General features: G+C 32.9%; 44 protein-coding genes and 3 pseudogenes (2 of these 47 cut by a window edge). 30 read left to right on the top strand and 17 right to left on the bottom strand.

Annotated features, from left to right (window positions below; translation table 11 throughout):
• The 10 genes and pseudogenes from A9G25_RS12300 to tsaB form a co-directional block, all read left to right on the top strand.
• Positions 1–1,401, top strand: a pseudogene (locus A9G25_RS12300) (IS1182 family transposase) (it extends 58 nt beyond the left edge of the window).
• A 417-nt stretch (positions 1,402–1,818) separates the two neighbouring features.
• Positions 1,819–3,555: a lipid A export permease/ATP-binding protein MsbA gene (gene msbA / locus A9G25_RS05620; protein ID WP_065626122.1), complete on the top strand. Its 1,737-nt coding sequence runs from the start codon at positions 1,819–1,821 to the stop codon at positions 3,553–3,555.
• A 44-nt stretch (positions 3,556–3,599) separates the two neighbouring features.
• Complete coding sequence (msbA, locus tag A9G25_RS05615) at positions 3,600–5,339, top strand: lipid A ABC transporter ATP-binding protein/permease MsbA (RefSeq protein ID WP_065626153.1); 1,740 nt, start codon at positions 3,600–3,602, stop codon at positions 5,337–5,339.
• 81 nt (positions 5,340–5,420) lie between these two features.
• Positions 5,421–6,497 carry a glycosyltransferase family 10 domain-containing protein gene (locus A9G25_RS05610; protein ID WP_065626121.1) on the top strand — a complete coding sequence of 359 codons (1,077 nt, stop codon included), beginning with the start codon at positions 5,421–5,423 and terminating at the stop codon, positions 6,495–6,497.
• Positions 6,498–6,602: 105 nt separating this feature from the next.
• Positions 6,603–7,583 (top strand): glycosyltransferase family 8 protein, encoded by a 981-nt coding sequence (locus tag A9G25_RS05605; RefSeq protein WP_065626120.1) that lies wholly within the window; start codon positions 6,603–6,605, stop codon positions 7,581–7,583.
• Positions 7,584–7,672: 89 nt separating this feature from the next.
• Positions 7,673–8,662: a glycosyltransferase family 2 protein gene (locus A9G25_RS05600; protein WP_065626119.1), complete on the top strand. Its 990-nt coding sequence runs from the start codon at positions 7,673–7,675 to the stop codon at positions 8,660–8,662.
• Between the two features lie 57 nt (positions 8,663–8,719).
• Positions 8,720–9,673, top strand: coding sequence for a glycosyltransferase family 8 protein (locus A9G25_RS05595; protein WP_065626118.1), 954 nt, complete (start codon positions 8,720–8,722; stop codon positions 9,671–9,673).
• Between the two features lie 28 nt (positions 9,674–9,701).
• The gene (locus A9G25_RS05590) at positions 9,702–10,895 is read left to right on the top strand and encodes a glycosyltransferase family 9 protein (protein WP_065626117.1); all 1,194 of its coding nucleotides are present in this window, start codon (positions 9,702–9,704) and stop codon (positions 10,893–10,895) included.
• Positions 10,896–11,262: 367 nt separating this feature from the next.
• The gene (locus tag A9G25_RS05585) at positions 11,263–13,173 is read left to right on the top strand and encodes an ATP-dependent DNA helicase (RefSeq protein WP_065626116.1); all 1,911 of its coding nucleotides are present in this window, start codon (positions 11,263–11,265) and stop codon (positions 13,171–13,173) included.
• Positions 13,174–13,195: 22 nt separating this feature from the next.
• Positions 13,196–13,876, top strand: a complete 681-nt coding sequence (gene tsaB, locus A9G25_RS05580) for a tRNA (adenosine(37)-N6)-threonylcarbamoyltransferase complex dimerization subunit type 1 TsaB (RefSeq protein WP_034912055.1) — start codon at positions 13,196–13,198, stop codon at positions 13,874–13,876.
• A gap of 60 nt (positions 13,877–13,936) precedes the next feature.
• Here the strand turns inward: tsaB and A9G25_RS05575 are convergent, their stop codons facing one another.
• Positions 13,937–14,203, bottom strand: coding sequence for a GrxA family glutaredoxin (locus tag A9G25_RS05575; RefSeq protein ID WP_065626115.1), 267 nt, complete (start codon positions 14,201–14,203; stop codon positions 13,937–13,939).
• A 449-nt stretch (positions 14,204–14,652) separates the two neighbouring features.
• Between A9G25_RS05575 and A9G25_RS05570 the strand changes: the two genes are divergently transcribed.
• The 4 genes from A9G25_RS05570 (at position 14,653) to A9G25_RS05555 (ending at position 17,558) form a co-directional block, all read left to right on the top strand.
• The gene (locus A9G25_RS05570; RefSeq protein ID WP_065626114.1) at positions 14,653–15,342 is read left to right on the top strand and encodes a DUF2884 family protein; all 690 of its coding nucleotides are present in this window, start codon (positions 14,653–14,655) and stop codon (positions 15,340–15,342) included.
• A gap of 63 nt (positions 15,343–15,405) precedes the next feature.
• The gene (gene folD, locus A9G25_RS05565) at positions 15,406–16,257 is read left to right on the top strand and encodes a bifunctional methylenetetrahydrofolate dehydrogenase/methenyltetrahydrofolate cyclohydrolase FolD (RefSeq protein WP_065560709.1); all 852 of its coding nucleotides are present in this window, start codon (positions 15,406–15,408) and stop codon (positions 16,255–16,257) included.
• Positions 16,258–16,321: 64 nt separating this feature from the next.
• On the top strand, positions 16,322–16,813 hold the full coding sequence (gene ppiB / locus A9G25_RS05560; protein ID WP_065626113.1) for a peptidylprolyl isomerase B: 492 nt from the start codon (positions 16,322–16,324) through the stop codon (positions 16,811–16,813).
• Complete coding sequence (locus A9G25_RS05555) at positions 16,806–17,558, top strand: UDP-2,3-diacylglucosamine diphosphatase (RefSeq protein WP_218057545.1); 753 nt, start codon at positions 16,806–16,808, stop codon at positions 17,556–17,558. The genes ppiB and A9G25_RS05555 overlap by 8 nt, the downstream gene beginning before the upstream one ends.
• Here A9G25_RS05555 and modC read toward each other — a convergent pair.
• From modC to modA, 3 genes are read right to left on the bottom strand one after another with little or no spacing between them, the layout of a single operon-like run.
• A complete protein-coding gene (gene modC / locus A9G25_RS05550; protein WP_065626111.1) occupies positions 17,537–18,217 on the bottom strand; it encodes a molybdenum ABC transporter ATP-binding protein in 681 nt (226 codons plus the stop codon). The two genes, A9G25_RS05555 and modC, sit on opposite strands and share 22 nt — an antisense overlap.
• 5 nt (positions 18,218–18,222) lie before the next feature.
• Positions 18,223–18,912 carry a molybdate ABC transporter permease subunit gene (modB, locus tag A9G25_RS05545; RefSeq protein ID WP_065607551.1) on the bottom strand — a complete coding sequence of 230 codons (690 nt, stop codon included), beginning with the start codon at positions 18,910–18,912 and terminating at the stop codon, positions 18,223–18,225.
• A gap of 28 nt (positions 18,913–18,940) precedes the next feature.
• Entirely contained in the window at positions 18,941–19,696 is a 756-nt protein-coding gene (modA, locus tag A9G25_RS05540) for a molybdate ABC transporter substrate-binding protein (RefSeq protein ID WP_442903083.1), read from the bottom strand.
• Between the two features lie 280 nt (positions 19,697–19,976).
• Between modA and A9G25_RS05535 the strand changes: the two genes are divergently transcribed.
• From A9G25_RS05535 to A9G25_RS12295, 5 genes are all read left to right on the top strand, one after another.
• Positions 19,977–20,759, top strand: coding sequence for a TOBE domain-containing protein (locus tag A9G25_RS05535; RefSeq protein WP_065609245.1), 783 nt, complete (start codon positions 19,977–19,979; stop codon positions 20,757–20,759).
• Between the two features lie 15 nt (positions 20,760–20,774).
• Positions 20,775–22,247 (top strand): molybdate ABC transporter ATP-binding protein ModF, encoded by a 1,473-nt coding sequence (gene modF / locus A9G25_RS05530; protein ID WP_065626109.1) that lies wholly within the window; start codon positions 20,775–20,777, stop codon positions 22,245–22,247.
• 383 nt (positions 22,248–22,630) lie between these two features.
• Entirely contained in the window at positions 22,631–24,634 is a 2,004-nt protein-coding gene (gene uvrB, locus A9G25_RS05525; RefSeq protein WP_065626108.1) for an excinuclease ABC subunit UvrB, read from the top strand.
• A 25-nt stretch (positions 24,635–24,659) separates the two neighbouring features.
• Positions 24,660–25,010, top strand: coding sequence for a RidA family protein (locus A9G25_RS05520; protein WP_065626107.1), 351 nt, complete (start codon positions 24,660–24,662; stop codon positions 25,008–25,010).
• Between the two features lie 667 nt (positions 25,011–25,677).
• Complete coding sequence (locus A9G25_RS12295; RefSeq protein ID WP_081297164.1) at positions 25,678–25,926, top strand: IS3 family transposase; 249 nt, start codon at positions 25,678–25,680, stop codon at positions 25,924–25,926.
• Positions 25,927–25,964: 38 nt separating this feature from the next.
• Here the strand turns inward: A9G25_RS12295 and A9G25_RS05510 are convergent, their stop codons facing one another.
• Both A9G25_RS05510 and A9G25_RS05505 read right to left on the bottom strand, forming a co-directional pair.
• The gene (locus A9G25_RS05510; protein ID WP_065626105.1) at positions 25,965–26,546 is read right to left on the bottom strand and encodes a hypothetical protein; all 582 of its coding nucleotides are present in this window, start codon (positions 26,544–26,546) and stop codon (positions 25,965–25,967) included.
• Positions 26,547–26,582: 36 nt separating this feature from the next.
• On the bottom strand, positions 26,583–27,323 hold the full coding sequence (locus A9G25_RS05505) for an Imm52 family immunity protein (RefSeq protein ID WP_065626104.1): 741 nt from the start codon (positions 27,321–27,323) through the stop codon (positions 26,583–26,585).
• Positions 27,324–28,008: 685 nt separating this feature from the next.
• Between A9G25_RS05505 and A9G25_RS05500 the strand changes: the two genes are divergently transcribed.
• The 7 genes from A9G25_RS05500 (at position 28,009) to A9G25_RS05470 (ending at position 35,372) form a co-directional block, all read left to right on the top strand.
• Positions 28,009–28,218 carry an IS3 family transposase gene (locus A9G25_RS05500; RefSeq protein WP_176701078.1) on the top strand — a complete coding sequence of 70 codons (210 nt, stop codon included), beginning with the start codon at positions 28,009–28,011 and terminating at the stop codon, positions 28,216–28,218.
• An 84-nt stretch (positions 28,219–28,302) separates the two neighbouring features.
• Positions 28,303–28,803 carry a 5-(carboxyamino)imidazole ribonucleotide mutase gene (purE, locus tag A9G25_RS05495; protein WP_065626102.1) on the top strand — a complete coding sequence of 167 codons (501 nt, stop codon included), beginning with the start codon at positions 28,303–28,305 and terminating at the stop codon, positions 28,801–28,803.
• Position 28,804: 1 nt separating this feature from the next.
• Positions 28,805–29,881 (top strand): 5-(carboxyamino)imidazole ribonucleotide synthase, encoded by a 1,077-nt coding sequence (purK, locus tag A9G25_RS05490; protein WP_065626152.1) that lies wholly within the window; start codon positions 28,805–28,807, stop codon positions 29,879–29,881.
• Between the two features lie 41 nt (positions 29,882–29,922).
• A complete protein-coding gene (dgt, locus tag A9G25_RS05485; protein ID WP_065626101.1) occupies positions 29,923–31,413 on the top strand; it encodes a dGTPase in 1,491 nt (496 codons plus the stop codon).
• 255 nt (positions 31,414–31,668) lie between these two features.
• Positions 31,669–32,007, top strand: a complete 339-nt coding sequence (glnK, locus tag A9G25_RS05480; RefSeq protein ID WP_034912116.1) for a P-II family nitrogen regulator — start codon at positions 31,669–31,671, stop codon at positions 32,005–32,007.
• A 21-nt stretch (positions 32,008–32,028) separates the two neighbouring features.
• The gene (amtB, locus tag A9G25_RS05475) at positions 32,029–33,309 is read left to right on the top strand and encodes an ammonium transporter AmtB (RefSeq protein ID WP_065626100.1); all 1,281 of its coding nucleotides are present in this window, start codon (positions 32,029–32,031) and stop codon (positions 33,307–33,309) included.
• 479 nt (positions 33,310–33,788) lie between these two features.
• Entirely contained in the window at positions 33,789–35,372 is a 1,584-nt protein-coding gene (locus A9G25_RS05470; protein ID WP_065626099.1) for a hypothetical protein, read from the top strand.
• A gap of 391 nt (positions 35,373–35,763) precedes the next feature.
• On the opposite strand, the gene A9G25_RS05465 is transcribed toward A9G25_RS05470, so the two are convergent.
• The 5 genes from A9G25_RS05465 to fdhD all read right to left on the bottom strand — a co-directional run bounded on the left by A9G25_RS05465 (position 35,764) and on the right by fdhD (position 41,552).
• On the bottom strand, positions 35,764–36,240 hold the full coding sequence (locus A9G25_RS05465; RefSeq protein ID WP_065626098.1) for a hypothetical protein: 477 nt from the start codon (positions 36,238–36,240) through the stop codon (positions 35,764–35,766).
• A gap of 975 nt (positions 36,241–37,215) precedes the next feature.
• Entirely contained in the window at positions 37,216–38,247 is a 1,032-nt protein-coding gene (locus A9G25_RS05460) for an EamA family transporter (RefSeq protein WP_218057544.1), read from the bottom strand.
• 92 nt (positions 38,248–38,339) lie between these two features.
• Positions 38,340–39,578: a nucleoside permease gene (locus A9G25_RS05455; RefSeq protein ID WP_065626097.1), complete on the bottom strand. Its 1,239-nt coding sequence runs from the start codon at positions 39,576–39,578 to the stop codon at positions 38,340–38,342.
• A gap of 58 nt (positions 39,579–39,636) precedes the next feature.
• On the bottom strand, positions 39,637–40,455 hold the full coding sequence (locus tag A9G25_RS05450; protein WP_065626096.1) for a purine-nucleoside phosphorylase: 819 nt from the start codon (positions 40,453–40,455) through the stop codon (positions 39,637–39,639).
• A 290-nt stretch (positions 40,456–40,745) separates the two neighbouring features.
• A complete protein-coding gene (fdhD, locus tag A9G25_RS05445; RefSeq protein ID WP_141675007.1) occupies positions 40,746–41,552 on the bottom strand; it encodes a formate dehydrogenase accessory sulfurtransferase FdhD in 807 nt (268 codons plus the stop codon).
• 183 nt (positions 41,553–41,735) lie between these two features.
• On the opposite strand from fdhD, the gene A9G25_RS05440 reads away from it, so the two are divergent.
• Positions 41,736–42,266 (top strand): DedA family protein, encoded by a 531-nt coding sequence (locus tag A9G25_RS05440; protein WP_065626094.1) that lies wholly within the window; start codon positions 41,736–41,738, stop codon positions 42,264–42,266.
• On the opposite strand, the gene mscM is transcribed toward A9G25_RS05440, so the two are convergent.
• From mscM to A9G25_RS05420, 4 genes and pseudogenes are all read right to left on the bottom strand, one after another.
• Positions 42,263–44,881 (bottom strand): miniconductance mechanosensitive channel MscM, encoded by a 2,619-nt coding sequence (gene mscM, locus A9G25_RS05435; protein WP_065626093.1) that lies wholly within the window; start codon positions 44,879–44,881, stop codon positions 42,263–42,265. The genes A9G25_RS05440 and mscM overlap by 4 nt on opposite strands.
• 7 nt (positions 44,882–44,888) lie before the next feature.
• Positions 44,889–45,734: pseudogene (gene asd / locus A9G25_RS05430) on the bottom strand (archaetidylserine decarboxylase); the annotation flags it as partial.
• A 764-nt stretch (positions 45,735–46,498) separates the two neighbouring features.
• Positions 46,499–46,717: a Flp family type IVb pilin gene (locus A9G25_RS05425; RefSeq protein ID WP_065626091.1), complete on the bottom strand. Its 219-nt coding sequence runs from the start codon at positions 46,715–46,717 to the stop codon at positions 46,499–46,501.
• Between the two features lie 298 nt (positions 46,718–47,015).
• A complete protein-coding gene (locus A9G25_RS05420) occupies positions 47,016–48,443 on the bottom strand; it encodes a sodium:proton antiporter (protein ID WP_065626090.1) in 1,428 nt (475 codons plus the stop codon).
• Positions 48,444–48,960: 517 nt separating this feature from the next.
• Between A9G25_RS05420 and A9G25_RS05415 the strand changes: the two genes are divergently transcribed.
• From A9G25_RS05415 to dld, 3 genes and pseudogenes are all read left to right on the top strand, one after another.
• On the top strand, positions 48,961–50,460 hold the full coding sequence (locus A9G25_RS05415) for a hypothetical protein (RefSeq protein WP_141675006.1): 1,500 nt from the start codon (positions 48,961–48,963) through the stop codon (positions 50,458–50,460).
• Between the two features lie 300 nt (positions 50,461–50,760).
• Positions 50,761–51,729 (top strand): annotated as a pseudogene (rlmF, locus tag A9G25_RS13165) (23S rRNA (adenine(1618)-N(6))-methyltransferase RlmF).
• Positions 51,730–51,908: 179 nt separating this feature from the next.
• On the top strand, positions 51,909–53,606 hold the full coding sequence (gene dld, locus A9G25_RS05405; protein WP_065626088.1) for a D-lactate dehydrogenase: 1,698 nt from the start codon (positions 51,909–51,911) through the stop codon (positions 53,604–53,606).
• A gap of 106 nt (positions 53,607–53,712) precedes the next feature.
• On the opposite strand, the gene mutS is transcribed toward dld, so the two are convergent.
• Complete coding sequence (gene mutS, locus A9G25_RS05400; RefSeq protein WP_065626087.1) at positions 53,713–56,271, bottom strand: DNA mismatch repair protein MutS; 2,559 nt, start codon at positions 56,269–56,271, stop codon at positions 53,713–53,715.
• Between the two features lie 1,018 nt (positions 56,272–57,289).
• Positions 57,290–57,671, bottom strand: the 3' portion of a protein-coding gene (gene ilvA, locus A9G25_RS05395) for a threonine ammonia-lyase, biosynthetic (protein WP_255307083.1). The gene runs 1,160 nt beyond the window's last position; the window shows 382 of its 1,542 coding nt (coding positions 1,161–1,542); its start codon lies beyond the right edge, outside the window — the gene reads right to left on this strand; the stop codon is at positions 57,290–57,292.

The following is a 57,671-nucleotide window of genomic DNA, read 5'->3' as shown; positions in this document are numbered from 1 at the left end:
CGCTTGTCCCTCAAAATCATTTTGTTCGTAAAATAGCTAAAGTCATTGATTTTGAATTTATTCGAGAAGCGGTAGCACCACTTTATTGCCCTAATAACGGTCGTCCGGCAGAAGATCCGGTCAGACTGTTTAAAATCATGCTATTGGGTATCTTTTCGGTATCCCCAGTGAACATCGTCTGGTTCAAGAAATTCAGGTCAATTTAGCTTACCGCTGGTTTCTGGGAATGGGATTAACCGAAAAAGTGATTGACGCCTCAACACTCAGCCAAAATCGTCGCCGTCGGTTTAATGACAGTGAAATCTATCAACAGATTTTTGATAATATTGTTGAGCAGGCCATTGCCAAAGGGTTGATAAGTGGTCGGGTTTTATATACGGACAGTACTCACCTAAAAGCAAATGCCAATAAAGGCAAAGCACGTAATGAGCAGCGTATTGTTGAGCCCAGTCAATATATTGATGCGCTTAATCAAGCCATCAACGCAGAAAGAGAATTAAACGGAAAAAAGCCTTAAAGCCATCGACGGTAGAGAAATACAAGGAGGTTAAAGTCAGTACAACAGATCCGGACAGTGGCTTTATGCATCGGGAAGGCAAGCCTAAAGGGTTCTTCTACTTAGAGCACCGAACGGTTGATGGCAAACATAATTTAATTACCGATACCTATGTCACTGCCGGAAATATCCATGATTCCCAGCCTTATATGGCTCGATTAAAACGCCAGCTAGAGTGGTTTGGCTTTAATCCGGTTGGTGTCGGTCTTGATGCGGGTTATTTTACGGCTCCCATTTGCCATTTACTGCTGGCAGAGCAGATATATCCGGTGTTGGGTTATCGTCGTCCCACCCATGGTGCGAATCCCATCAGAAAAAAGCAGTTTATCTATAACGGTCAAAACGATACTTATACTTGCCCAAACGGGCAAACATTAATATATAAAACTACCAGCAGGGAAGGTTATCGTCATTATCATTCTGATGCAACAAGCTGCAAAGTCTGTCCGTTATTGTCACAGTGTACACAGAGTAAAAATACACAGAAAGTCATCACACGGCATATCTGGGAAGCAGATAAAGAGAAAGCCAACGAGATTCGTTTAAGTCAGTGGGGTAAAAAAGTCTATGCTCGACGAAAAGAGACCATAGAGCGCAGCTTTGCTGATGCTAAACAACATCACGGACATCGCTATGCACGATTTAGAGGAAGAGCGCAGGTTCAAATGCAGTGTTTATTGGCCGTAACGGCTCAAAATATCAAGAAAATAGCGATAAAGCTATTTTTGTTACGTTTTTTTAGGCTATTTTTTAATTTATTTAATAAAATCCAAATTAAAAATCCTATTTATGGTTTAAATAAAAAAATAAACCCCGAATTATATCGAGGTTTGTCATCAATCTGAAAAGAATGTAATTCTTTTTTAATAAATAGGTTGACTATTAATAGCTTAAATATTATGAAATAAATGAGTGTAACTATCCTCAAAATGGCAATTCAAAAGTGGAAAATTTATCTATGATAAAAATAAACACTAGAGTAGGAAAGTCTTACGCTTAAGCGGATGTTTGCTGAGCTGAGTTTAAAATCGCAGCATCAGGGAGAAATCATAAAAATCTGTATTGCTATCAAAGTGCATAAAATAAGGATAGAGAATCTATAAGCTAGTCATTTTTTTATATTGCCATGATTTGTACTACTCTAATAATTGGAAATTTGCAATTACATTACGTGATGTAAAAAAGATAATAGTTCAATAATTTAATCAATACGGCTTTTTTATAGTATAATCTATAAAATTTGTTATTTTGTAAAAATTATTATGCCCAAAAAATATAATTCTTTGAGTGCGCTTATACAACTATGGCCATTTGTCAAACAATATAAAAAAGCTTTATTTGTTGCTATATTAGGGCTTTTGTTAAATGCAGCTACAGATTCGACCTTAATATCTCTAACCAAACCGTTGCTAGATAATGGTTTAATGAATAAAAACTACGCGTTGTTAGTTTATATTGCTATATCAATTATTGGTTTGATTACATTACGTGGATTGTCAAATTATGCTTCCACATACTGTCTTTCATGGCTATCAGGTAAAGTTATAACTAAATTCAGACAAATGATATTCAATCATTTGCTGAAAAGTCCAGTAAGTTTTCATGATAAACATTCTGTGGGCGATCTAGTCTCAATTATTACCTATAATACTCAGATGCTTTCTAAAGCCTCATCTGATGCTTTAATTATTCTTGTTCGTGAAATCACTTATGCAATTGGTTTATGTTTTGTTATGTTTTATGGTAGTTGGAAATTAGCATTAGTGCTAATTTTTCTTATACCATTAATAATTGGTGTTGCTCAATTTATTGCAAAAAAATTTAGAAAAACATTAATGTCAATGCAAAAAGGTATGGGTGAAATAACAACTTCGGCTGATGAAATGTTAAAAGGCCATAAAGATGTTTTAATTTTTAATGCTAAAGAGTATGAAAAAAATAATTTTAATAAAATTACTAACACTTTTCGGCGAGATATGTTGAAGATTGAAATGGTTTCAAGATTATCAACACCAATCATTCAAATGATTGCAACTTTAGGTCTAGCCTTAATATTATATCTTGTTGCAAGCCAGAGTTTAGATATTACTCCAGGATCTTTTACTGTCGTTTTTTCAGCAATGATAGCTATAATGCGTCCTTTACGAGAGCTAACAAGTCTACATGTTGAATTACAAAAAGGTGCTGTAGCGTGCGAATCATTGTTCGGGCTTTTAGAAGCTCCACTTGAAGAAGATAAAGGTACAATTGATGCAAATCATATAACTGGAAATATTGAATTTAGAAATGTGACCTATCAATACCCTACAACCAGTACATCTGTACTTAATAATATTAATTTTAAAATTAAAGCTGGTCAAACGGTTGCTTTAGTAGGGCGATCAGGTGCAGGTAAGTCAACTATTGCAAGTTTGATTCCAAGATTTTATGATTTAGAAAAAGGAGAAATACTTTTAGATGGTATTAATATTAAAGATTATACCTTAAAGTCATTAAGAAATCATATAGGGTATGTTTCTCAACGAGTGCACTTATTTAATGGTACCATTGCAGATAACATTGTTTATGGTGAAAAAGGATTACATAGCCAAGAAGAAATAATTAAGGTTGCTGAATTGGCTAATGCCATGGAATTTATAAATAAACTAGAAAATGGAATAGATACGGAAATAGGTGATAATGGTGTTTTATTATCAGGAGGACAACGGCAACGCATTGCTATTGCGAGAGTTTTGTTACGTAATAATCCAATTTTAATTCTGGATGAAGCGACTTCAGCACTAGATAATGAATCTGAAAGGTTAGTACAAGAAGCCATTGAAGTTTTACAAAAAAATAGAACTTCGATTGTTATTGCTCATAGATTATCAACCATCGAAAAAGCGGATCGAATTTTAGTCATTGATAATGGTGAAATTGTAGAAGATGGTAATCATCATAGCCTTATTGAACAAAATGGTATTTATGCCTTAATGCATAAAATGCAATTCAAATCATAATATATTAAATAATGAATATGAATCAAAATAATCATAAAGAAAGTATCAATATTGATAAGGACTCTTCAACTTGGTGTACTTTTACTAAGTTATGGCCCTATATTGCTCAACATAAATTAGTATTATTTATATCAATAATTTTGTTAATAATTAGTGCCTTTGCCGATACTTCATTAATAGGCCTATTGCGCCCTTTACTCGATCTTGGTTTTTCAATGAATGACCGAGAATTTTTATATATGGCGCCTATCTATATTTTTGGTTTAGTGTTTATTCGTGGTATTGCTAATTATGGTTATTCTATATTATTAGCATTGATTTCTGGTAAAATTGTCATGCGCATTCGACAAAGGCTTTTCGCACATTTTGTTGATGCACCTGTAAGTTTTTACGATCAATCCTCAACAGGAAGGTTATTGTCGCGAATAACATATGATACAGATCAAGTTGCAGCGTCTTCATCGGATGCTTTAATTACGATAATTCGTGAATCAGCTTTTATATGTGGGCTATTTTATACAATGTTTTATAATAGTTGGCAATTATCACTATCTTTACTTGTTGTGACTCCTATTGTAATTGGGTTAATTTCTTTTATTTCAGTAAAATTTAGAAAATTGGCAAAAAACATGCAAAATTCTATGGGAAATGTCACCATGGCAGTTGAGCAAATGCTAAAGGGATATAGGGAAATTATTGTTTTTGGTGCACAGAATGAAGAATCGAAAAATTTTGAAAAAGTTAGCAATAAATTTCGCCGTGATGGAATGCGTTTAGTTTCTATCTCTGCACTATCAACGCCAATAATACAATTGGTGATCTCATTTGCTATTGCTTTTGTGTTATTAACCGCAAGTGATCCTGATTTAAATATTACAGCTGGAGAATTTACTGTCGTTTTTTCATCACTAGTAGCATTAATGCAACCTATTAAAAATTTAACCAGTGTTAATGCAAATTTTCAAAAAGGAATGGCTGCTTGTCAAACTTTATTTGCAATCTTTGAACAACCTTTAGAAAAAGATAATGGATCTATTAGTGTTGATCGTGTAAAAGGAAATATTGTATTTGATCACGTAACTTTTAGTTATGAAACTAGAAAAGAGCCAGCTCTTAAAGACATTAGTTTTTCTGTTCCTGCAGGAAAAACAATTGCTTTGGTTGGCCGCTCAGGTTCAGGGAAAACGACAATAGCAAGTTTACTTACTCGCTTTTATGATATATCTAAAGGACAAATTTTAATTGATGGGCATAACATTCATGATTTCACATTACATTGTTTACGAGATCAAATAGGTTTAGTATCACAAAACATTCATCTTTTTAACGATACAATAGCTAATAATATCGCCTATGGAAGAATTGGTGAATATACGCAACAACAAATAGAAGAAGCTGCAAAAAAAGCCTACGCTTATGATTTTATAATGCAAAGTGAGCATGGATTTGATACTAAAGTGGGAGAAAGTGGAATACTATTATCTGGTGGGCAAAGGCAAAGAATAGCAATTGCTCGAGCACTATTACGTGATAATCCTATATTGATTTTAGATGAAGCAACATCAGCCTTAGATACTGAATCGGAATATGCAATACAACAAGCTCTTTCTGAACTACAAAAAGGGCGTACCTCAATTGTTATTGCACATCGCTTATCAACTATTGAGAATGCTGATGAAATACTAGTTGTTGATGCTGGTGAGATTATAGAACAGGGAACACATCACGAATTACTTCTAAAAGATGGTGTTTATAATAAATTATATCAAGCAAATCATTTATAAGTTGTAATGTTATAAGAAATAGTTCATTGATCATTATTAAGCTTAATAGGATATAGTCAATTTAGGAGTATAGGATATTAAATGAGTATTAAAAGAATTGTTACAGATTGTGCTTGTTTATTTGTGAAAGATAAAAAAAAGAAATATTTTCTAACCAAAAAGTATGGTAGCACTCGACCGTATATTTTGTCTAAAAAGAAAGCTAAAGTATATCAAGATATTTATATTCCTATTTATAAGCATAATGTTCGATTATGTCCTGTTGAGCCTGAAATTTATAATAAAAAAGGAGAAAGATTAAGAGTTATTTTTTTAAGGGATAATTACAAACCTAATGCATCTTCACAAACAAGTAATCTGATATATTGGGATAAATATAATTTTGAACTTCCATTGCATCTTTATACTCATGGACGTATGTTGGAGACAATGGGATCTCCAACAGGCCGTTTTGGTGCTTTGGTTGAAACTAAAGGTATAAAGCCTGATAGTTATGAAATATTTCAAAAATATAGAGGGTTAGAGAAAGATTTTGATTTGATTTTTACTTATGATGAACAACTTCTAAATGAAATACCTAATGCAAGATTTGTTCCTTTTTGTGCCGATATAAAGCTTTTTTCTGGCGATTTTGTAATGCTATCGAACTTAGATGAGATATTTCAACAAAATTTGTTTTATGAAAAAAATAAAGATATCTCAATATTATCGTCAAATAAAAAATTATGTGAATTGCATCTAAAAAGAATTTTAACTGCGATTAAATTAAAAAATCATCCTAAGGTTGATACTTTTGGAACTTTTGATGGTGGAGAGTTTATTAATCCTTATGAAACATTGAAAGATTACCGTTATTCTATTGTGTTTGAAAATGAAATATCTGGGTATTGTTTTACTGAAAAGTTGACAAATTGTTTTGCTACACAAACTGTGCCTATTTATATAGGTGCTAGTAAAATAGATCAATTTTTTGATGAAGATGGTATTATTAGGGTTAAAGAAAGCGAAATTGATAACATAGAAAATATTATCAAACAATGTTCAGAAGCTGATTATATATCCAGAAAAAACGCAATTATGAAAAATTTCATGACTGTTCAACAATTTAGTAATAATGAAGACTATATGTACAAAACATATATAGAAGGTTATTTTTAAATAATTGAGATAATATTTTATAAGTGTTTAAACTAGAAATATAGATAAAATAATAATTAGATTAATTTTCAAATATTATTAAATAATTCAAAGTGGTTATTATAGATGATAGATGTAACTAAGTTCATAGAAGGTAAAAAAACTATTATTGATAATGAAAGTAATGATACTAATACACAATGGCATATTTTGCTATGCTTTGATGATAATTATGCTTTACCAGCTGGCGTTAATATGTATTCTATTATTAGCAATAATCCAAATAAAAAATTACATTTTCATTTATTTATGCAAAACGTATCAAATGATAATAAATGTAAAATAGAACAGCTTTCATCAAATCATGTTTCAATAACGCAATACTATCTGAATGATAAATTTAAGATTCACGCTAACAATACAAAATATTTTCCTATTTCTGCTTGTTTGCGAATTATTGCTCCATTAGTTATTCCTAAAGAAGTAACTAAATTACTTTATGTTGATAGTGATACTTTATGTTTGGCATCATTGGATGAACTATTTAGTTTAAATATAGCTGATAAAGTTATTGCTGCAGTACCTGATGTTGAAAATACACAAAATTCCCAATGTAAAAAATTTCAAATTGAGTATGGTAGTTATTTTAATTCTGGAGTTTTGTTATACAACTTGAAAAAGTGGAATGAAGCTAATATCACAGAAAAAGCACTTAATTTATTAAATGAAGGGATTGCTTATAAATTTCCCGATCAGGATGTGCTAAATATTTTATTAAGTAATAATATTTATTACTTACCCACAAAATATAATTGTCTTACTTTGTTAAGTGTTGGCGGCCATGAGGATCAGCAAAAAGCTGAAAAGGGTGCAGTTTTTATACATTATACTTCGGGAAGTAAACCTTGGTTTAAACTCTATTTGACATCAACTTATCAAAATTTCATTGATGGCTCACCTTGGTATCAAGCCAAGCTAGCCTTAGCAAATAATCTTTCCCCATCTACAACCAGACGTTATGCTAAATTTTTAATCACTCAAAGAAAATATATCTGTGCTTTTCTTTACTACTTGTTATATTTAAAACATAAATTATTAAAAAGATAATCAAATAATGATCATTTTTTTATATTTATCCTAATAAGTAGTTTTAGATAATCGATATATTTATAATTAAAAAGTTACTAAAGGCATATATGAATAATACTCCTCTTATATCCGTAATTATACCAGCATACAATACAAGAGATGTTATTGAAAAAACATTAAAATCAATAGAAGAGCAAACGTATCAAAATTATCAAATAATCATTATAGATGATGGTTCAACTGATGATACAGGTATATTTATAGATGAATACCAACAAAAAAATGCTAAAATTATTGTTTATCATCAGAATAACAGTGGTGTGTCTGTTGCCAGAAATAATGCTCTTAAATATGCGTCAGGTGAGTTTATCTGTTTTTTAGATAGTGATGATACTTATGAGTCTTCTTTTTTTGAGAAAATGTTAATTCGCCAACAACAAACCAATTTTAACATTGTTTATTGTGGTTTTTATCGAGTAAAAAAGAATAAAAGTATTAAAGAATATCTACCTTTTGAAGAAGGAAATATACTTAATAGTTTTATCAAAAAAAGTTTTCATATTTCAGGCATGCTAATTAAGCGTTCTTTTTTACTCGATAAGAATATTACTTTTGATACTGACCTTAAAATTTGTGAGGATATCTTTTTTACTATTAAAGCTATAAGTCAATGCGAAGTGGCTGTAGTTAAAGATCATTTATTCAACTATTTATATAGAGAAAAATCGGTAACAAATTCAATTGCTACTATTGAATTATATTTACAGAATATAGTAACTTGGGAACGGATTGAGTATTATTTGAAGCATAATTACATTAAAAACGACAAAGAAGAGATTTACCAGCGAGTTCAATCTATAGTAGTTAAATTAAAAGTAAGACTTCTTATTGAATATTTAAAACAATTTAACTATAAAAAAATTTATTATTATCTAAATAAAGATCTAAAATTTACTAGTGATATGAAATTGGTAAATAAAAAGTACTTACCAAAAAGTGATATCAAAAAAATGAATATAATAAAAAGTAATTGTCTAGCCATTTGGTTTTGGGGTAGTTTGTACTATCGATATATCAGGCGTGAAACTGGAAAATAACTCAAGATATAAACTAAACAGTAATTTATTGTTAATGCTATAACAAGGACAATTTATATGAAAAATGAAGTGATAAATATAGCCTTTTGTACCGATGGTAATTATCTTGAATATGTAGCTATAGCAATAAAATCAATTCAATTAAATAATTTAGGTAATCATCTTCAATTTCATGTATTTCTTTATGATGTTCCAAAAGAGGCTGTTCATAAATTACAAAAATTGAATGTTTCTATTAAAAGTTATTTTATTGAAAAAAATGAATTAGATAAATATCAAACTGAACATCAATTACAGCATATCAATCGATCAATGTATATTCGACTTCTTGTGCCTCGATTACTGAAGAATGAAGTTGATAAATTTATATATTTGGATGCTGATATATTATGTTTTCGTGATATATCATCAATTAATCAGATTGATATTGATTCAGTGGTTTGTGCTGTTGTTTCTGACTCTCTAATTTCAAAAAATATTGAAAAAAATATTACTCGTTTGGAGTTAAGTTCAGATAATTATTTTAATTCGGGTTTTCTCTATATTAATACAAAAAATTGGTGTGATTCTGACATAGAAAATAAAGTTAATTCAGTTTTGTTAAATCCGCAACAATATAGACTTGTTTATCCTGATCAAGATGCTTTAAATCTTATTCTTCAAAATAAAGTTAAGTATGTTGATTGTAGATGGAATTATTTATTTACATGGATGACTGAAACAGAAAAGAATAAAATCTTTGATAATGAAGATATTCTACCATTTTTTATCCACTTTACTGGTGCCAGAAAACCTTGGTATCAAGAACATGAAGGAACGGCACAAAATTTATATGTATTTTACAAGCATTTTACACCATGGGCTAATAAACCTTTAGAAAGTTATCTACCTAGAATGAGAGTTAATGACTATCGTATATATGCGAAATCATTTTTTAGAAAAGGTGACTTTTATAAAGGAATAAAATTTTTCATTCAATACTTATTATTAAAATACAGAAAAAAGAAATAAAATATAAAATATTATAGGAATTCTAGTTATGAGTCATTTTTCTTGGCAATTAAAGTTTATTCGAAAAAAAATAAAACTATATTTTTTTTACTTTTTAAATAAAATTCTAATGTGTTCTTTTCCTAAAAGAAAAACGATATTTGAACCGTCAAAAATAAAAACTATTTTAATAGCTCGTAATGATAAAATTGGCGATATGGTTGTAACTACCGCTTTAATAAAAAATCTTGCTCAAGCTGGTTATGATGTTTATGTTTCTTCGCAACAATCAAGTTTAGATATTCTTAAAAATAATCCTAATGTTAAAGCTACATTTAGTTATAATGATTATTCGTTAAAGGATTTATTTAAAACTATACAAACAATCAGAAAGCATCATTTTGATTTAGTAATTGATACAAGACCATTTTATTCATTTGAAATGCGTAAAATTATATTTTGTGTATTTACTAACTCAACTCATTTGATGGGATTTAATAAAAGTAATGTAAAATCATATAATATTTCAATTCCTTATTATAATAATAATGCTCATATTACTAATCAGTTAAATAAAATATATGAGTATATGAACATTAAAAATTATGATGAAAATTATGATCTTTATATTTTAGATAATAATAAAAAAAATGTTGATAATTTTATATTAGAAAATAATATAGATAAATTTGTTATTATTAACCCTTTTGGTGGAGCAAGAAAGCGTGAATTGTCTCAATGGCAAATGGAGCATATTGTTTCACTCATGAAAAAAAACAAACCAGATCATAAAATTATTTTTATTGGTGAACCCAATAAACTTAAAAATGTTAAACTTGACTTAGGATTAATATTTCAATCAAATACCATTTTAGATGTCATTGCTTTAATCAAAAAAGCTGAATATGTTATTACTGTTGATACTTCTATAGTGCATATTACAGCAGCATTCAATAAACCATGTTTAACCATTTATTCAGAATCAAATCTATTCGAACAAACAGACGATTTTAATTTGATAATGCGTAAGAAATGGAAAGACTATTACCGACAAACGTGTAATAATTTGGTAGATAATTCTTATTTGAAAAAAAATAATCTATTAGTAGAAATACCATATTGTTATGATCAAATTTGGTCTCCTAATAATCCGAATGCGAAACAAATTGTATTTTATAAAACTTTTTTAGCAAAAGTAGACAATGATGAATTTAGCAGATGTATATCATCTTATTTAGGATAAATTCACTTAATTAATATACAAAATAATAATATTGTGATGCTCATAATTGCAAAAGAGAATGATGTAATAATTTATTTTTAATTAACTGTTAATAAAATTGGTAATAAATAAAAACTCAAATTTGAATTTTTATACTATATCTGACAATTTCAAGTAGTTAATATACTATGCTTTGTAGATACCTATATTTTGAAAATATTAATTGATATAGTATATTAAGTTTTTTTAATTATTCAATTCAGCAATAATAAATTCATCTCATTTTTGAAATGTTTCATTATATTTTCATAACGTTTTATTTTTCTTAGAATATATTTTCTTAATTTTATTGGTGTGTTGAACTTAGTTTTTTATTAGGTATATTTAAGTGATTGATGATTTTTCTGATAATGGTTTATTGGCTAAAGCTATTGATGGATTTGTGGCAAGAGAGCCACAACGAAACATGGCAAGTAAAGTCTCAGAGTCAATAAATAAGCAACAGTCTCTTGTTGTTGAGGCTGGGACTGGAACAGGTAAAACATTCGCTTATTTAGTACCCGCTCTACGTAGTGAAAAGAAAGTAATACTTTCCACGGGATCCAAGAATCTACAAGATCAACTTTTTAGTAAAGATCTGCCTATTATCAAAAAAGCATTAAATTACACTGGCAAAATATCTCTTCTTAAAGGTAGATCGAATTATCTTTGTTTAGAACGATTGTATAATCAATATGCAGCTGCAGGAGATCTTGATAAAAATTTACGTGTTGATTTAGTTCGTGTCAAAAATTGGTCAATTAAAACCAAAGATGGAGATATTAGCAAATGTATAACTGTTACGGAAGAAAACCCAATTTGGCCAGTATTAACCAGTACAAACGAAAGCTGTCTTGGAAGTGACTGCGAACATTATAATGATTGTTATGTTGTTAAGGCTCGTAAGCGTGCTTTAAATGCGGATATTGTGGTTGTTAATCACCATCTATTTTTAGCCGATGTTGTGGTAAAAGATACAGGTTTTGGTGAGCTTATTCCTAAGGCTGATGTAATGATTTTTGATGAAGCCCATCAGTTACCAGATCTGGCTTGTCACTATTTTGGACAACAGTTAACTAGTCGTCAGCTACTAGAACTTGCAAAAGAGATAACACTTAGCTATCGCACTGAAGTAAAAGATATGTCTCAGCTACAGCTGTGTGCAGATAAATTGCAAAAAAGTGTTCAAGATTTGCGTATTGCAATTAATCAGCAACCACCTAAAGGTAATTTGCGAGTGTTATTCAAACAGCAAGCAATAAAAAAAGAGTTATCTTATCTTTATGATGCATTAGATTTTTGTCGTGAGGTTTTAATGTTGGCAATAGGGCGATCTACAGCATTAGATAACTGCTTTGAACGAGTAAATCAATACATCAGCTTATTAAAAAAATTAAGTGAAACATATGTAACTGGATTTAGTTATTGGTATGAATGTACTTATAATTATTTTGTTTTTGCGATAACGCCATTATCAGTGGCCGATAAATTTTCTGAACTATTAGCAGAACGTAAAGGTAGTTGGATTTTTACTTCGGCAACCTTGTCTGTTGATAATAAATTAGATTATTTTACTAAGCGCCTTGGTCTTACAAATGCCGAGTCCCTTATTTTAGAAAGCCCATTTGATTATTTACATCAAACTGTCATGTGTGTTCCGCGTTATATTCCTTCTCCTAATGAACAAGGTAATGCTGAAAAATTGGTCGATATATTATTGCCAGTTATTGAAGCAAACAATGGACGTTGTTTCTTCCTATGTACTTCTTATGCCATGATGAATGCTTTAGCAAAACAGTTTAAAGAACTCACCAAATTACCAGTATTAGTACAAGGTGAAACAAGCAAAGTAAAATTACTTGAGCAATTTATACATAGCGGAAACGCCTTATTAATTGCTACCAGTAGTTTTTGGGAAGGTATTGATGTTCGAGGCGATACCTTATCTTGTGTTATTATAGATAAATTACCATTTACATCTCCAGACGATCCTTTAATAAAAGCTCGTATGGAAGATTGCCAAATGCAAGGTGGAGATGCATTTAATGATGTGCAATTACCTGAAGCTGTTATTACCTTAAAACAAGGTGTAGGTCGATTAATTCGCCATCATAATGACCGCGGAGCAATTATTATTTGTGACAATCGCTTGGTTATGAGACCTTACGGTGCAACCTTTATTAATAGTTTACCTCCATCGCCAAGAACACGAGATGTAAATAAAGTTATTAATTTTTTATTATCTAAAACTAACTTATAAACTTAAATATTTTGGAAAAGAAATGAGTACTATCTTAGCTATTGATACCTCAACAGAAGCATGTTCGGTAGCTTTAATTTACCGTAATGAAATCACTCATGATTTCATCATATCAGCACGCGATCATACTAAGCAAATATTACCAATGGTGGATAAGCTTCTTGCACTATCAGATTGTTCACTTGCTCAAGTTGATGCCATAGCCTTTGGACAAGGACCTGGTAGTTTTACTGGTGTTAGAATTGGCATTGGTGTTGCACAAGGTTTAGCATTAGGCATTGACAAACCAATGATCGGAGTTTCAACGTTGATGACCTTGGCTCAAGGTGTATATCGAACACAAAAAGCCACAAAAGTCATTGCTACAATTGATGCCAGAATGGGGGAAGTCTATTTAGGACAATACTATTACACCAATAATCAATGGCAAATAGTTATTCCAGAATGTGTTATTGCACCTGAAAAAGTAATAGAAAAAGTGGAAAATATAGGTAATGATAATTATTGTGCTGGCACTGGTTGGCAAACTTATCCAGATATGATTAAAGGAATAAGACAAAGTGATATCTTATTACCTCATGCACAAGATCTAGTCGTTATTGCTAAGAATAAATGGTTAAAGAATGAAGTTGTTAATGTTGAGGAAGTAGAACCAACTTATTTACGTAACGAGGTAACTTGGAAAAAACTACCAGGTCGTTAATAACAAGTAAATATTAAAAAGCCACCAAATAGTGGCTTGAATTTAATACACTCATTTACATTATTCTTTAAATAAGCCTAAATGCTCTTTTGCATAAGCTTCAAAATCAGTACAACCACCGATTAGTTTTTCATCAATAAAGATTTGAGGTACTGTTTCAACAGGTTTACCTACACTTTTAGACAGATCCTCTTTAGTAATGCCTTCTGCGTTAATATCAACATAACGATAAGAAAAATCATCACGTTCTTGAGAAAGTTTTTCAGCTAGTTCTTTAGCTCGAACACAATAAGGGCAACCTTGACGTCCAAAAATTACAGTATACATTTTTACCTCGAATAAATTGTTTCACATATAGATACTATACGTTACTTTAAATTAAAAAAAAGTTGTTAAATATAGTTGATTAAATAGATTATACCTATTGATATTGGGCTTGAAAAGCTAATCTAGTTTTATGTTTGAAAAGTTAAATCTATTTGCTTATTTTTTCATAATTTAGAATTATTATTCAGAAAGCTAGCATTTTTTAAATTTATCACTTAATACTTCAGTAAACTTGATATCAAAAAACTAAACACCTAATATAAACATAATTTAATAACCTTTTAACTTTCAGACAAAAAGATAGTTCTATTTCTGTAAAAATCATTCAGAAATAGCTTGTGCTAATCTTGACTTGTTTGTTTTTCCAATCACAACATAAGCTCAACTTTATTATGTTTATTTTCAGGTAGACGTTATAATTTTCATGAATTAACTAGCTGGATATGAATATGTTAAAAAAATTGATATTGATTGCTTTGTTGTTACCTATCACCGTATTTGCTGCTAAAAAAGAGTGTGGGATTAAGCCCAGTTATGACATTACGATAAATAGAGAAAGTGTACATATTTTTGATAAAAAAAATGATTTAATTATCATGCCAATTGGTAATGTCATTTTAAATAAAGAAACGATATCACTTAATCCATCATTACAAAAAGAACTGATTCAATTTCAGCAAGATTTACGTCAACAGTTGCCGCTACTAGAACAACAATCATTAAGCCTTTTAACTGAAGTTAAAGAAACTTTTGAAAAAGCAATAAAAAATCAATTGGGCGATGATAATGAGCTAAAAAGCGAGTTAAACAAATTATATAAACGTTTAGTTAAGTTGTTACATGCATCAATTATTACTGAAAATGGTAATACGCGATTTTCTTATCGACATTTTAATAATATCAAAAAAGATGGAGAAGATATTGGTCAACGCATTTTTTATAATGTTGTGGGCGGAAGTATTTTGCATTTCGAATTTTTTAAAAATTATGGAGCAATTAAACAAATTTCTAAAAATGAATGGAAGGCTCAAAAACCTAAATTAAAAGCTTTTGATGCTCATATTTGTTCAGTTATTACAGATATTGATGCTCAATACAAACAAATATTGAATCAACTTAATCAATCAATTCATAACTAAATAGACATTAATAAAAACTTTTGCGAAAATGATACCTCTAATAAGATAGTTAAACGGAAGCTTATGACTGCACATATAATTGATGGGAAAGTATTAGCACAACAAATACGAACTGAAATTGCTAATAAAGTCAAAATGCGTATTGAAAAAGGACTCTCAGTCCCAGGGTTAGCTGTAATTCAAGTCGGTTCAGACCCTGCATCAAAAATCTATGTTAAAAATAAGCAAAAGGCTTGTGATGATGTTGGTTTTGTTTCATTTGCTTATGACTTTACCTCGACGACCACCGATGAATTATTAGCATTAATTGATGAACTAAATCAACGTTTAGATGTGCATGGTATTTTAGTACAACTGCCTTTACCTGATAATATTGATAAAACAAAGGTTCTTGAACGTATTGATCCAAGTAAAGATGTCGATGGTTTTCACCCATATAATATTGGACACTTGCTACAGCGTGATCCAATCTTGCGACCATGTACTCCTTATGGCGTAGTCAAAATGCTAGAATCTACTGGCATAAATCTGTCAGGTTTAAATGCTACCGTTGTAGGAGCATCAAGCATTGTTGGTCGTCCAATGGCATTAGAGTTATTATTATTAGGTTGCACAACAACCATTACCCATAGTCGTACTATTGATTTAGCAAAACATGTTAGCAATGCGGATATTGTTGTTGCGGGAGTAGGCATTGCTAATTATGTTAAGGGTGAGTGGATAAAGCCGGGTGCAATCGTCATTGATGTTGGTATCAATCGTTTGCCAGATGGTAAACTTGCAGGTGATGTAGAGTTTGATGTTGCTGTTAAAAGAGCGGGATGGATCACGCCTGTTCCTGGTGGTGTTGGTCCAATGACCGTTGCTATGTTAATGAGCAATACACTAGAAGCATGTGAAAAATTTGGTAAATAAATTATATTAATTTAGATTTACTAAATTTTATTCGAAAGATATATATTAAAAAAAGGATTATGCAATGATTGTATTTCACACTAATTTAGGTGATATTAAAATCAAAACTTTTGATGATAAGGCGCCAGAAACTGTTAAAAATTTTGTTGAATATTGCAAAGAAGGCTTTTATAACAACACAATATTTCATCGTGTTATTAATAATTTCATGATTCAAGGTGGTGGTTTTGAACCAGGAATGAACCAAAAAAAGACAAAATCACCAATTAAAAACGAAGCAAATAACGGTCTAAAAAATGAACGTGGTACTTTAGCAATGGCACGTACATCAGATCCTCATTCGGCAACTGCGCAATTTTTTATCAACGTGGTTGATAATGATTATCTCAACTTTCGCTCTGCGGACATTAATGGTTATGGCTATTGTGTTTTTGCACAAGTTGTTGATGGGCTTGATGTGGTTGATAAAATAAAAGCTGTTAAAACAGGGCGCAGTGGTATGCATTCTGATGTTCCTGTTGAAGATGTTATTATTACGAGTGTCACGGTTGAATAATCCTGTTCGTTATTTTATTGCTGATATTCATTTAGCAGATAATGAGCCTGCTTCAGGTTATATTAATATAACCGCAGGCTTTTTGTCTTTTTTGGATACTTTGCCCGACAACTGCGAGCTTTACATTCTAGGCGACCTTTTTGATTACTGGGTTGGGGATGATGTAAAAACAAACTTACATTATCAAATTGCGCAGGCTTTACAAGCCTTATCAAAACGTAATATAAGAAAATATTTCGTTCATGGTAATCGTGATTTTTTATTGGGGAAAAAGTATGCGCAACAATGCGAAATGACCTTACTGCCCGAGATTAATTGCCTTCCTAATCAAGGAAAAAACATCATTTTTTTACATGGTGATTTACTGTGTATTGACGACCATCAATATCAAAATTTCCGAAAAATTATGCATAATAAATGGCTTCAAAAATTATTTTTATTTTTACCACTTTTTATTCGGTTGAAAATTGCAGCTAAGTTACGAAAAAAAAGTAGTCAACATAATCAACTCAAATCTGAAAATATCATGGATGTGAATCAGCAAGCAGTTATTGAAATGATGGTTAAATATAATGCAGATATTATGGTGCACGGTCATACACATAAACCTGCTGTACATCATTTTCAAATTGAAGGCAACACTGCAACTCGTGCGGTGCTTGGTGCTTGGCATGATGGCGTGACATATATTAAACAAGCGGAAAATAGTAATACTTTAGAGCTTTATAACCATTCTTTTAAATAGTCACTTTGTAAAACATGTTTGGTCTTACCAAACTCAATCAGCTTGCCTTGATCTAAAATTACAACATTATCGGCTATTTGTTTAACTTCATTAATATTATGTGTCACATAAATAATGGGTATATTTAGCTCATTAGTTAATTTATTAATATAAGTTAACAATTCTTTTTTTCTTGGCATATCGAGAGCAGAAAGCGGTTCGTCCATTAATAGTAATAAAGGGTTGGTTAATAGTGCTCGACCAATTGCTACTCGCTGTTTTTCTCCACCAGATAACATGGCAGGATAACGATTTAATAATGGTCGGATATTAAGTACATTAACTATTTCATCAAATCTTGATTGCTTGGAATTTTTAGCACCATAAATCAGGTTTTTAATAACTTTATAATGAGGGAAAAGTAATGCATCTTGAAAAACGGTACCAATATGCCGATTTTCAGGAGCAATAAAAAGGTGTTTATCGCAATCAACGAGTGGTAAGCCATTCAGTTGGATTTGACCTTGATCAGGTCTAATTAATCCATTAACAAGGTTTACTAGTGTGGATTTTCCCGAGCCAGAAACGCCTAAAATAGCAGTAACCCCTTGGCAGGCTATCTCATGATTGAATTGGAACGAAAACGAAGCAAGTTGTTTGCGAACATCTATTTTTAACATATTGATTATCCTGCTAATTTCTTTTTATGCCATCGATTTAACAATTCGGATAAAAAAAGTGCGATTAGTGATAACACAACCGAAATAATACACAGCCGTAATGCACCTTGTTCACCATTGGGAATTTGTAGCAACGTATACATTGCTAATGGTAAGGTGCGGGTTTCATCTTGAATATTTGACACAAAAGTGATTGTTGCACCAAATTCCCCTAAGCAACGGGCAAAACCCAATACAATTCCCATAAGAATACCAGGAAAGGCTAATGGTAAAGTAATAGTTATAAAAACTCGCCACTTATGGGCTCCAAGAGTCCGAGCAACGTTTTCAAGGCGTGTATCAATTGATTCAATGGCTAAGCGAATTGAACGCACCATTAATGGAAATGCAACTACTGCCGAAGCTAAAGCTGCACCTTGCCAATTAAAGCTAAAGCTAATATTTAAATGGCTACTCAACCACTCGCCAATAACGCTACGTCGTCCCATGGTTATTAACAACAAATAACCTAAAACAACTGGTGGTAAAACAAGAGGAAGATGCACGAGGCTATCAAATAGCGATTTACCAAAAAATTGACAGCGTGCCAATATCCAAGCGGTTAAAATGCCTATTGGCAAACTAAAACCAATTGCTGTGGCGGCTATCTTTAAACTAAGTAGCAAGGTTTGCCATTCAAATTCAGTTAATAACATAGTTTTATAAAATTATTTACTTATTAAATTACTTTGTTATAAATCCATATTTTTCAAAAATAGCTTTAGCTTGTGGTGAATTTAAATATTTATAAAAATCAGTTGCTTTTGGATTCAACAAAGTGATGGGATATTCGATAGACTTAAATGTATCATCAGGAAAGGATCCAATTATTTTTACCTTATTGCTTATTTTAGCATCGGTACTATATACAATACCAAGCGCAACTTCATTACGCTCAACTAGTACCAAAGCGTCTCTTACATTACTTGCAGGAGCAAATTGTGGCGATAATTTATTAAATACCCCTAAATTAGTTAATGATTCTTTTGCATACATCCCTGCTGGTACATGATCAGGATCACCAATAGCTATTCTTTCACCTTTAGGTAAAATAATTTCCCAATTGGTATTTTTATTAATTGAAACATTCTCTAAATGTGAATTTTGGGGAGCAATAAGCACCAATGTATTTTTTAATAAATCGTGTTTATTTTTAGTTAAATTATGCTCAATAAGATAAGTCATCCACTTTTGATCTGCTGACATAAATATATCCGCAGGTGCACCTTGTTCAATCTGTTTAGCTAATACTGATGATGAAGCAAATGAGAATACAATATTTGCATCTTTATGTTCTGCTTTATAAGATGCAGCGATATCTTGCATAGCATTAGTCAATGAGGCAGCGGCAAATATAGTCATTTTTTCAGCAGCTGAAACTGAAAAAGTTATTGCCATCATTAAGATAATTCCAATAATTTTTTTCATTCTGTTCCTCACAATAAAATTGAGTTAATTTTAACTGTTAATATTATTTATCCAATTGATTATTATGATTTATTACGTTATTTGGCAAATTATTAAATAGCCGTTATATAAAATATAACATATCGATGCTAGCAGAATTTATATATAAAGTACAATTAAAATTCATTTAAGCTGATACGATATGATAATCAACAAGATTTTTAACAAGTTTTGAAGGAATGCCAAAAAGGGTCTACAATAATCACTATTATCTCTTCCAAATTGATTAGTCGGTTCTTCATGGTGTTAAATTATGTTTTCTCCTGAAATTTTATTAACGTTAAATATAAAACAGCAGTTATTTACTGATCCAAGGCGTATTGCGTTATTAAAAGCAATTGAACAGACGGGGTCATTAAGTCAGGCTGCCAAGCAAATTGGTATTAGTTATAAAACCGCATGGGATGCCATTAATGAAATAAATAAATTAGCACCTAAACCTTTTTTAATTACTGCAATTGGTGGTAAAAATGGAGGAGGCACTAAACTGAGTGCTTATGCAGTTAGATTTATCCAACTCTATGATCTATTAACTCAACTACAACAAAATGCTTTTAACATACTAAATGATGACAAAGTACCTTTAGATGATATTTTAAAAGCTACAGCTAGACTATCATTACAAACCAGTGCACGAAATCAATTATATGGTACGGTTAAGCAGATTCAAACAAATGATGTTGCTGGTTTTATTACAGTGCTACTTAGTGATAATCAAACTGAGTTAAAAGTTTACATTACTCAATCAAGTATTGAACGGCTAAAGTTGAGTACGGACAAAACAGTATTGCTGTTAATTAAAGCTCCATTAATTGAATTAAAAAATGAAATCGAAAACGAAAACTGTTTGTCGGTTACCGTTGAAAAAATAACTACTGATGGCAATTGGAGTGAAATTGCTTTCACACTATCTTCTGGCATAGTGCTTTATGCTAACAAATTAGCCAGTGAAGTAAAAAAATCGGCCTTAACTACAGGCAAACAATCAAAACTATTTATTAATCCACAAAATATTATTGTTGCGACATTAGTTTAGCAATATGAGGTTATCATGCTACAAATAGAAAACGCACATTTTAAAATTAGTGACTACCTAGTTTTTACCATTGAATCACTTACAATAAATCAAGGCAGTAATGTTGCATTTGTGGGGCGTAATGGCAGCGGTAAATCTATACTAGTTAAAGCATTGTCTGGTGAGCAAACATTATTATCAGGCAAAGTAATTAATCAATTTAACTCCATAGCACACATATCGTTTGAACAGCTACAAAAACTAATTGATGATGAATGGAAACGCAATAATACAGATATGCTAAGCGAAGGTGAAAACGATACAGGATTAACCACTCAGCAAATTATACAAGAAAATAATTTTAATCAAGTACTTTGCCAAAAATTAGCAACACAATTTGGAATTGAACACCTATTAACGAAACGCTTTAAATACCTTTCAACTGGTGAAACACGCAAAGCCTTAATCTGTCGAGTTTTGATGCAGCAACCTGATTTTCTGATATTAGATGAGCCTTTTGATGGCTTAGATGTGACATCACGTGAAAACTTAGCCGAAATACTAGCAGATCTTGCTAAGCAAGGTATCACAATTGTCCTTGTTTTAAATCGATTTAATGAAATTCCTACATTTATTGAAAATATTGGCATACTAGCCGACTGCCAACTATTGAAAATTGATACAAAAGATACAATATTAAACGATACAACTGTTAAGCAATTAGCTGATTTGGAAAATATTTCCAATATGCCATTACCAGAAGCCGACGAACCACCAACTCAATTAGCTGATCAATTAGATCGAGTCATATTAAATAATGGTTATGTATATTATGATGATAAAGCAATCATTAATGGATTAACTTGGCGAGTAAAAGCCAAACAAAATTGGCAAATAGTTGGACCTAATGGTGCTGGTAAATCAACGTTATTAAGTTTAATAACTGGCGATCATCCACAAGGGTATAGCAATGATCTCACTTTATTTGGTCGTAAACGAGGTTCGGGTGAAACGATTTGGGATATTAAACGCCATATTGGTTATGTTAGTAGCAGCTTACATTTGGCTTATCGAGTTAGTTCTAGCGTTAAAACAGTGTTATTGTCTGGCTATTTTGATTCGATTGGTGTCTATCAAGCTACGAGTGATAAACAAGCTAAATTGGCTGATGAATGGCTACAATTATTAGGGTTACAAACGCAGGCGGATAAACCTTTTCAATCGCTTTCTTGGGGACAACAAAGATTAGTATTGATTGCCAGAGCGTTGGTTAAACATCCGACACTGCTTATTTTAGATGAACCATTGCAAGGGCTCGATCATCTTAATCGAGAATTAGTAAAACGTTGGATAGATCGTTTAATTAGTGAAGGGTACACGCAGTTGCTATTTGTGTCTCATCACGCAGAAGATGCGCCAAAATGCATCACTCACCGATTGACTTTCATCCAAAACTTGGATCATAGCTATCAATATCAAATCGAACAGATAAATCTAATGATTAGTTAAAACTATCAAAAACAGTATTAAAGATAGGAATAAACATTAAAATAAAAGGGATTTTTTTTTGAAATTTTATCTTGATAATTTAAAAAAGTTTATAAAGACTATACTTATAAAGTTATCCCCGTTGCCTGTGGATAACTCTGTGAGTATTTTATTGAAAAAAACGCTAACCTCAGTAACTATCAGGATTTTTCTTAATTTGATTGTAACTTAATCATGAAATATTTTTTTGTTTTATATCAACATGTTATTGTAAATCAAGTTATAAATTAATTGTCTTTTTTATAAATGAAAATGTTAATTGAACAAAAAATAGCAAATTTTAAAAGGTCAAGTCCTTTTGGGGATAATTTTTATTAATAGGTAAAATATTAGGTTGCGATGTAATGAAAAAATTTAAATTATGTTCCGAATTTAAGCCCGCAGGTGATCAGCCAGAAGCAATAAAAAGGATTAATCAAAATCTTGATGATGGCATTGCGCATCAAACACTATTAGGCGTAACTGGATCAGGTAAAACATTTACCATGGCAAATGTTATTGCTAAACATAATCGCCCTACAATTATTTTAGCACCAAATAAAACATTAGCCGCTCAGCTATATGGTGAAATGAAAGCCTTTTTCCCTGAAAATGCGGTTGAATACTTCGTATCTTATTATGATTACTATCAACCTGAATCTTATGTACCGTCAACCGATACATTTATTGAAAAAGATGCGTCAATCAATGAACATATAGAACAAATGCGTCTTTCTGCTACTAAATCACTACTAGAACGACGTGATGTTGTAATTGTTGCTTCGGTGTCGGCTATTTATGGTTTAGGAGCACCAGAAACCTATATGTCGATGATATTACACCTAACAAAAGGCACCATAACCGATCAGCGTTCAATCTTAACTCGATTAGCTGAATTGCAATACACTCGTAATGAAATAGGTTTTAGTCGTGGTACGTTTCGTGTTCGAGGAGATGTTATAGATATTTTTCCAGCTGATTCAGACGATCTTGCTGTGCGCGTAGAGTTATTTGATGATGAAGTCGATCGAATTGTTATGTTTGATCCGCTTACAGGTAATAGCATAAATGAAGTATCGCGGATAACAATTTATCCAAAAACGCACTATGTCACACCAAGAAACATTATGGAAAACGCTATTGCGCAAATAAAGCAAGAGCTTAAAGAACGTCAAAAAGTTCTGTTAGACAATAATCGTCTATTAGAGGAGCAACGTTTAACTCAGCGGACATTATTTGATATCGAAATGATGACCGAGTTGGGGTATTGCTCTGGGATTGAAAACTATTCACGCTTTTTAGCTCAGCGTAATCCGGGCGATCCGCCTGCAACCTTATTTGATTATTTGCCACCTGATGGATTACTGTTTATTGACGAATCTCACGTCGCTATTCCACAATTAGGGGCAATGTATAATGGTGACCGTTCACGTAAACTTAATCTGGTTGAATATGGCTTTCGTTTGCCATCAGCACTAGACAATCGACCGCTAAAATTTGCTGAATTTGAAAACATCATGCCACAAACGATTTATGTGTCAGCAACACCAGCTAAATACGAAATTGAAAAATCAGGTAATGAAATTATTGAACAAGTAGTTAGACCTACAGGTTTATTAGATCCTATTATCGAAGTTCGACCAGTTGCAACGCAGGTTGATGATCTATTATCAGAAATCAAAATTCGTATCAATAACGAAGAGCGTGTTTTAGTGACCACATTAACTAAACGTATGGCAGAAAACTTAACTGATTATCTGTCAGAACATAATGTAACTGTAAAATATTTGCATTCAGACATCAATACGGTTGAACGTATGGAAATTATTCGTGACCTACGTTTAGGTAAAGTTGATGTACTTGTGGGCATTAACTTATTGCGAGAAGGTTTGGATATACCGGAAGTCTCACTAATAGCAATATTGGATGCTGATCGCGAAGGTTTTTTACGTTCAGAAAGTTCACTAATTCAAACCGTAGGGCGTGCAGCTCGTAATGTAAATGGTAAAGCCATATTATATGCTGATAGAATAACCCCAGCTATGCAAAAAACGATTGATGAAACTGCCCGTCGTCGTAAAAAACAGGAAGACTTTAATACAGCACACGGCATTACACCAAAATCAGTACGCAAAGAAATTAAAGACGTATTAGAGGCAGGTTTAAGTACCAAAAAATCAACAGCCAAAGTACAAGCATTTGAACATGGTAAACCGTATCAGTATGTTTCAGTTAAAGAGGTTCAGGCAAAAGTGAAAGAACTTGAAGCAATGATGTATGAAGCAGCTAAGAATCTTGAATTTGAAAAAGCTGGTGTACTGCGTGATGAAATAAAAAAATTGCGTGCTGATTTTATTAAAGTTTCTTAATAACTCATCTAACAAGGAAAATATGATGACAATAACACGAATTGATCCAGATAACCGCTGGTCTGAAGCTGTGATCCATAATAACGTTATTTATTACACAAGTGTTCCTACTAATCTTGAAAATGACGTTTATGTACAGACCAAAAGTGCATTAACTGAAATTGACAAAATATTAGCCCGAGCTAACAGTGATAAATCACGTATATTAGATGTAACATTATTTTTAGTTAATAAAAGTGACTTTGCAGCTATGAATAAAGCATGGGACGAATGGATAGCTAAAGCTAGTGCACCAGTACGTTGTACAGTACAAGCTGGGTTAATGAAAAAAGAATATTTAATAGAAATTAAAATCGTGGCAGCAGTAAAAAGCTAATGTTGTGATTACCGTTAAAACTATTTGCTATTCGGTGGCATCAAATTAAGATCCTGTAAACAAGTTGGTGTATTCACCTATTTTTGAACTAACCTATAAGGCGTTTTCCCTGAAATCGCTTTATGCGGTTTTAACGGTATTATAAAAGTTAATAAATCGCTTAGGCTTTAGTTGTCATTCTTTTGCATCACTAAATATTTGCTGATTCTGCAACTTTTCATTAACGTATGCATCACTATTTCGGCTTTCCCATTCGTTTATGGGTAGGCGGGTTTGGTGAATTTTAGTTAATATGATGTTATCACACAGTTTATCTAAAAAGACAAAGCTCCCCTCATTTTTGTCAAAAACTTTCAGGATCGCACTGTGTTTAAGTAAAAAAATCATGATTAAATTGATAAAAATGAACTTATTGTTATTCCTTTTTTAACAACGGCTTCACCACAAAAACAACGCTACTAAACTAACTTGAATTATTACAACAAACTAAATAAGTATTCAATACAATACAATGTTACTAGCAATCCGGCCTGCAGAACGTGCATTTTATATCACAGATATTATATGAAAGTGATTTTTTTAGAACTGCAGAAAAAATAAAGATGGTTCAACGCCTTCTTATTGGAATAATTATAAAAGAGGTGCAAATTATCATGGTAGAGGGTTTATTCAAATCACCTACAAAGATTGTCCTTATGACAATGCGGTAGCAGTATTTAAAACAATTAAAACGGAGTTTGTAAAAGGCCAACATTTCAACTCAACAACTGAGTTACAACGCACTTTCTCGGCTTATTCCTATTGGTACAATAATAAACGATTACATTCTTCGTTAGACTACTTGCCTCCCGTTGAATTAAAAAACACTTACCCCTTAATTTTTTGTTTGAAAATGTGTCGCCATTCCAAAAATTAAATACAAAGCCTTTATGACGAGGGCTTTACTTTATTTTTTTATTCAATGATAGAGATTTCGAAAAATTCGAATTTGCGAGCCAAATAGATCATATCTTGAAATTGTTGTTGCGCAGGCTGACCGATTTTTTCGATCCATCCTTTAATGACAGGATTGGCTTGAAAAGATGGGTTTGAAGCTTGTGCATACAAATAGGTTTCAATAACGATTATTTTAGTAAATTTCAAACCGATCAAATAATCATAGGTGGTTAATAATCGCTGAAATAATTGTTCAGGTTTTTCATCGGGTAATACAATGCGTTCATCTTTTCGTAATGTATTCACTAACTCATGGATATAGGTGTTAGCATCAACATGATAAGTCGTTCTAGCCAAAAATAACGCTTCTGCAATTTTATTTGCAGCATCTTGAGATATTTTGTTCTTCTCTTCCTCTGTCAATCCTGATTTTTTTTGCCATGAGTGACTACTATTCTCAATATTATGCCTTGCTTCAATTGTGCTTCGTGAGGAATTAATATCAGGATCATACTTTATAATTGGGATGATTGCTGCTGTATTAACTAATATTTTAGTAGCATTTAATAAGGATACCTTATATTTTATATCATCAACCATTTTTTATTCCTAATTCTTTTATTTAACAGTGAATACTCATAAGTCTTTTTTCATTGGTAATAGATCAGCCTCACGTAATTTTAGTTCGATATGGTATATTGTTTTAGCATCCTCCTTATTCGCCTCATCAGGAAAGTGATCAAGCAAGACAATCACTGTTCCAACGTGTTTTCCTTCTTTGTAAATAGGAATCAGTTGGTGTGCTTCCTGATATTCACTTTCCTGTAATGGGCTCGGAATATAAACGATTAACGAAGTATTTATGCGCGGAGGGAAGAGTCGCAGAGAACAAAAAGAATCTTGAAAGCGCATAGTAATATAACATTGACTAAATTTCCCCGCTAACCCTCCAATAAATGACACCATCTGACTAATCGTTTTTCTATTATTTTCAAAAGTAAAAGAGAAATCAACCTGAGATTGGCTAGCATGGCTGCCTTCGATAGCTTTATATCCTACATAGGACATTAGATGGCAGTTAGATAGTTTTTGACTGTCAGCAAAATGGAATAATACATCACCTTCTTTTTCGATTTTTTTACAGGCACGAGCAATTTTTTTTAGTCCATATTCGGTGAACCCTTCAGGGCTATAAATCAATGCTTTTGGTTTACCTTTTGCGGTACTTCTCATTGGATACCAGTGTGCATTAGGATCAATATGCTGCTGATAGACATTGAGTATGTCATGCAGTTGTTGGTTAACATCAGTAAATATAATCTCTTGCACTCTGGGTAAATGAAGTTCGACATCGAACTGAATTATGTTCATTTCCATGCAGATAACCTTATTTATTGGTTAATGGTTTTATTATTATAAAAAATAACAGTAAATACTAGCTATATTTAAATAAAAAACATTTTCTATTTTTCATTAATCACAGATTTAGCTCGTTAAATTTGTCATTTTTGACTGTTCTTCACCAAAAAAGTGGACAAAACTCATAGCAGACAAATATTATGGTCAAAAAGTTTAGCATCGAATTTAAACAACAATCAGTCGATTATGCATTATCTGGATAAGCTACACTAATTAGTGCCAGTTTTATAAGGTCATTGTTATGATAAACTAAAAAAAAAAGAAGGTAACAATAATGACAATTGATTCATCCCGAAGAGCAAAACGTAGCTTTACTAACGAGTTCAAAAAATAGATAGTCATGCTATATCAAAATGGTAAAAAAGAGTGATATTGTCGCTGAGTATGACCTCACCAAATCGGCATTAGATAAGTGGATAACACAGTATTAAACCACGGGTACCTTCACCGCAAAAGGTTATCATCGTGCAGAAGAGAATGATACCCTAAAGTAAGCTACGTTGATAATGGGACGAAAATCAAGTTAATTACACTAATAAGTATCGATACAGCTTACGTGCATTATGTTGATGTTTAAATGTGACCAGAAATCGTTTCTATTATCAACGGCAATTGACCTAGCAATCGCAAGATATTGCACTTAGTGAAAATAGTGGGTGAAATTTTTAATAAAAATTATCGTGTTTATGGCAAAGGGCGTCTGCAAGCAGAGCTTAGAAAACAAGTAATTACTTTATCTCGACACCAAATAGATCGAATCATGGCGACAAATGGTTATCGATTGAATACAAGAGAAATCGATGGCCTTATATTTTGGGTACTAAAAAGTGTGGACATACCAATTAGTTATTAATTGATAAAACCATCACTATCCCCATTAATTAAATTTTAGTGTATACTTCGCATACATCTTATTTTAATTATTCATACAGTTGCCATGCATACTCAACCTAGAATTGCCATTATAATGGGGTCCAAAAGCGATTGGACTACTATGCAACACGCAGCCGATATCCTCGATGCGTTAACAATTCCTTATCATGTTGAAATCGTTTCTGCTCACCGTACTCCTGATAAATTATTTTTTTTTGCTGAAGATGCCAAACAAAAAGGTTTTGATGTGATTATAGCAGGTGCTGGTGGTGCGGCTCATTTGCCAGGTATGTTAGCTGCTAAAACGCTGATTCCTGTATTAGGTGTTCCAGTGCAAAGTGCTGCATTAAGTGGAATAGATAGTCTCTATTCTATTGTTCAAATGCCTAAAGGTATTCCAGTTGGCACTTTAGCAATAGGTAAATCTGGTGCAGCGAATGCGGCATTACTTGCTGCACAGATTCTAGCTCTACATGATAAAGAAATATATCAACGCTTATCAACATGGCGATTAACACAAACTGATGAGGTATTAAATAACCCAGATCCAAGAGTGAATGCATAATATGAAACTTCAATCTGTTTGTGTACTAGGTAACGGGCAATTAGGGCGAATGCTTAAGCAAGCTGGCGAACCAATAGGTATTAAAGTTTATCCAGTTGGATTAGATGTAGATCCTACCGCCATTCCATATCAACAGTCAGTAATAACAGCTGAAATTGAGCGATGGTCAGATACGCCATTTACACAGATTTTAGCTAAGCATCCGCATTTTATTAATCGAGATGTTTTTCCACTTATTGCAGATCGTTTAACTCAAAAAAAACTACTTGATGAACTAGGTTTACCTACAGCTAAATGGTTTGCACTTAATCAATACCAAGATTGGTCAAAGTTATTCACTGAACTTGGTGAGCTATTAATTGTTAAACGTAGAACTGGCGGTTATGATGGACGAGGGCAATGGCGAATTGCTATTAATGGTCCAATAACTGTACCTGATGATATCTATCAACAAGCTATCGTTGAACAGGCTATCCCGTTCGAAAAAGAGATGTCATTAATAGGCGCTCGTAATGCAAAAGGTGAAACAGTATTTTATCCCCTTACCAATAACTTCCACCAAGACGGCATCTTAAAAATAAGTGTTGTACAACCTAACAAATCAGATTCATTACAAATAAAAGCAGAACAAATGCTATCTGCTATTATGCATAAATTGAATTATATTGGTGTAATGGCAATGGAATGCTTTATTGTTGGTAATGAACTACTGATCAACGAACTTGCTCCACGAGTACATAATAGTGGTCATTGGACGCAAAATGGAGCTTCAATTAGCCAATTTGAATTACATCTTCGTGCTATATTGGGGCTTCCATTTCCTAAGCCAGATGTATTTACGCCATCAGTTATGGTTAACTTAATTGGCACAGAATTAAATTTAAATTGGTTATCAATTGATTTGGTACATCTTCATTGGTATGAAAAAGAAGTTAGAGTTGGACGTAAAGTAGGGCATTTAAATTTAACCCATAACCAAACAAACAAATTGTTAAAAGCATTAGAGAATTTAATACCGTTATTACCTAATGATTATCAAAAAAGTATTGAATGGGCAAAACAAACATTAGCAATTTGAAAACTTAAAACAATTTGAGTGATTAAATTAGGGATGAAACCATGATCAACTTTAACCAAAAAATCAATTATCAGCGTTATGCTAGCAAACAGCGTGAAGCTCTGTCTGATGAGTACTCAATAGTACGTTGTTTTGAAAGTGATCGTGGACGCATCATAAACTCAGCCGCTATTCGTCGCCTACAACAAAAAACGCAAGTTTTTCCATTAGAACGAAACTCAGTAGTTAGAACAAGACTTACTCACTCTATGGAAGTGCAACAAGTTGGGCGATACATAGTCAAAGAAATCGTTAATCGCCTAGGCAATGCTGGAAAATTAAAAAAATACGGGCTTGATAATTGTATAATGGCGATTGAAAGCCTAGTTGAAATGGCTTGTTTAATGCATGATATTGGTAATCCTCCATTTGGTCATTTTGGTGAGGCTGCCATTAATAAATGGTTTACTCTACGTTTAGGTCTTGGCAGAGCAACAGATTATCGATTTCTTGAAATAAATGTTAGTGATAAAGAAGAAATAAAAGAACTTAAAACTAAAATTCGCCAAGATTTATCAAGTTTCGAAGGTAATGCACAAGCAATTCGTTTAGTGCATACAATATTACGTCTCAATTTAACTTACTCTCAGATTGCTTCAATTATGAAATATTCTAAACCAGCTTATTGGTCTAAGCCGGTACTGCCAGAATTTTCTTATTTAATGAAAAAAGCAGGTTATTATTTATCAGAACAACCATTTATTGAGGAGTTATCTAAACAGCTTGATATCAAACCATTTCATCGTTATCCATTTACCTATATTATGGAAGCCGCCGACGATATCTCATATTGCATTGCCGATCTAGAAGATGCGGTTGAAAAGAAAATTCTAACAGTAAAACAGCTTTATACTTACTTAGCTGAGGCATGGGGACCGATTAAAAAAGGTGATCTGTTTGATACCGTTGTCAATCGCCCTTATGAAAATCTAAATCAAAATGGTTTTGATGCGATAGGCATCGACCAATTTTTTATGTACCTACGTGTCAACACTATTGGCAAATTGGTACCACATGCTGCTGAACGCTTTATTGAAAATATTGAAGAAATTTATCACGGCTCATTTAATCATGCCTTACTTGAAGATCATGGTGCAGAATATAAATTACTCAATATTTTCAAAACAGTTGGACTTGAACATATATTTAACCATGAATCGGTTGAAAATATTGAACTTCAAGGGTACCGAATTATTAGTGGATTACTCGATATTTATAGCCCACTGCTTGATATGCCTACCAACGACTTTTTGAAATTGGTTGAGGATAAACATCACAAAAATTATCCTATTGAAACTCGCTTATATCATAAATTATCCTCAAAACATTGTGTCGCTTATAAACAAGCAGTTAACAAACTCAATATAAATAAAGCGGAAAATTTTGCGTGTATGGAATTCTACTATCGATGTCGCTTATTGCAGGATTATATTAGTGGCATGACAGATCACTTTGCTTATGACGAATATCGCAAGTTAATGGTGACATTCTAGATCCTATTAATTTTTATAACAGCTAAGCACCACTAATATGCATTGGCACCATATTAGTGCGCTGCTAAATAATAAATCTAATTAACTATTTGTTATCTTTTGTTTTAACCTTCCAATCAAAACAGCTGAACTTTAATTTTATGATAGCTATATTTTTATAAATTAAGTTGTAGTAGCAAATTCAATTCAAGTTAATTTTTTTGGCACACTCTTTGCATAATTTAATCTGTAACTCACAATTTTTAGGAGCGATTGATGAAATTAGTTACCGTAGTTATAAAACCTTTCAAATTAGAAGAAGTCCGAGAAGCCTTATCTAATATAGGTATTACAGGATTAACTGTTACCGAAGTTAAAGGTTTTGGACGACAAAAAGGTCATGCCGAACTTTACCGTGGTGCAGAATATAATGTCAATTTTCTACCTAAAGTTAAAATTGATTTAGCTATTAGAGATGATGAACTTGACCAAGTTATTAGTACAGTTACTAAAGCAGCATATACTGGCAAAATTGGTGATGGAAAGATTTTTGTCAGTTCACTTGAACATGTAGTGCGTATACGTACTGGTGAAACCGATGACTCGGCATTGTAATTGATTGTTAAGGAAATCATTATGTTGAAAAAAATTATTCCCTTTTTAGTTATTTTATTCTCAAGTTCAGCTTTTGCCGAAGAAGCTGCCGTAGTTGATAAAGCGGATAACGGCTTTATGATGATCTGTACCGCCCTAGTACTTTTTATGTCGGTACCAGGGATTGCATTGTTTTATGGTGGATTATTACGTTCTAAAAATGTGTTATCGATGTTAACACAAGTGCTAGTAACTTTTTCGTTAATAGCGGTGCTATGGATTATTTATGGTTATTCACTTGCTTTTGGTGAAGGAAACTGGTTTTATGGCAACTTTAACCATTTTCTATTAGCTGGAATAGGTATTACAGATGTGTCAGGATCGATTTACGAGCTAATTTGGATCGCATTCCAAGGATCATTTGCTTGTATTACTTGTTGCTTAATTCCTGGTGCTTTTGCTGAACGAATTCGTTTTTCAGCAGTATTAATATTTATGGTGTTATGGTTTACATTTTCATATATTCCCATGGCGCACATGGTATGGGGAGGCGGAATTTTAGGTGATGAAGGAGCTCTTGATTTTGCTGGCGGTACTGTAGTACATATTAATGCTGCGATTGCAGGAATAGTGGGTGCTTATCTGATCAAACAACGTATTGGTTATAATCGTGAACCACTAAAACCATTTAACTTACCTTATGTCTACCTTGGAGCTGCTATTCTTTATATTGGTTGGTTTGGCTTTAATGCAGGATCATCAACGCATGCAGATGAAATCGCAGGTTTAGCCTTTATTAACACTGTTGCAGCAACAGCAGCAGCGGTTTTGGCATGGACATTCGCAGAATGGTTTTTACGAGGTAAACCATCTTGCCTTGGTTCGGCATCAGGAGTGATAGCGGGATTAGTAGGTGTAACACCAGCGGCAGGTCTTGTTGGTGTAGGTGGTGCTATGTTAATAGGGCTTATTTGTGGTTTTGCTGGTGTCTGGGGAGTATCAACACTCAAAAGAATTCTAAAAGTTGATGATACATGTGATGTATTTGGTGTACACGGCGTATGTGGAATTGTGGGTTGTATATTAACTGGTATATTTACATCAGAATCGTTAGGAGGTATTGGTTATGCCGAAGGCATTACAATGGCAACTCAAGTAGGAATACAATTGATGAGTGTTATTACCTGCGTAGTTTGGACAACAGTGGTTGCTTATATTGCTTATAAAATTGCAGATATTATTGTTGGCTTAAGGGTACCAGAAGAACATGAAAGAGAAGGTCTGGATATTAATAGCCATGGCGAAAGTGCTTTTAATAGTTAATCACTAACCGAAACAGTCATTAATTAAAAATTAGATATAAAAACAGATTTAAACTCAAAATAATTTACAGGGAGATATTCCTGTAAATTATAGCTTTTATTATTATAGGAATTACTTGATATTTACTGATACGAGGTTTGATAATTAAAATTTAAATTGCAAGATAATTGTGTATTTTAGGTTTTCTGTATATGAAAGAGGATTACTTGTAATAGTCTTTAAATTATCAGTCACCGATTGAATATAAAATGAATCTATGATTTTACCTTTTTGATACTAAAAAAGTGTAAACATATCATCTTTACATTTCTTTACAAAAAAGTCCTCCAAAAAACTAGCCAACTATTTTTTAAACGGCTATACTTTAACCACTATAGGGAAATAAGCTTATTAAATAAGTGAATAATTATAAAAATTTAAATAAAACAAATAATTATAAATCACGAAAAAAGAAAACATTAATTGATAGGTGAAATGTAATGCAGTATTGTTTTTGGCGCAAGCACTGGCAAACTTATGTCTTAAATTTATCAAATAATCCTATTCGACGATTTTTTACTCGAAGCTCATTTATATCATCGAAATTATCCATAAAATTATTTTCAAAAATCCCATTGGCATTAGCGCCGTTGTTGTTATTACCGTACTCTTTAGAATCGCAGGCACTATCGGCCACGACTTCTGAGCGCATTCACGGTACTGCGCCTTATTTAACCTTTGATGGCGGCGCGACTCATGCTGATTCAGTTAGTCCCTTATTATCAGTAACATTGCCCGGAAACAAAATTATTACTGTATCAAATGATAGCTCAAGTATGGAAAACCCATTAGTGTTAGATAAACTTTTAGCCACTTTTGCAGATATCAAGACATTAGTACCGCATGGGGATTATCCAGAAGTATTGACCGATAAAATTATTGCTGACAATGGTTATTGGAAGGATGATGATGGCGATACACTCCATCGTGTCAATTCAAGTAAATTAAAAATTAAATGGCAGAATTTATATGGTCAAGATATTACTAATTATGTGAAGGATAACTCAGATAAAGCATTAAATGGCTGTGATGCACCTTATCAATTGACGTTAGAAGCGGAAGATGTGAGCATTAAGACAGAATATGGTATTCCTTCTGAAAGTGATAAATTTACTGGAAATAGGCATACCTATTATCTTTATCCCAAAATGGATAAACCACAATTTTGTTATGCTATGCCTAACTTAGAATATGATTGGCATTCAAATGATATACCTTACGATGGTGCAGTTTCTTCTCTTAACGATCCGCATGGTGATTGGAATAAATATAGAGGGTTTTATGCTTATAATCCAGCGAATCCTGGAGCAAACTTTCCAACCACAGGCTCTCATAATTTATTTTTTTACTTGAGTGTTGCAGGAATGAAAGCGCAAGATATAGTAAATAAAAATGGTCGAACAATTTCGACGGGAGGGGTAACATTAACGTTAAATGCTGAAAATAAGCTACCTACAGGGCTTGTAAAAATTAACTTAACGGGTCCTAAGGAGAGTAATCCTGGTTCTTTTATTCCTTCAACATTTTATTTACACGATAAAAACAATAACCCATTGTATAATTTTAGATTAGAGCGTTGGTATGTAGCTAAAAAAGGCGGTGCAGGCGGTTATCAAAATGCCGTAGCGTTTTGTAATAACTTTAATGGTGGTGGATATCGTATGCCCAAAGTGCTTGATTTTACCAATGCAAGGCGTGGCGGTATTGTGGATTGGCAAAATGGTATAACAGATGAAAGCTATTTACGAAAAATTAGTTATAAAGTGAATGGTTATTGGATGGGTGGGTTATTTAGCGAATGGGGACGTATGACTCAGATTTACTATAAAGATAGTGATTGGGAATATTTTCGTGTTGGAGAACCTTCTTGGGGGGATATAAGAGGGTATTATTGGACGTCAGAAGATCATTACAATGTTGATTTTAACAATATCCATAATTATGTTGTAGAGACAAATATAGGTATTGTTGGTGATAGAGGTGGAAACGATTTAGATTTTAGAGTAGCATGCGTTAGCTTTTAGTTATATGTAAGAATTATTTACGTTTTTTATGGTAATTTGATAAATTACTGTAATAAATATACATAAAAAAACAAAATTGTAGGAAAACGCCGAGTTGTTTACTTTTCATGGTTAAAATAATCCTCTAAAAACGCATAAGCCGTTTTTAGAGGATTAAGTTTTAATTAACAATATTCCCGATAAACACGTTTGTGATATCCATTGATAGCCTAGCTTTTGGATACGATGAAAACATTTAGGAAAAAATCAGAAAAAATGTTTTTTCGACTATCTTGCTAAATATTAAAGTAATTATTGGATCATCTAATAATTTAGGTTGATAATTGTAAGCATAACAGCTTAATTTTACAATAGCACATCACGGCAATTGATTTTTTGTTAACAGCTTTATTTAATCATCCCAAAGCATAATTGCATGATCTTCAGTTAATATTAACGGCGGTGCAAAAAGATACTCTTTGACTTTAGCTGGTAAAACCTGCATGTCATTAAAGTTAAATTGTAACTCAGGATAAACATTAGCGATTTCTTTTATACGGGTATCAAGTAATTCCTTTATTTTATTCGATTCTTTTGTAATAGCTATTTCGTCTTTTAACATGCCAATTTGTTTTTTATGATGCTCTGACTCAAATATTTCATGAAAAACAAAAGAAAATCCCTTTTTGTTATTGGTTCTGTCACAATCGGGGCATTCTCTATATTCAGGATGATGCAATTTAAGTTCTTTAACACGCAAAGCAATAATTTCGTCGATATGATCGGTATAATAATTTAATGTGGGATCTAAATAAGCCAGCGTTCTGTGTTCAGGTATTGCGCTATTACGATGCACTAAGGTAAATAAAGGTTTTTTTAATATCTTCATTTTGTAACTTCCTTTTAATTAAAATAAAAAGATAACAAGACCTTAATAAAGAAAAGAGGCTGTTAATTTTATGTAAAAATGTTTTTGGTTGACATAATACTTAAATATAAAAATAAACAACAAAAATTAAAATAATTCATGATGTTTTACTAGATATTTAAATTAATGAATTTAAGTTTCAAAGCAAGGTACTTAAAATAAAAAAATACTATTAAGAACGACTGCTATCAGAAAATGAAAAGTTTTATTTACTTATAAACCTTACTTAAAGGTTAATTACGGTATACTATCAATGCAGTTAAGCATTGTTACTTAATAGTAAAAACTTAATAAGCGAATGACTACCTATTTTAAATAGCGAATTGGTACTATTTAGCATATTTAAAAAAATAATCACTTTTTTAAGACAGATTTAATTTTGGAAAGTTCAATAATATTGCTAGATTTCATCTTTTAGTTAAAGATTATTCTTCTGATTTTATAGACAAATACATAACGAAGTTGATCAATATATCATAATAATTTTTAATATATTTAACTATTAAAGCTATTTAAAATAGAGCAGAACACGGAATGATTTATTTTTTAGTAAAAACTAGCAATATCGGTCAAATTATAAGACGATCATAATTATGGTGATGATTGTTAGGTTTTCAATGCCTTTGGATATTATAAATAATTAACCTAATATGGGATTTCCTCACGCTGTTTACAGGAATTGAAAGAAATACGTCGATTAACATACTTTTAATTACGGTATTTTTAATTGAGATACGGCATAATCAGCAAATAGTTAGTGATGCAACAGATACAAGCAAAATTATAAGTGATTTGCTGACTTTTATAATAATAAAGTTAAACCACATAAAGCGATTTTAAATAAAACACTTTATGTGGTTTTAGAGCACTATTTTAGCAATGAAATGTAAACACCTTGATGTTTTCCTAAATTTTAAGTAGAAAATGTTAGATGAACTAACTATTTTCAAGTTTGCTCTTTTTGATATGTTTTAAGTTAGGTAAAGCAATTGCCAATAGAATAATACTCACTCCAATCCATTGATTAAAATGGACCGATTCGCGTAAATAAAAATATGAACAAGTGACCGCTACAGGCAATTCTGCTGCCGACAAAATGGCACTTAATGAAATCCCAATTCTTGGAATTCCTACCGAAAACAAAAAAGGTGGCAATACAGTACCTAGCAATGCTAATAAAAATCCTAATTGATACAGTTTGTCGCTAATATCAAGTTTGAAGAAAAATAAAGGTGGAAATATCAAAAAAGTAACGATACATGCGCCGGTAATCATCAATGCACTTTTTTCAAGTTTAGGTAATTCGTTACCAATATTGCTGCTAGTACTAATAAAGAGTGAATACATCAGTGCTGCCAAAAAACCAAAAAAACAACCAGTCAAATTTAAATTAATATCTTGATTAAAAATACCTGCTGCTAAGCAGCTACCTAAAATAATTATAATAATCGCTGAAAGTTGAATAATAGTAGGTTTGTTTTTGAATATAATAAAATCAATAAAGACACTAATCCACAAATATTGCATTAGTAAAATAATTGCAATTGATGCAGGCACTAACTGTACGCACTGATAATAACAAATGCCGACCAATCCAGGAAATAGACCAACAGCGCAGACCATCCATTTTTTTTTCAATTTAGTCTGTTTTTCGGTTTGCATCGCTAATTGTGCGTTCGTTGATGTAGATACTTTTGGAGAGCGTATTATTTTGACAATAAAGTGAATACTCCATAACATTAACATCCCCAAAAAACATTGAATACCAGTGACTTCACCTAGTTTATACCCTTCTTGATAAGCAGTCTTAACAATAGAAGATAGTACGCCAAAACTACATGCACCTAATAAAACCAGTAAACCGCCTAAAAATTTATCTTTCATATCTAAATCTCGTAACAAAAAATAACATGCCGATAATTGTCGGCTAAAAAACACAATAAAAGACATAGGGGAGGGATTATTCAATTCATTCCCAGGTGTCTTTTCAATAAGTTAAATCAATCAAACTACAATGATAATTAATATTTCAAAATTTGTTAATCTAAACGGATAAGTGATTATGCCTCATACTTACTTTTAGTATGGTCATAATTAAATGAATAATAAAAAACAACACCTAACACAAGTGCATATGTAGCGAAAATTAGCCAAATTGTTTGCCAATCTTTAAGACCATCATGTGTACACATGTCAACAACATAACCACTTAAAATGGAGCCCAAATAAGCGCCAATACCATTAACCATGGTCATAAATAGTCCTTGAGCGCTGGCTCGAATATTTGAACTGACTTCTTTTTCAATGAAAATAGAGCCTGAAATATTAAAAAAGTCAAATGCACAGCCGTAAACGATCATTGAAAGCATTAATAGCACAAAACCAAAAGGTGTCGGATCGCCAAATGCAAATAAACCAAATCGCAAAGTCCAAGCTATTAAGCTTATCATTATGACTTTTTTGATGCCAAATTTTTTGAGAAAAAATGGGATGGTTAAGATAAATGCGACTTCAGCCATTTGTGAAACCGATAATAAAATAGCTGGGTATTGCACAATCAAGCTATCTTTAAATTCTGAGACTTTACCAAAATCATGCAAGAAAGCGCCACCAAAAGTATTAGTGATTTGTAGTATCGCACCAAGCAACATAGCAAAAAGAAAAAAAACAGCCATAACTGGTTTTTTGAATAATACAAAAGCATCTAATCCTAAATAAGAAACCCAAGACTGTTTTTGGTTTTTAGATACAGTAATGTTTGGTAATGTTGCACTATAAACAACAAGAACAGCGGATGCTGCGCACGCAACATAGAGCTGAGCATTACTCAACTCGAATTTGCATAAACTAATTGTCCACATTGCAATGATAAAACCGACTGTACCAAATACTCGTATTTTAGGGAAAATGGTTACCGAATCTAAGTTATGTTGATCCAAACAGTGGTAGCTAATAGAGTTAGATAATGCAATGGTTGGCATAAAAGCTAACGCATTGCCTAACATCACCCAAAATAAAATAGCTGAATTATTAACTGATGCAGCATAAAAAAGCGCAATGGAACAAACAGAATGACAAAGCATATATAGATATTTAGCCTGCAAAAATTTATCGGCAATAATACCAATAATAAATGGTGTAATTAATGCCGCTAAACCTTTTGTACTAAAAATCATCGATACTTCAACACCAGAAAAGTGTAAAGTATTAAATAGATAAGCACCAAAAGTGGCTAACCAGCTTCCCCAAATGAAATATTGGAAAAACATCATTATTTTCAATCTATTCTTTATGTTCATTGTTTATTCCTAAAATAAAGTGAACTTTTTATAGAAAATTACCAATAAAAATTATTGGTTAGAAACGTGCAATCGTTTTTGTTATAAGTTTTAAAAAGGTTGATTTAACACGTTCTGCTGTCTCTATAACTTCTTCGTGTCCTAATGGTTGATCTAAAATTCCGCAGGCCATATTAGTTAAGCACGAAATTCCAATGGTTTTAATGCCTGAATGGTGTGCGATAATTGCTTCGGGTACGGTTGACATACCAACTGCATCGGCACCTAAAACACGAATCATTCTAATTTCGGCAGGTGTTTCATAAGTTGGACCTGTCCACCAAGCATAAACACCTTGTTGTAAGGTAATATTAAATTCTTTGGCTACATCAATTGCTGTTGAACGTAATTGTTTGTTATAAACCTCGCTTACATCTAAAAAGCGTACGCCTAAATCAGGATTATTTGGACCAATAAGAGGGTTGTTGGCAGTAAGATTGATGTGATCGGTAATCAGCATTAAATCGCCTGGTTTAAAGTCCGTATTGACTGCACCACATGCATTAGTGATAATTAATTTTTCAACACCAAGCATCTTCATCACACGAACAGGGAAAGTAACTTGATCTAACGAAAAACCTTCGTAGTAGTGAAAGCGACCTTTCATTGCCACAACTGTTTTGTTTCCACATTGCCCAATGACTAATTCATTTGCGTGGCCAACTGCTGCTGATTTGGCGAAATGTGGTATTGCGTCATAAGCAATATGAACAGCATCTTCAAGTGTGTCGGCAAAAGGTCCTAAGCCTGAACCAAGAATAATTCCAATAGTTGGTTTTTTGTTTGTGTGTTTTTGAATAAAATTAACTGCTTGTTGAATGTCTGAAGTCTGATGCATGATAGTATCCTTTCAAAAAATTAATGCTAAGCTAAAGTAAAATAGGCGAATATAATAAAACAGCAATAACCTACTGCTTAGTTTACTGGGTAAAAATCCCACAAAATAATTAAAAAACAAAATAATTTTTGTTTTTCAGTATATATTATGATGATCTTCGCCTAATAAAGAAAGATACGAATTGATATATCTTAAAGTGGATTAACAAAAATCTTTTTTATTTCTATTATTCAATATGTTGAGTTTAGATTGATTTAATCACCATAAATGAACAATATAAAAATATTTCCTTAGATAAGACGATCATCGCCAGAATAGATCACACCTTTATCACCCCTAAAAAATCCTAACAAAGTTAAATGACACTGTTTGGCCAAATCGACAGCCATTGATGTGGCAGCCGAAACTGCTAACAAAAATTCCACACCGCAATTAGCGGTTTTTTGTACCATTTCATAGCTAGCGCGGCTTGATACTAACACCACGCCGTGTTGATACTTAGGGTTATTCAATAATTGTATAGCTCTAAAGCCGAGTAGTTTATCTAAAGCCACATGCCGTCCAATGTCTTCAAATCCAGCCATAAATTGTCCTTTCAAATCCAGCCACACAGCTGCGTGCGTGCAACCAGTTTGTTTACCGACTTGTTGAACGTGCGATAAATAGCTTAAGCTGTCACTAAAATCTGCTAAATTAATCTGACTTATTAATGGTAAAGTAGGAATATCTTGGCAGACTTGCTCTATCTGCTCAGTACCACAAATACCGCATCCTGTTCGCCCAGTTAAATTACGTCGTTTTTCTTTTAGCTCGCTAAAGCGTCGTGACGAAAGTTCAATCTGTACTTCTATGCCTTTGGGAGTATCAATAACATCAATGCCATAAATATCATTAACCGATTGAATAATATTTTCAGTTAACGAAAAACCAATGGCAAAATAATCCAAATCTTTTGGTGTCGCCATCATTACTACATGTGAAATTCCGTTATAAATTAAAGCAACTGGCTTTTCGATAGCTAACATATCAGATTGAGAATGTTGTAACTTACTGTTTTTAAATTTACGTACTGGAATTGATTTAACACCGATCGCCATTAATTGCCTCTTGCTAATTTGGTTATAATCAAGACTACTATCAGCACAAGATCAACTATTAATAATTCTAAAATGTTAACGTAGTGTAATATTTTATCAATAGATGGCGTGCTCTGCTCTTAATAAGCAATATTATGATAAAATAGTTCACCATAAGCAATTGATAATTCATAAGCTAACTCTATGTCATTACAAGAAATCACACAGACTATCATGCAGTTTATTGAGCACCATCAAGTTTGGGCATTACCCATTATATTTTTATTGGCATTTGGTGAATCATTAGCGATTATCTCGCTTCTAGTGCCTGCAACGGCTATTTTATTAGGGGTAGGGGCTTTAATCGGTGGAGGAGCAATATCATTTGTGCCCGTATTAATTGCCGCTTCGGCAGGTGCTGTTTTTGGGGATTTACTTTCTTATTGGTTGGGTAAACACTATCATCAACAAGTTATTGCTTCATGGCCACTTAATAAGCACCCTAAATTAGTTTATCGTGCCGAGCAATTTTTTCAGCGTTATGGAACATTAGGGGTATTTATAGGTCGATTTTTTGGACCACTACGAGCCATAGTACCTTTAATTGCAGGCACAATGCATATGCCAACCACCAAATTTAACCTAGCAAACATTGCTTCAGCGCCAGTTTGGGCTTTTGTATTGCTTGCGCCAGGAGCATTTGGTGTGCCTTGGCTAGAAACTTTTTTTGGTTAAAGCGTGCCGATGGTATAACTACGACGCCCACTCTTGCGTCCCAATGCTTCTAAATTGGTTTGCAATGGTGGGAATGGTAGCGTTAAATGATGCTTACGATAAGCTTCAAGTATCAATTTATGTATAGCGCTTCGCAGTAACATTCGGTGTCCCATCTCAGCAGCAAAAACACGTAGTTCAAACAACTGAATACCTTCTTGGATATCCACTAAAAATACTTGAGGTTCAGGATCAGTAAGTACGTATTCACATTCATCTGATGCTTGTTGTAAAAGTTTGATAACCAAATCACTATCAGCATCAATGGTAGCGGGAATAGTTAATACAATTCGAGTGATCGAATCAGACAACGACCAATTCACTAATTGTTCAGTAATAAAGGCTTTATTGGGCATCACAATTTCTTTACGATCCCAATCGACAATAGTAATTGCACGGGTATTAATTTTTGTAATATTACCTGTCAAATCACGAATTGTCACCGTATCGCCAATACGAACTGGTTTTTCGAATAAAATGATTAAGCCAGAGATAAAGTTAGCGAAGATTTCTTGTAAACCAAAACCTAGCCCCACACCTAATGCGGCAATTAACCATTGAATTTTAGACCAGTCGATACCAATAAACGAAAATGCAATCATACAGCCAACCATCAAAGTAATATACTTTGAAACAGTCGAAATAGCATAACCTGTTCCCGGTGATAAATCTAAGTGTTGTAAAATGCCTAACTCTAACAAAGATGGCAAATTTTTGACCAACTGAACGGTAATTGTCATAACTAAAATCGCAATACATACTGCGCCAAGAGTGATGTATTGTTCAATTTCAGTTCCATTAACAATGGCACTGGTTCCCCAAAGTTTAATATTATTCATAAAAGCAAAGGCCGAATGTAATTCAGACCATAGCAAAATCATACTAATTAGTGCAATCATCATAATAATCGATCTGACTAAATGTAATGATTGCGCACTAATGACATCTAAATCAATAACAGGTTCATCAACACTTTCGTTAAGTGAATTGAGATCATCTTCATGTGATTTTGCTCGTTGCATACGTTCTAAGCGACGTTGCTTGGTTCGTTCAAATTCAATACGACGTTTTTGGATCCACATCCAACGGCGAATCATAAAATAAATAACTAACAGAGCAAACCAAATAATGACAGAAGCCTCAAGACGACCTAATAGTACTTGAGCTGTTGAAAGATAACCTAAACAAGCCGCAATGATAGCTAGCCATGGTGCACTTAATAAAATAAACCACAAAATATGACTTAATAAATTATCACCGGCTCCTTTTTTATCAATATAAAGAGGAACGCCAGCACGATGGATAGAATTAGTCATAAACACCAAAGCAAAGCAGAGCAAAATAAATGATGTTCGACCAATTGTGGCTGCAAATTGATGATTATTATATTGATCAAAACTCATTACTATCATCACTAGTGGAATTACCAGCCAAACTGAAAGTTGATAATATTTCATCGCTGAGCGTACGCTACGTCCAGACCAACCAAAATGAGTAATAAACAGCCCATTAGATGACGCAAAATGCGCTGAAATAATAAATACCCACAAAATAGGCGCAGCAGCATTCACACCATAACCCAAGGCAAATGCGACAGGGTAATCTGAATTAATCTGTAAAGCATAACCAAACACCGCCCACAAAATAGGGATAGGTAATGCCATAATTAATGAAAATATAATTACTTTTAAGGTTAAAGAGTAACTATCTTGTGTGACTTTTCCTACACGACTAGCTGATTTATTGAGAAAAATATTATATTTCGTGCGCATTTTAAAGTGTGCAAACACGAATAGTAACGACAAAATAATTAAAAATAACGGTTTTGGCGAACTAAGTACTTCAACGCTAGCTTTATAAAGTTGCGAAATGGTATCAACAGAAAAAATCACATACACAACATCTTTGGCTAAATCGATTGGATAACTCAATGATATTGGATTCACATCAGCTACCCAGAAGAAATATCTGTGTGCAGCATCGTTTACTTCGTCAATCGCATTGGTTAATTGCTTATTGGCAATTTTTAGTTTAGTCAATTCTAGAATGGTAGTATCAGTTCCCGAAATAAGAGTCTTAAGTAATTCGGTTTGTTCTCGAATTAAACGACGATATTGGGTTGCTTCTTTGATGCTGTTAAGTGGACTTGTTAAAGTAGGGTAATTGTCCAAAGATGTTAAAATATTACTATAATTAAGTTGTTGCGCTTTTGCCTCAGCAATTTCGGCATCAAGCGCTTGCGATTTAGGTTTTTCTGGTAAACGCAATAACTGTTGACGTAAGGTTTCGCCCAAAGCGGTCGAAAAACTCAACCACTCTCCTTGTTCATCAAGTGTTGCTAGTGTATTTTGAACATGTGAAATTTGTGTCGTGATATTGTTTTGCTCATTAACAATACTAGTTAGATGTGTTTTTTGTAACTCCATATTTTGTCTGAGTTCATCATTTTTATCACTTAACTGATGAACAGCTAGCGAAAGATCATCCTCATTGTTAATGATTGGCGTGGTTTCTTCGGCAAAGGTCAGTGAAGAAAACAACACAGCAACAAAGCACACAACACCACGAATCCACATAACACTATATCCTATCGGCTAATTTTTGACCTACACGAGTAACATCACCCACTTTAAGGTGGTTATTAAACTCAATCGAATTTGAGGCAAACAGTGTAATTACTGTCGAACCTAACTTAAAGCAACCTATATCTTGCCCTTTAGTTAATTTTATCCCGTTGGTATAAGTCCAACGTTTCATTGTTCCTTCTCGTGGAGGGGTAACAATACCTTCCCATTGTACTTCTATACTACCAACAATAGTTGCCCCAACTAAAATTTGTGCCATTGGACCTAATTCGGTTTCAAACAAACAAATTACACGTTCATTACGAGCAAAAATATTAGGAATGCTTTCGGTTGTAGCCTTGTTAACTGAAAACAGTGATCCAGGCACATAAATCATCTCACGCAAAATACCATCGCAAGGCATATGAAAACGGTGATAATCTTTAGGAGATAAATAAGTGGTTGCATATAAACCATTTTTAAAAAAGCTGATCATATCAGGATGACAGGCAAGTAGTGATTCTAAAGAATAAAAATGCCCTTTAGCTTGTAACAGCTGTGTATCTAGAATAGTACCAAACTGACTAATTACACCATCAGCAGGCATAACAACTGCACTATCGGTGGTATCAATTGGTCGTGCATCCTCATTTAATTCGCGAGCAAAAAAGTCATTAAAGGTTTTAAACTCTTTTACATCACTAATTTTTGCCTCGCTTAAATCCACTTTATATAGTTTACAAAAAAACATAATCATCCATGTGGTTACTTTCCCCAACTGTTTTTTTGCCAGATAACCAAAAATAACGGTTAATAGCTGTTTAGGAAGAAGGTACTGAATAATTGCTTTTAACTGATTTAACATAGATAACTCTCAAAATTATGTTATAAATAATACATTATACCAAGGTTTATAGACAAAGTGTAAAACCAACTTAAATCAATGATTTGTATAATTGATCATATACATATATAAATTTTGTCAATTCTGTTCAATAATGGCAATCGTTTAAAAATTTTCATCGTTATTGTTACTTAAACTGCGTTCATTACCAATAATGAGGATAGTATTAATGGCAGCTAGACACATTAAAGCTATAGATTTAGTTACATTAAGGGGGTATAGTTATATTGTCATGGTATAAGTAATCGTATCAACATTTAACACTCCAAGAAATACATCGATTTAGTAATGGATTTTTTTGCTGGCATACTATTCATTTAGAAAAAGAGATATCAACGGAGCTTAATAAAATTATGAAGCAGAGCATAAAACTCGATAGTATTGGTATTGATACTTGGGGGTATTAATTATTACTATGATAAACATGATCAAGGTGTTGAGTCTACTTGTTTATATCGTGATCAGCTCACCGATAATATAATGCCACAAGTTTAATCTGTTGGACTCGGTATTTTCTTACAATTGATAATATTTTTTGTGTAACTTATAGGTGGTGTCGACTTTTTTAAAGACACAAAGATATCAAAAAGTACCGATAATAAATATTGATATTAAAATGCATATTGACTATCTATATTCAGTTAACAACCACTCTTTCTATTTTAAGGACTTATTTCATAAAAAATAAGTTAGGAGAGCATGCCGTTTAGTTCGATCAAGCTCAATTACTGATTTACTATAATAACTAATTTGCTTTGTATAGATGAAAATACAGTATAAAACATATCATGCATTGGACCTGATTGTCCTCTAAATATTGTAAATACGATTACAGAAATTCCAGCTGAAATAACCGCATATTCAACCACTGTTATGCCTTGCTTATTTTGAATAAATTTAGCTAAAAAAGTATTAGCTAGAATATTCATTATGTATTTTTTCATCACTTTACCCTTTCATTTAATCTTGTTTGTATCGCTATGTATGTGAATCCCTTTTAATGTTTATTTTACAATTCTAACGATAAATAGAATAAAATTCAAGCAAATAGTTTGTTTTATATAATTGATTATTTGTTAAATAGTATTCAATAACATCAGTTTGATGATTGATATGTTGCCTTTAAATAAATTTTTTTACTTTAGGAAAGTAGTTGTACAGTTTACAGTAATTTAAATAACTACTGTAAACAAATTGCGTTATATTACACAGTTATTTTAATTGGTTTGTTAACAGCTTAAATTAAAAGAGTAGAAAAAATACCAAATTATCAATGATAAACACTGGAATTAAAATACATACAGACCATTTCATATAACTAAAAAAGCTTGGCATGTTAATTTTATTTTGAATTGCAATGCTTTTGACCATAAGGTTAGGTGCATTACCAATGTAGCTAAGAGCTCCCATAAAAACTGAACCCATTGAAATAGCGAGTAAGGTTTTTTCTAGTATAGTCATCAAAGTGGTGGCATCGCCAGAAGCTAGATTAAAGAAGACCAAATAAGTGGGAGCATTATCTAAGAACCCTGAAAGTAGACCTGATAGCCAAAAATACATGCTATTGATCGGTTGTCCTTGTTCATTTGTTACTAGTGATACTATTAGGGCTAGTTCACCATGGCTACCTGCTCGTAAAATAGTTATCACTGGAGCGATAGTAATAAAAATCCCGATAAACAGCTTAGCAACTTCTATAATAGGCTCCCAATTAAATTCGTTACCGGTACGCACTTGTTTAGGGGTAATTAACATAGAAAATAGGGTAATCATGATAAAAATAATATCACGAATTAAATTTTGTAAAGCAATATGTGTTCCTAAAACCGTAAAATTAACCGATGAATGCCAAATACCAGACATTAACACGCAGGCAATAATGATTACCAATAAAAAGATATTGCTTACACCATAAACCTTAATAGCGCTAGCTTTTTTAGCAGAAGTTAACGTAAGCGAATCACCATATTGGGTACGAAAGTAGTAGCAATCAATCTTATAATAAATTGCTAATAACAAAATTGAACTAAACAAAACTGGCAACAACATATGTTGAATTGTCCATCCAAAATTAACACCTTTTAAAAAGCCAATAAATAAAGGTGGATCGCCGAGTGGTGTTAATCCACCACCAATGTTCGCCACTAAAAAGATAAAAAAGACAATGGTATGTACGGCATAATTTCGCTGACGATTAGCTCTAATTACAGGTCGAATCATTAACATAGCTGCGCCTGTTGTCCCCATGATTGATGCTAACAAAGTACCTATTGCAAGCAAACCAACGTTTAGTTTGGGCGTGCTAAGCACATCGCTCTTAATTAAAATCCCTCCCGAGACGGTAAATAGTGCAAGCAATAACAAAATAAAAGGAATATATTCAACTATAATTGCATGAGCAGTAATATTGATGGTGGTTTGTAGACCAAAAGAATATAAGGCAAACAGTACAAACAGCATTGTCCAAAAAGTAATAATTTTACCATAATGGTGATGCCAAAGCCGTGACAAAAATAGCGGTATTAGTGCAATCGAAAGCAAAATTCCTACAAAAGGAATACTCCAAAAAATAGATAAATTAAACTCATTGAAATCCGATGCATACAATTTAAAAGGAAAGAATAACAAAGCAAAAAAAGATATCAATAACAAGTTAAAATAATGTTTCATATAATTGTTTACTCAGTTAAATTGACGCATTTATAGTAAATAAAAGAATTAGAAGTAATTAAAAAGACTTTCTGCTTATACTCAGTAATATTTCTATATTGAATCTAAAGTATATTTTTTATAAAATTTTTATTAATTATAAATTTTTTTATTTGTTTAAATTGTCAATTCTAAAAAATAGAATTGTGTAAAATTAAGATAAGCTTGTAAATTTTAACAAAAGATTTTATTTTTTACTATTAATAGAAGCTGTTACCAGCTTATAATATGAAAGTTGTTTTAAAATTCAAATTTGAGCAGAAAATATCGGAATATGGAATATTTAATGATAAAACGGAATATAACTTTTTTATTGACACAATCCCTCAAACAAGCTTTACAAATATCTTTTCTTTTTAAGATACTAGCAAATTTTTTTAATCATTTAGCATACTTAGCTGGTAAGTCATATTTAACATTGAAAATAAAACTAGTAGAATATGTAAAGATAAGCATGCATACATTATTGGTTATATGGTTGAAATTAAATTTTAAATGGTATGTACTGCAAAGTTTTATTGCGTTATTGAGTTTGTCTCTATCTGGTAATACTATTGCGTTATCAGCAGTTACCGTTAAAACGATACAAGGTAGTGCGCCTTATTTGACCATGGACGGAGGTGTAACAAAAATTATTAGTGAAGAAGGATTATTGGGTATAAAATTACCGGATGGGCGTCAATATATTGCACCAGGGATAAATGCTGAATTATATCCTGATGCCATAGTAGATAATTCTAGCGGAATAACACCGATAGAGTTATCGCTAGAAACAAACACTTTTGCTAGTATTCAAACTTTAGTTCCTATATCTAGTTATCCAAGTATTGAACTCAATCGCTTAATTAGAGAACCATATAATTATTGGTTTGATATCGATGGCGATAGAAATCCTAGTGCGACAGGTAACTTAATAATCCAATGGAAGGATGCTAACAATAAAGACATTACAGCTGAAATTTCATCTAACCCCAATAAAGCATTAATCGCCTGCGGTAGTGCAACACCTTATCAATTGACTATCACATCAACTTATGGGGAACTATCAACTCAATATGGTGTGCCGCAAACAACCACTTTTAATGAAGGAAGTCACACTTATTATATTACGCCTAACACAAATGCTGGCTTTGCCTGCTATGCACAGCCCAATTTGAATTACGATAGCTCTTCGTATGGAGATGAAAGTGATATTGATGGATTAAATTGGGTTCAGAAAAAAGGATATAAAGTTACAAATATCAATGCCGTAAGTGAAAACTTTCCTACAACAGGCTCAGATGGTTTGTATTTTTATTTATTATTAGCTGGCATATCACCAGAGCAGGCAATAATGGCGAATGGCACAACAGTTACTGCCGAAAGTGGTAGTGGTGTAACATTATCATTAACTTCAGCACAGACACCTAATTGGACTGGTTTTCCTGATGAAGGTGGTGAGCTTGCTTTAAAAATATTATTAAAGGGTCCAAATAAAGATTCTGATGATACACGGTTTACTCCATCGGTATTTAAGCTCTATTCAGACAGCAGTCATACCCATTTGCTTTATAGCTTTAAAATAGAGCGTTGGTATATAGGAGGAGGTTTATATGTTGATTCATATGATGAAGCCGAAAAGTTTTGTCAAAATTTAGGTGGTGGCTATCGTATTCCAGGCATCGAGGATTATACTAATTCAAATGGAGTTGATTTTGGTGAAGGGCCAATTTGGACTGGCGGGATACCTGGAAGAGAAAGTCCATATTATCAAAGGCGTTTAAGTTATAAGGACAACAATGGTTGGATAGGCGGGATATTTAACGAGTGGGGGGAAGTTATTGAAGGGTATGGGTACAAAAATAGTGATTGGTTTGATGGTAACTACTTTGCTCATCAATACGTAATGATTGATGGTGAACCATCCTACTTTGGTGTAGGGTACGTGGGTGAAATAACCTCAGATTATGTTAATGCGGTAGCGTGTGTAGCGCCTTGACAGGGTATGTAAGGGAGAAGTGTGAATTTAAAATCTCCCTCTTTAACATTCCCAAAAGGCATAAGGCTAATGAAAGTGACATAAGTGTATTGGTGACTAAAAAGTCAATAAAAAATATTAAATTTTTATAGGTCTAAAGAAAAATTGATAAAGTAAAACATTTAAGAATCTATAAAGTATTTTTTATTGGTAATGAAATGTTTTATAAAGAAAGTACAACGGAATATAGTATTTTGGGTTAACTAATATTAAATATTTTATAATCGCCACACATTCGATTTTGTGTAAGATAGAAATACCGTGCAAACACCATTAAAAAAAATTTCTTGCCATCGTAGGAATAAACATAAAGGTAATTATGATTTTACACTGCTTATCAAAATATTACCGGAACTTTCTCAATTTGTGAATCAAAACCAATATGGTAATTTATCAATTCATTTTGCCGATCCGATGGCGGTTAAAATGTTAAATAAAGCTTTGTTGTTTAGCTATTATTAGGTAAGTTATTGGGATATTCCAGATGGCATTTTATGTCCGCCCATTCCTGGTCGAGCTGATTATATTCACTATTTGGCTGATTTATTAGCTAAAGATAACCAAAATAGCATTCCAACAGGTAAACAAATTCGGGTTTTAGATATTGGTGTTGGGGCTAATGTGATTTACCCTATTATTGGTTGTGCCGAATATGGTTGGTCATTTGTAGGGAGTGATATTAATCCAGTTGCGATCAAAGTTGCTTTGTTTATTACACAAGCCAATACGTTATAAAAAAACACTTTGTAGTGTCGATTACAAAAAGACAGTGGATCGATTTTTAAACATACCATTAAACCCAATGAATTTTATACTTTAACGCTGTGCAATTCGCCTTTTCATGCTTCAGCAGAAGATGCGTTGGTAAGTACGCAAACCAAATTGAAGAAGTTAGGTAAGTTAATAAATTCCACTCAAAAAAATGTGCTTAATTTTGGTGGACAACATGCCGAACTTTGGTGTCAAGGTGGTGAAAGTGCTTTTATTAGTAATATGATTAACGAAAGTGCTCAATATAAAACCCAATGTCTATGGTTTACTTCATTAGTTTCAAAAAAAGAGACCTTGTCGGTGATTAACAAAAAATTAAAACAAGTTGCTGTTGTTGAAAGCCGTATTATCCCTATGGCGCAAGGGCAAAAAGTGAGTAGGTTTGTAGCGTGGGCTTTTTTTAATCAAAATGAACGCCAACAACTTTTGTCAAAAAATACCCAAAAAACGCAGGGTTAAACATTATAAATAAATTACCTTTATAGACCATTTTGTTGTAAAAGGTCGTTTAAGTGTGTTTTGTTCATCTGCAATAAAAATTCCGATAGCTTATTATTTTGCTTTTGGTTAAGATGGGTGATTATTTAATCACCACTATTAACTCATCTAAATTTTCAATAAGCATAGGAAATACCGATATGAAAAGTAATCAAACAGCTAAGCTCATTGAGCAGCTACAAGGTATTGTTGGACATAAATATACTTTAACCAATCCAGCACGCACATTGCCTTATCGTCAAGGTATTCGCTTTGGTGAAGGTGATGCATTGGCAGTTGTTTTGCCGGGAACGTTAGTTGAACAGTGGCAAGTGTTAAAGGCGTGTGTTGAAGCGGATGTGATTGTTATCACACAATCCGCAAATACTGGATTAACTGGTGGTTCAACGCCTGATGGTAATGACTATGATCGTCCTGTTGTTATTGTTAGTACTCGTCGCTTAGATAGTATTAAAGTGATAGAAAATGGTGAACAAGTTGTCTGCTTGCCAGGTAGCACACTTTTTCGTCTAGAAAAGGAATTAAAAAAATATCATCGAGGTCCGCATTCGGTTATAGGTTCATCTTGCATTGGCGCTTCTGTGATGGGTGGGGTATGTAATAATTCAGGTGGAGCACTGATTCAGCGTGGGCCTGCTTATACTCAAATGGCGGTGTTTGCTCAATTAGATGCGCAAGGGCAATTGCGTTTAGTTAATCATTTAGGTATAGAATTGGGTGATGAACCAGAAACAATTTTACAGAATCTTCAAAATCATACTTATACTGATAAGGATATTAAACATGATGCTGGGTTAGGCCATGATCACCATTATTGTGAGCATGTTCGTGAAGTAGATGCCGATACGCCTGCTAGATTTAATGCTGATCCTGCTCGTCATTATGAAGCATCAGGTAGTGCTGGTAGATTAATGGTATTTGCTGTGCGCCTTGATACATTTCCGTTAGAGAAAAAATCAGCCGTATTTTATATTGGTACAAATGATATTAATGAATTAAATGGTATTCGTCGCCACATTTTAAGCCAATTTAAAACCTTGCCTGTGTCAGGAGAATATATACATCGCGTGGCTTTTGATATTGCCGCAGTTTATGGGAAACCGACCTTTTTAGCCATTAAAAAGCTAGGTACAGATATGATGCCACGCATGTTTGTGTTTAAGAACTTTGTTGATCGTGTTACCGCTAAAATTCCATTTTTTCCAAAGAATTTTTCGGATCGGTTTTCTATCTTTGCTTGCAAATTTTTGCCAAATCATTTACCAAAATCAATGCGTGATTATCGTGATCGTTATGAACATCACCTTATTTTAAAAATGGCAGATGATGGGATTGCTGAAGCCGAGGCTTTTTTAAAAGACTATTTTCAAAATAAAAATGGTAATTATTTTTTATGTAACGAAAAAGAAGCTGAAGCCGCAATGTTACACCGTTTTGCAGCTGCGGGTGCTGCAACGGCTTATCGTAATGTACATAGCAAAACAGTAGAAAACATTGTTGCATTAGATATCGCACTACGACGTAATGATACCGATTGGTTTGAAACGCTGCCAGAAAACATTGATCAAAACTTTATTTATAAAATGTATTATGGGCATTTTTTCTGTTATGTATTTCATCAAGATTATATAGCTAAAAAAGGGGTGGATTGTGATAAAGTTAAGGAAGAGATTTTAGCATTGCTTGATCAGCGTGGTGCGCAATATCCAGCTGAGCACAATGTGGGGCATTTGTATCATGCCAATGAGGATTTGAAAAAATTCTATCAAGAGCTTGATCCTACAAACAGTCTTAATCCGGGCATAGGTAAAACATCTAAGAAGAAAAATTGGGCTTAATTTTTTAAATTCTAGATGCTATTCATAATTAAAACCAACCGCTAGAAATCACATCTAGCGGTTTTTTAGAATAATATCGCAATAAAACAATTAGAGGTTATTTAAATTACACCAACTTTTTTAATTGATATAAAATTTCTAATGCTTGTTTTGGTGTTAGAGCATCAGGATCAATCTGTTTTAACGCTTCTTCAACTTCCGAAGGTTCAGGTTCGTTGATAAAAGAAAGTTGAGATTGAGCAACGCCACTGTTAGCCGTTTGTTTTGAAATAATTTCGAGCTCTTTCAATTTTTGTTTAGCCCGTTTTAGTACTGCCCTAGGCACACCGGCAAGTCCAGCAACTGCAATACCAAAACTTTTACTCGCTGCGCCTTCAGATACTTCGTGGATAAAAGCAACGGTATTATCGTGTTCAATGGCATCAAAGTGGATATTATAAACACCTTGCATATGTTCGGGTAATTGGGTTAATTCAAAGTAATGAGTGGCAAAAAGCGTCATTGATTTGATTTCATTTGCTAAATTTTCGGCACAAGCCCAAGCTAATGAAAGCCCATCATATGTTGAAGTTCCTCGACCAATTTCATCCATTAATACTAAACTTTGTTGAGTTGCATTGTGCATAATGTTAGCGGTTTCGGTCATTTCGACCATAAAAGTGGAGCGACCAGATGCCAAATCATCAGAAGCGCCAATACGTGTAAAAATGCGATCAATAGGTCCAATGACTGCTTTTGAAGCAGGGACAAAGCTACCAATATAAGACAGTAATACAATTAAAGCAGTTTGACGCATATAAGTACTTTTACCGCCCATGTTTGGACCCGTAATAATTAACATACGTCTGCTTGGTAATAATGAGAGCGAGTTTGCAATAAATGGTGTTTGTAAAACTTGCTCAATCACCACATGTCGGCCATCTTTAATTTCTATTCCTGAGTCGGTTGATAGTGTTGGTTTTTGATAGTTAAGTGTTAATGATCGTTCCGCTAGGTTGGTAAGCACATCAAGTTCGGCAATGGCTTCAGCACTGATTTGCATAGTGGCTAGATCTGGCATTAATAGATCAAATAGCTGTTCGTAAAGTTGCTTTTCGAGTGCTAATGCTCGTCCTTTGGAAGTTAGTACTTTATCTTCGTACTCTTTAAGTTCGGGGATGATATATCGCTCAACATTTTTCAGTGTTTGACGACGAGTATAATGAATTGGTGCCAAATGGCTTTGCCCACGGCTGATTTGGATATAGTAGCCATGCACAGCATTAAATCCAACTTTTAATGTGTCAATGCCAAGTGTTTCACGTTCTCGGATTTCTAACTGTTCTAAATAATTGGTTGCACCATCCGCTAAACTTCGTAGTTCGTCTAGTTCTGCATTATATCCAGTAGCAATAACCCCACCATCACGAATAATTACCGGTGGTGTTTCAACAATAGCCTGATTTAATATTTCGGCTATATGGTCAAATTGATTTATTTTTTTACGCAAGTTAATTAACGCAGGTGAAGTAAGACCACTTAATAGTGTTTGTAATTGTGGTAATAAATTATAAGCATCACGTAAACGAGCAAAATCACGAGGTCTAGCCGTATGTAATGCAAGTCTTGCCAAAATACGTTCCAAATCACCAATTTGTTTTAATAATGGATTAACTTCATCAATATAATTTTGTAATTCGCCAACAGCTTGTTGTCGATTTTGTAATATAGTCAAATTACGAATTGGTGAATGCAACCAACGTTTAAGCATACGGCTACCCATTGGTGTTTGAGTTTTATCAAGTATTTCCGCTACAGTATTTTGAGTTCCACCAGATAGGTTTTCGGTGATTTCTAGATTACGACGTGTTGCGGCATCTAACACGACAAAATCATAAGCCGACTGTTTGACAATTGAACGTATATGAGGTAGAGCCGTGCGTTGGGTATCTTTAACATATTGTAACAAACAGCCAGCTGCACAAAGTGCATAATTACAGTCTTCCACACCAAATCCAATTAAATCATTAGTGCCAAATTGTAGATTAAGCTGTTGTTTTGCTGTTTCAAGATCAAAGTCCCATTGTGGACGACGGCGCAATCCAGAGTTATTTTCAATTAATGGCATGGATTGAAATTCTTCTGGATATAGTAATTCGACAGGACTTGTACGTTGTAATTCGGCTTGCATTTCCTCGAAATTGTCACATTCAAAAATATAAAATCGTCCTGAACTGATATCGAGTGTGGCATAGCCGTAATAATTTTTATATTGCCAAATTGATGCCAGTAAATTGTCTTTGCGATCTTCTAATAATAGCTCATCACTTACTGTACCAGGAGTTACAATACGGACAATTTTTCGTTCTACTGGTCCTTTACTAGTAGCTGGATCGCCAATCTGTTCACAAATAGCAACTGATTCACCTAGTGCAATTAACTTTGCTAAATAACTTTCAACCGCATGATAAGGTACTCCCGCCATAGGAATTGGTTCACCATTTGACGAACCACGCTTTGTGAGCGAAATATCTAAAAGTTGCGAGGCTCGCTTGGCATCATCATAAAACATTTCATAAAAATCACCCATACGATAAAAAAGCAAAATATCGGGATTTTCAGCTTTAAGTTTTAAATACTGCTGCATCATTGGTGTGTGGTCGGCTAAATTTTGATTTTCATTCATAGTGTTATTTTTATTTATATTTCAATGCATTATTTGGTTTAGTTAGTCTCGTTCAGTATCATTTAAACTTATGAAATCTCACTGATTCTCAATTATTAGTGTAACTAAAAGCATAACTAGTATGAATAGTGCATTATAATTTAGTTATAAAATAATGGTCATTATCCTTTCATTATAACTGATTATTAGTTCATAGCAGAGGGCTATTTATAGCAAATGGCGATCAAAAAGCGTTATCACATCAAGCTATAGTAAAACTAAAGCCGAATGGTAAAGTGTAATGAAAATCGTGGCTTAAGAGTTGAGTGTTCAAAAACTGGTAAAAACGGTTCATGTATAGATACCGAAGAACTGATGGTAAATTAGTTGAAATGACTATTGGTTATTTTCCACAAATGCATAACGCTAATTTCTTATATAATTTTGGGTTATTTGTTTTAGAAATATTTATGGTGATAATTGTAGACCAGATTGTCATAGAAAAATTAAGCATAATTGCTTGTCTAGTATTGGTTTTATATCCTTCAATAAACCTAGATTACACCATGAAGTGCAATTCGTCTTAACTCCTTAGAATAAAAAGCGGCAGGGCTTTTAAACTTATGCCGTTTTCTTGGGCGAGAGTTCAATAGATATTGAATTTTCTTTATCTGTTCGTCGTCAACTAATGAAATAGCCGCTGACTTAGGTATAAACTGACGTATTAAGCCATTAGTGTTTTCATTTGTGCCTCTTTACCAGCTTTTATAAGGTTCCGCAAAGTATACGGTAGTATTCTGTATTTAATGTTTGATGGGGAAAACAAAGGCAATAACCTCTGCGTTATTGGCTATAAAGTTATCTAGTGTAGTATTACAACGCCATCAACCAATACATAGGAGCGTATAGAAGACAAAGTCTGCGGTCCTTGCGCTTTTGCAACTGAGTAGCAAAAGCGCTTTTCTAAAAAATAAAACTTACTACAACAAAAAAGTACTCTTCGCTAATCCACCTTATAGGTGAATAGTTGTTACTAATTTTAACCTTGATTGGTTAAAAACAGTTTAAGCGAAGGATTATGTGTTTCGTTGTGGAAACCATAATCGAGTTCAGTTAGGTGTTGATTAAACTGGTTAAGGGTTGATTCGTCGATTTCAAACGCGGCAAGTACACGACCATAATCGGTACCGTGGCTACGATAGTGGAACATTGATATATTCCAATTAGTCCCTAACGTTTGTAAGAATTTAAGCAACGCTCCTTGCGATTCAGGGAACTCAAAACTGTATACTTGTTCTTGAAGCGGTTTGCAAGGTTTGCCACCAATCATGTAGCGTACATGTAGTTTTGCCATTTCGTCTTCGGTTAGATCCACAACAAGGTATTTTTCAGCAGTAAGTTCTTGCATAATTTCATCTTTT

This window comes from Gilliamella sp. Bif1-4, assembly GCF_001690535.1.
Taxonomy (GTDB): Bacteria; Pseudomonadota; Gammaproteobacteria; order Enterobacterales; family Orbaceae; genus Gilliamella; species Gilliamella bombi.
Note: the sequence above shows the minus strand (reverse complement) of the source record. Positions and strands in the feature narration are given on the sequence as shown.

Bases quoted from the DNA above. Each gene is read 5' to 3' on its own strand.
- msbA (WP_065626122.1), top strand. From the start codon at position 1,819: ATGCCCAAAAAATATAATTCTTTGAGTGCGCTTATACAACTATGGCCA.
- A9G25_RS05610 (WP_065626121.1), top strand. From the start codon at position 5,421: ATGAGTATTAAAAGAATTGTTACAGATTGTGCTTGTTTATTTGTGAAA.
- A9G25_RS05605 (WP_065626120.1), top strand. From the start codon at position 6,603: ATGATAGATGTAACTAAGTTCATAGAAGGTAAAAAAACTATTATTGAT.
- A9G25_RS05600 (WP_065626119.1), top strand. From the start codon at position 7,673: ATGAATAATACTCCTCTTATATCCGTAATTATACCAGCATACAATACA.
- A9G25_RS05595 (WP_065626118.1), top strand. From the start codon at position 8,720: ATGAAAAATGAAGTGATAAATATAGCCTTTTGTACCGATGGTAATTAT.
- A9G25_RS05590 (WP_065626117.1), top strand. From the start codon at position 9,702: ATGAGTCATTTTTCTTGGCAATTAAAGTTTATTCGAAAAAAAATAAAA.
- tsaB (WP_034912055.1), top strand. From the start codon at position 13,196: ATGAGTACTATCTTAGCTATTGATACCTCAACAGAAGCATGTTCGGTA.
- A9G25_RS05575 (WP_065626115.1), bottom strand. From the start codon at position 14,203: ATGTATACTGTAATTTTTGGACGTCAAGGTTGCCCTTATTGTGTTCGA.
- A9G25_RS05570 (WP_065626114.1), top strand. From the start codon at position 14,653: ATGTTAAAAAAATTGATATTGATTGCTTTGTTGTTACCTATCACCGTA.
- folD (WP_065560709.1), top strand. From the start codon at position 15,406: ATGACTGCACATATAATTGATGGGAAAGTATTAGCACAACAAATACGA.
- ppiB (WP_065626113.1), top strand. From the start codon at position 16,322: ATGATTGTATTTCACACTAATTTAGGTGATATTAAAATCAAAACTTTT.
- modC (WP_065626111.1), bottom strand. From the start codon at position 18,217: ATGTTAAAAATAGATGTTCGCAAACAACTTGCTTCGTTTTCGTTCCAA.
- modB (WP_065607551.1), bottom strand. From the start codon at position 18,912: ATGTTATTAACTGAATTTGAATGGCAAACCTTGCTACTTAGTTTAAAG.
- A9G25_RS05535 (WP_065609245.1), top strand. From the start codon at position 19,977: ATGTTTTCTCCTGAAATTTTATTAACGTTAAATATAAAACAGCAGTTA.
- modF (WP_065626109.1), top strand. From the start codon at position 20,775: ATGCTACAAATAGAAAACGCACATTTTAAAATTAGTGACTACCTAGTT.
- uvrB (WP_065626108.1), top strand. From the start codon at position 22,631: ATGAAAAAATTTAAATTATGTTCCGAATTTAAGCCCGCAGGTGATCAG.
- A9G25_RS05520 (WP_065626107.1), top strand. From the start codon at position 24,660: ATGACAATAACACGAATTGATCCAGATAACCGCTGGTCTGAAGCTGTG.
- A9G25_RS05510 (WP_065626105.1), bottom strand. From the start codon at position 26,546: ATGGTTGATGATATAAAATATAAGGTATCCTTATTAAATGCTACTAAA.
- A9G25_RS05505 (WP_065626104.1), bottom strand. From the start codon at position 27,323: ATGGAAATGAACATAATTCAGTTCGATGTCGAACTTCATTTACCCAGA.
- purE (WP_065626102.1), top strand. From the start codon at position 28,303: ATGCATACTCAACCTAGAATTGCCATTATAATGGGGTCCAAAAGCGAT.
- purK (WP_065626152.1), top strand. From the start codon at position 28,805: ATGAAACTTCAATCTGTTTGTGTACTAGGTAACGGGCAATTAGGGCGA.
- dgt (WP_065626101.1), top strand. From the start codon at position 29,923: ATGATCAACTTTAACCAAAAAATCAATTATCAGCGTTATGCTAGCAAA.
- glnK (WP_034912116.1), top strand. From the start codon at position 31,669: ATGAAATTAGTTACCGTAGTTATAAAACCTTTCAAATTAGAAGAAGTC.
- amtB (WP_065626100.1), top strand. From the start codon at position 32,029: ATGTTGAAAAAAATTATTCCCTTTTTAGTTATTTTATTCTCAAGTTCA.
- A9G25_RS05470 (WP_065626099.1), top strand. From the start codon at position 33,789: ATGCAGTATTGTTTTTGGCGCAAGCACTGGCAAACTTATGTCTTAAAT.
- A9G25_RS05465 (WP_065626098.1), bottom strand. From the start codon at position 36,240: ATGAAGATATTAAAAAAACCTTTATTTACCTTAGTGCATCGTAATAGC.
- A9G25_RS05455 (WP_065626097.1), bottom strand. From the start codon at position 39,578: ATGAACATAAAGAATAGATTGAAAATAATGATGTTTTTCCAATATTTC.
- A9G25_RS05450 (WP_065626096.1), bottom strand. From the start codon at position 40,455: ATGCATCAGACTTCAGACATTCAACAAGCAGTTAATTTTATTCAAAAA.
- fdhD (WP_141675007.1), bottom strand. From the start codon at position 41,552: ATGGCGATCGGTGTTAAATCAATTCCAGTACGTAAATTTAAAAACAGT.
- A9G25_RS05440 (WP_065626094.1), top strand. From the start codon at position 41,736: ATGTCATTACAAGAAATCACACAGACTATCATGCAGTTTATTGAGCAC.
- mscM (WP_065626093.1), bottom strand. From the start codon at position 44,881: ATGTGGATTCGTGGTGTTGTGTGCTTTGTTGCTGTGTTGTTTTCTTCA.
- A9G25_RS05425 (WP_065626091.1), bottom strand. From the start codon at position 46,717: ATGAAAAAATACATAATGAATATTCTAGCTAATACTTTTTTAGCTAAA.
- A9G25_RS05420 (WP_065626090.1), bottom strand. From the start codon at position 48,443: ATGAAACATTATTTTAACTTGTTATTGATATCTTTTTTTGCTTTGTTA.
- dld (WP_065626088.1), top strand. From the start codon at position 51,909: ATGAAAAGTAATCAAACAGCTAAGCTCATTGAGCAGCTACAAGGTATT.
- mutS (WP_065626087.1), bottom strand. From the start codon at position 56,271: ATGAATGAAAATCAAAATTTAGCCGACCACACACCAATGATGCAGCAG.